At 70.9% G+C, this 48,481-nt stretch carries 39 protein-coding genes and 2 riboswitches; of the genes, 18 read left to right on the top strand and 21 right to left on the bottom strand.

What is annotated here, in order from left to right; translation table 11 throughout:
* The first annotated feature begins 135 nt into the window (after positions 1-135).
* Both ACE3QP_RS19335 and ACE3QP_RS19330 read left to right on the top strand, forming a co-directional pair.
* Positions 136-1,845: a methyl-accepting chemotaxis protein gene (locus tag ACE3QP_RS19335; protein ID WP_374438358.1), complete on the top strand. Its 1,710-nt coding sequence runs from the start codon at positions 136-138 to the stop codon at positions 1,843-1,845.
* Between the two features lie 327 nt (positions 1,846-2,172).
* A complete protein-coding gene (locus ACE3QP_RS19330; protein ID WP_374438356.1) occupies positions 2,173-3,021 on the top strand; it encodes a hypothetical protein in 849 nt (282 codons plus the stop codon).
* Here the strand turns inward: ACE3QP_RS19330 and cobA are convergent.
* The 4 genes from cobA to nirB are packed head-to-tail and all read right to left on the bottom strand — an operon-like array spanning position 2,944 to position 9,288.
* Positions 2,944-3,735 (bottom strand): uroporphyrinogen-III C-methyltransferase, encoded by a 792-nt coding sequence (gene cobA, locus ACE3QP_RS19325; protein WP_374438354.1) that lies wholly within the window; start codon positions 3,733-3,735, stop codon positions 2,944-2,946. The genes ACE3QP_RS19330 and cobA overlap by 78 nt on opposite strands.
* Positions 3,732-6,467: a molybdopterin-dependent oxidoreductase gene (locus ACE3QP_RS19320; protein ID WP_374438352.1), complete on the bottom strand. Its 2,736-nt coding sequence runs from the start codon at positions 6,465-6,467 to the stop codon at positions 3,732-3,734. The genes cobA and ACE3QP_RS19320 overlap by 4 nt, the downstream gene beginning before the upstream one ends.
* Before the next feature lie 2 nt (positions 6,468-6,469).
* A complete protein-coding gene (gene nirD / locus ACE3QP_RS19315; RefSeq protein ID WP_374438350.1) occupies positions 6,470-6,859 on the bottom strand; it encodes a nitrite reductase small subunit NirD in 390 nt (129 codons plus the stop codon).
* Positions 6,856-9,288 (bottom strand): nitrite reductase large subunit NirB, encoded by a 2,433-nt coding sequence (nirB, locus tag ACE3QP_RS19310; protein WP_374438348.1) that lies wholly within the window; start codon positions 9,286-9,288, stop codon positions 6,856-6,858. The genes nirD and nirB overlap by 4 nt, the downstream gene beginning before the upstream one ends.
* 170 nt (positions 9,289-9,458) lie before the next feature.
* Here nirB and ACE3QP_RS19305 point away from each other — a divergent pair, with 170 nt between their 5' ends.
* The 3 genes from ACE3QP_RS19305 to ACE3QP_RS19295 all read left to right on the top strand — a co-directional run bounded on the left by ACE3QP_RS19305 (position 9,459) and on the right by ACE3QP_RS19295 (position 13,077).
* Positions 9,459-11,189, top strand: coding sequence for a protein phosphatase 2C domain-containing protein (locus ACE3QP_RS19305; protein WP_374438346.1), 1,731 nt, complete (start codon positions 9,459-9,461; stop codon positions 11,187-11,189).
* Positions 11,190-11,282: 93 nt separating this feature from the next.
* Positions 11,283-11,432, top strand: coding sequence for a hypothetical protein (locus ACE3QP_RS19300; RefSeq protein ID WP_374438344.1), 150 nt, complete (start codon positions 11,283-11,285; stop codon positions 11,430-11,432).
* Positions 11,433-11,544: 112 nt separating this feature from the next.
* Positions 11,545-13,077, top strand: coding sequence for a methyl-accepting chemotaxis protein (locus ACE3QP_RS19295; RefSeq protein WP_374438342.1), 1,533 nt, complete (start codon positions 11,545-11,547; stop codon positions 13,075-13,077).
* Positions 13,078-13,218: 141 nt separating this feature from the next.
* Here the strand turns inward: ACE3QP_RS19295 and ACE3QP_RS19290 are convergent, their stop codons facing one another.
* Positions 13,219-14,472, bottom strand: coding sequence for a nitrate/nitrite transporter (locus ACE3QP_RS19290; RefSeq protein ID WP_374438340.1), 1,254 nt, complete (start codon positions 14,470-14,472; stop codon positions 13,219-13,221).
* A 77-nt stretch (positions 14,473-14,549) separates the two neighbouring features.
* Between ACE3QP_RS19290 and ACE3QP_RS19285 the strand changes: the two genes are divergently transcribed.
* A complete protein-coding gene (locus ACE3QP_RS19285; protein WP_374438337.1) occupies positions 14,550-15,593 on the top strand; it encodes an ANTAR domain-containing protein in 1,044 nt (347 codons plus the stop codon).
* 52 nt (positions 15,594-15,645) lie between these two features.
* Positions 15,646-16,623 carry an alpha/beta hydrolase gene (locus tag ACE3QP_RS19280; protein ID WP_374438335.1) on the top strand — a complete coding sequence of 326 codons (978 nt, stop codon included), beginning with the start codon at positions 15,646-15,648 and terminating at the stop codon, positions 16,621-16,623.
* Positions 16,624-16,717: 94 nt separating this feature from the next.
* Here the strand turns inward: ACE3QP_RS19280 and ACE3QP_RS19275 are convergent, their stop codons facing one another.
* Positions 16,718-18,577 (bottom strand): S8 family peptidase, encoded by a 1,860-nt coding sequence (locus ACE3QP_RS19275; protein WP_374438333.1) that lies wholly within the window; start codon positions 18,575-18,577, stop codon positions 16,718-16,720.
* A gap of 37 nt (positions 18,578-18,614) precedes the next feature.
* A riboswitch (cyclic di-GMP riboswitch) is annotated at positions 18,615-18,707 on the bottom strand.
* 208 nt (positions 18,708-18,915) lie between these two features.
* Here ACE3QP_RS19275 and ACE3QP_RS19270 point away from each other — a divergent pair.
* The 8 genes from ACE3QP_RS19270 to ACE3QP_RS19235 all read left to right on the top strand — a co-directional run bounded on the left by ACE3QP_RS19270 (position 18,916) and on the right by ACE3QP_RS19235 (position 28,186).
* Positions 18,916-20,193: an efflux RND transporter periplasmic adaptor subunit gene (locus ACE3QP_RS19270; RefSeq protein ID WP_374438331.1), complete on the top strand. Its 1,278-nt coding sequence runs from the start codon at positions 18,916-18,918 to the stop codon at positions 20,191-20,193.
* Positions 20,194-20,213: 20 nt separating this feature from the next.
* A complete protein-coding gene (locus ACE3QP_RS19265) occupies positions 20,214-20,906 on the top strand; it encodes an ABC transporter ATP-binding protein (protein ID WP_374438329.1) in 693 nt (230 codons plus the stop codon).
* Positions 20,903-22,150, top strand: coding sequence for a TolC family protein (locus ACE3QP_RS19260; protein WP_374438327.1), 1,248 nt, complete (start codon positions 20,903-20,905; stop codon positions 22,148-22,150). The genes ACE3QP_RS19265 and ACE3QP_RS19260 overlap by 4 nt, the downstream gene beginning before the upstream one ends.
* 1 nt (position 22,151) lies before the next feature.
* On the top strand, positions 22,152-23,456 hold the full coding sequence (locus tag ACE3QP_RS19255) for an ABC transporter permease (RefSeq protein WP_374438325.1): 1,305 nt from the start codon (positions 22,152-22,154) through the stop codon (positions 23,454-23,456).
* A gap of 11 nt (positions 23,457-23,467) precedes the next feature.
* Positions 23,468-24,694, top strand: a complete 1,227-nt coding sequence (locus ACE3QP_RS19250; protein WP_374438323.1) for an ABC transporter permease — start codon at positions 23,468-23,470, stop codon at positions 24,692-24,694.
* A gap of 451 nt (positions 24,695-25,145) precedes the next feature.
* On the top strand, positions 25,146-26,465 hold the full coding sequence (locus ACE3QP_RS19245; protein ID WP_374438321.1) for a sigma-54-dependent transcriptional regulator: 1,320 nt from the start codon (positions 25,146-25,148) through the stop codon (positions 26,463-26,465).
* A gap of 118 nt (positions 26,466-26,583) precedes the next feature.
* On the top strand, positions 26,584-27,891 hold the full coding sequence (locus ACE3QP_RS19240) for a PAS domain-containing sensor histidine kinase (RefSeq protein ID WP_374438319.1): 1,308 nt from the start codon (positions 26,584-26,586) through the stop codon (positions 27,889-27,891).
* Positions 27,892-27,988: 97 nt separating this feature from the next.
* Positions 27,989-28,186, top strand: a complete 198-nt coding sequence (locus tag ACE3QP_RS19235; protein WP_374438317.1) for a hypothetical protein — start codon at positions 27,989-27,991, stop codon at positions 28,184-28,186.
* Here ACE3QP_RS19235 and ACE3QP_RS19230 read toward each other — a convergent pair.
* Both ACE3QP_RS19230 and ACE3QP_RS19225 read right to left on the bottom strand, forming a co-directional pair.
* Complete coding sequence (locus tag ACE3QP_RS19230; protein WP_374438315.1) at positions 28,176-28,853, bottom strand: phosphatase PAP2 family protein; 678 nt, start codon at positions 28,851-28,853, stop codon at positions 28,176-28,178. The genes ACE3QP_RS19235 and ACE3QP_RS19230 overlap by 11 nt on opposite strands.
* Positions 28,850-30,496 (bottom strand): phosphoethanolamine transferase, encoded by a 1,647-nt coding sequence (locus tag ACE3QP_RS19225; protein ID WP_374438313.1) that lies wholly within the window; start codon positions 30,494-30,496, stop codon positions 28,850-28,852. The genes ACE3QP_RS19230 and ACE3QP_RS19225 overlap by 4 nt, the downstream gene beginning before the upstream one ends.
* A gap of 77 nt (positions 30,497-30,573) precedes the next feature.
* Here ACE3QP_RS19225 and ACE3QP_RS19220 point away from each other — a divergent pair, with 77 nt between their 5' ends.
* From ACE3QP_RS19220 to ACE3QP_RS19210, 3 genes are read left to right on the top strand one after another with little or no spacing between them, the layout of a single operon-like run.
* Positions 30,574-31,245 (top strand): response regulator transcription factor, encoded by a 672-nt coding sequence (locus ACE3QP_RS19220; RefSeq protein WP_374438311.1) that lies wholly within the window; start codon positions 30,574-30,576, stop codon positions 31,243-31,245.
* Positions 31,242-32,522 carry a sensor histidine kinase gene (locus tag ACE3QP_RS19215; RefSeq protein WP_374438310.1) on the top strand — a complete coding sequence of 427 codons (1,281 nt, stop codon included), beginning with the start codon at positions 31,242-31,244 and terminating at the stop codon, positions 32,520-32,522. The genes ACE3QP_RS19220 and ACE3QP_RS19215 overlap by 4 nt, the downstream gene beginning before the upstream one ends.
* On the top strand, positions 32,515-32,907 hold the full coding sequence (locus ACE3QP_RS19210) for a diacylglycerol kinase (RefSeq protein ID WP_374438309.1): 393 nt from the start codon (positions 32,515-32,517) through the stop codon (positions 32,905-32,907). Before ACE3QP_RS19215 ends, ACE3QP_RS19210 begins: the two co-directional genes overlap by 8 nt.
* 349 nt (positions 32,908-33,256) lie before the next feature.
* Here ACE3QP_RS19210 and ACE3QP_RS19205 read toward each other — a convergent pair whose 3' ends face one another.
* From ACE3QP_RS19205 to ACE3QP_RS19145, 13 genes are all read right to left on the bottom strand, one after another.
* On the bottom strand, positions 33,257-33,838 hold the full coding sequence (locus tag ACE3QP_RS19205) for a C39 family peptidase (RefSeq protein WP_374438307.1): 582 nt from the start codon (positions 33,836-33,838) through the stop codon (positions 33,257-33,259).
* Positions 33,839-33,848: 10 nt separating this feature from the next.
* Positions 33,849-34,610 (bottom strand): hypothetical protein, encoded by a 762-nt coding sequence (locus ACE3QP_RS19200; protein WP_374438305.1) that lies wholly within the window; start codon positions 34,608-34,610, stop codon positions 33,849-33,851.
* Positions 34,611-34,910: 300 nt separating this feature from the next.
* Complete coding sequence (locus ACE3QP_RS19195) at positions 34,911-37,079, bottom strand: EAL domain-containing protein (protein WP_374438304.1); 2,169 nt, start codon at positions 37,077-37,079, stop codon at positions 34,911-34,913.
* Between the two features lie 94 nt (positions 37,080-37,173).
* Complete coding sequence (locus tag ACE3QP_RS19190; RefSeq protein WP_374438302.1) at positions 37,174-37,815, bottom strand: response regulator; 642 nt, start codon at positions 37,813-37,815, stop codon at positions 37,174-37,176.
* Positions 37,796-39,199: a CHASE3 domain-containing protein gene (locus ACE3QP_RS19185; RefSeq protein WP_374438301.1), complete on the bottom strand. Its 1,404-nt coding sequence runs from the start codon at positions 39,197-39,199 to the stop codon at positions 37,796-37,798. Before ACE3QP_RS19185 ends, ACE3QP_RS19190 begins: the two co-directional genes overlap by 20 nt.
* 51 nt (positions 39,200-39,250) lie before the next feature.
* On the bottom strand, positions 39,251-40,696 hold the full coding sequence (locus ACE3QP_RS19180; RefSeq protein WP_374438300.1) for a cobyric acid synthase: 1,446 nt from the start codon (positions 40,694-40,696) through the stop codon (positions 39,251-39,253).
* Entirely contained in the window at positions 40,693-41,358 is a 666-nt protein-coding gene (locus ACE3QP_RS19175) for an adenosine nucleotide hydrolase (RefSeq protein WP_374438299.1), read from the bottom strand. Before ACE3QP_RS19175 ends, ACE3QP_RS19180 begins: the two co-directional genes overlap by 4 nt.
* Positions 41,355-41,924 (bottom strand): cob(I)yrinic acid a,c-diamide adenosyltransferase, encoded by a 570-nt coding sequence (gene cobO, locus ACE3QP_RS19170; RefSeq protein ID WP_374438298.1) that lies wholly within the window; start codon positions 41,922-41,924, stop codon positions 41,355-41,357. Before cobO ends, ACE3QP_RS19175 begins: the two co-directional genes overlap by 4 nt.
* A complete protein-coding gene (locus ACE3QP_RS19165) occupies positions 41,914-42,705 on the bottom strand; it encodes an ABC transporter ATP-binding protein (RefSeq protein ID WP_374438296.1) in 792 nt (263 codons plus the stop codon). Before ACE3QP_RS19165 ends, cobO begins: the two co-directional genes overlap by 11 nt.
* Entirely contained in the window at positions 42,702-43,751 is a 1,050-nt protein-coding gene (locus ACE3QP_RS19160) for a FecCD family ABC transporter permease (RefSeq protein ID WP_374438294.1), read from the bottom strand. Before ACE3QP_RS19160 ends, ACE3QP_RS19165 begins: the two co-directional genes overlap by 4 nt.
* A gap of 565 nt (positions 43,752-44,316) precedes the next feature.
* Positions 44,317-45,177: an ABC transporter substrate-binding protein gene (locus ACE3QP_RS19155; RefSeq protein WP_374438292.1), complete on the bottom strand. Its 861-nt coding sequence runs from the start codon at positions 45,175-45,177 to the stop codon at positions 44,317-44,319.
* A gap of 24 nt (positions 45,178-45,201) precedes the next feature.
* Entirely contained in the window at positions 45,202-47,052 is a 1,851-nt protein-coding gene (locus tag ACE3QP_RS19150; RefSeq protein WP_374438290.1) for a TonB-dependent receptor domain-containing protein, read from the bottom strand.
* A gap of 66 nt (positions 47,053-47,118) precedes the next feature.
* Positions 47,119-47,358, bottom strand: a riboswitch (cobalamin riboswitch).
* Positions 47,359-47,439: 81 nt separating this feature from the next.
* Complete coding sequence (locus ACE3QP_RS19145; RefSeq protein ID WP_374438289.1) at positions 47,440-47,832, bottom strand: Imm10 family immunity protein; 393 nt, start codon at positions 47,830-47,832, stop codon at positions 47,440-47,442.
* Positions 47,833-48,481: the final 649 nt, after the last annotated feature.

Genomic DNA, 48,481 nt, shown 5'->3' with positions numbered 1-48,481 from the left:
GTGGGAGCCCGGCTTCAGATCGAAACGCAGCTTTTTGAACTTCGCGACGCTTCATTGACCGGGAACTGCGGCACTCAGCCGCGTGCGCTGTGCCCTCGAAAGCCGTCTGCCGCCCAGACTCCTAGGGAGCCCGCAATGGATTGGTTGAAGCAGATTCGCATCGGTCCGCGCCTGGCCCTGGCCTTCGGGCTCATCCTGGCCCTGCTGGTGCTGGTGGCGGTACTGGGCCGAATCGGTCTCGGCCGCGTCAGCGACGGGCTGGAGACCGTCTACGAGGACCGCACCATCCCCTTGCAGCAGCTGGGCGACATCAGCCGGCTGACCGTGCGCAACCGCTTCCTGCTGGCCGAGATGCTGCAGCGGCCGGACAAGGCACTGATCGAGCGCCACGCCCAGGAGATGTCCGAGAACATCAAGGCCATCGACGAGGTGCAGAAGGCCTACATGGCCACGCAGATGACACCGGAAGAGAAGGTGCTGGCCGACCGCTATGTGGCGGCACGCACGGCCTACGCCCAGCAAGGCCTGGTGCCCACGCGCAAGGCTCTGCTGGCCGGCGACATGGAGGCCGCACGCGCTGTGTACGACGGGAAGGTCAGCGAGATGGCCCCTGAGGTGGCGGCCACGCTCGCCGCCCTGACCAAGCTGCAGGTGGACGAAGCCAAGCGCGAGTACGACCAGGCGCGCAAGACGCAGGCCCAGGTGGAGTGGACCTCGCTGATTGCCGCTCTGGTGGCCCTGGCCCTGGGCGCCTGGCTGGGCTGGTGGATCACGCGCTCGATCACGCAGCCGGTGTCGACCGCGGTGGAGTTGGCCGAGAAGGTGGCGGCCGGCGACCTGCGCAGCGAGATCGAGGTGCGCGGCCGGGACGAGATCGCCCAGCTGCTGCGCGCCCTGGGTCAGATGAATGAGTCGCTGGTGAAGATCGTCGGCCAGGTGCGTCACAGCTCCGATTCAATCGCCACCGGTTCGGCCGAGATCGCCACCGGCAATGCCGACCTGTCGCAGCGCACCGAGGAGCAGGCCTCGAACTTGCAGCAGACGGCAGCCTCGATGGAGGAGATGAGCGCCACGGTGAAGCAAAACGCCGACATCGCCCGCACGGCCACCCAACTGGCCACCTCGGCCAGCGGCGTGGCCGTCAAAGGCGGCGAGGTGGTGGGCCGCGTAGTGAACACCATGGACGAGATCACTAGCAGCTCGCGAAAGATCGTCGACATCATCGGCACCATCGATGGCATCGCCTTCCAGACCAACATCCTGGCGCTGAACGCTGCGGTGGAAGCGGCGCGTGCCGGCGAACAGGGCCGCGGCTTTGCGGTGGTGGCCGGCGAGGTGCGCGTGCTGGCGCAGCGCAGCGCCGAGGCCGCCAAGGAGATCAAGAGCCTGATCAGCCAGAGCGTGGAGAAGGTGGACACCGGCTCGGCCCTGGTGGCCGAGGCCGGCAGCACGATGGGCGAGATCGTCGCCCAGGTGCGGCGCGTGGCGGATCTGATCGGCGAGATCGATGCCGCCAGCGGCGAGCAGGCCAAGGGCATCGGCCAGGTCAGCGAGGCCGTCAACCAGCTTGACCAGGTGACGCAGCAGAACGCCGCACTGGTGGAGGAATCGGCCGCCGCAGCCGAAAGCCTGAAGCACCAAGCCGCCAAGCTGGCCGAGGTGGTGGACGTGTTCAAGCTGCGCGAGGCCCAGGCCCAGGCCCAGCGCGCCACCGCCCCAGCCCCCCGCGCCCGCCCGCCCGCCACGGCACGCCCGGCAGCGGCCAAGCCCGCACCGGCGGCCCGGGTGGCCGCGCAGCCCGCTGCGGCGGCCGCTGGGGCGGGTGGCGATTGGGAATCGTTCTGAAGCTTCACACCGCAAGTGCCGGGTCCTGAGCCCGGCACTTGCTTCCCCTTCCCTCGCACTTCGTCGCAATTCAGCAGCGCGGAAGACAGTTCATCGCCACCATCGCGGCTCCTTGAATGTCTCGGAGCGCCTGCGATGCGCAAAGCACCCGCGCCAAGGCTGGCCGCCCAGGCCCCGCCCGGCTGAACACGCAAAGCGCTGCACCGCGGCGCATCAGCTTCGGCTGAGCGAAGCCCCTCGCGGCATTCAAGACCCGTCACGCACTGGCCCCTTCCCCGGGGCTAGGCCGCGCCATGGCCTTTGAATCAAACCAAACAGGGAGTTCCCATGTCTGTTGTTTCCCGCTTGCAGCGGCGCCCCCGCGCTGCACTCTCCTCGCTGGCCTTGGCCGGCTTGCTGGCCGCCTCGGGCCAGGCCCGCGCCGAGCTCTTTCCCAGCACCGCCACCGAGGTGCAGGCAGCCGGCGCCTGCCGCAGCGAGCTCTGGATCAGCCAGTTCGAGGCCCGCTGGCAGGGCCAGAAGCTGCAGGGCTATACCGGCACCACCGAGCTGGGCTGCGGGCTCACGGATCGGCTCGACCTGCGCCTGGCCGTGAACCATTCGGACAGCGAGTCCTGGCACTCCAACAACGCGCGCTTCGGTGCCCGGCTGCGCCTGCTGGGCAGCGCCAGGGATGCCACGCTCGTCACCCTGGGCGCGAACATCACTGCGGCCGGGTTCGGGGGCTCAGCCGATGCAGACGGCTTCCGCTACCGCAGCCTAGGCATCGACCTGGCCGCGCGCCACGAGAGCGGTGCCCATCGCTTCGAGGGCCGCCTGAGCCACACCCGCCCCCGCCAAGGCCGCAGCTCGGAAGACTGGGCGCTTTCCTACGCCTATGCAATCCACCCCGCGTGGGAGCTGCTGGCGGACACCCGCGGCGGCGCGGGCCTGAAGTCCACGAACGGCCTGGGGTTGCGCTGGAACGCCAGCAATCACTGGCAGTTCGCCGCGCAGCTCGAAATGACCCGAGCCGGCGAAGGCTTCAGCAGCCCGCCGCTCAGCCGCACGCTGGCGGCACGCTGGACGCCGAGCCGGGCCTGGCAGCTCACGGGCACGCTATCGCACCGCCCCGCCAGCAGCCCGACTGACGGCGAGTTCTTCGGTGTGGGGCTGAACCTGCGCCACGACTTCTGAGGCGCGCGCCGCCACCGCCCCGATCACCAGCAGCGCCGGGCTCGCCAGGCCTTCGCGCTGCTGCGTGGCGCTCAAGGTATCCAGAGTGCAGGCCGCCTGGCGCTGCGCCGGGGTGTGGGCGGCGCTGACGATGGCGGCCGGCGTGCGGCGGTCCAGGCCGGCGTCCAGCAGGCGCTGCTGCAGCTCGGCGCAGCGCGCCACGCCCATGTAAATCACCAGGGTCAGGCCACTGCGCGCCAGGGCCGCCCAATCGGGCTCGCGGCAGCCCTCGCCGGCATGGCCGGTGACCAGGATCACGCCCGGGCTGTGGCGCCGGTCGGTGACCGGAATGCCCACCGCCGCCGGGCCGGCGATGCCGCTGGTCAGGCCGCTGACGACCTCGACTTCCAGGCCGGCGGCGCGCAGGGCATCGACCTCCTCGCCGCCACGGCCGAACACGAAGGGGTCGCCGCCCTTCAGGCGCACCACGCGCTGGCCGGCCGAGGCCTCGCGCAGCATCAGCGCGTGGATGAAGTGCTGGTCGGTGGAGATGCAGCCGCCGCGCTTGCCCACGCGCAGCAGCCGGCCCTTGACCAAGGCCAGCACGCGCGGGTCGATCAGGTCGTCGGCCAGCACCACGTCGGCGGCCTCGATGCGCTTGAGTGCGCGCAGGGTCAGCAGCTCGGGGTCGCCGGGGCCGGCGCCGACGAGGGCGACAGGATGGAGGGGGTTCATGCGGGCACTCCTTCACTCATCAGACGGCGCAAGGCGGGCAGGCAGGAGCCGCATTGCGTGCCGCACTTCAGCTCGGCCTGCAGCGCGTCCAGGCTGTCGGCGCCGCCGGCCAGGCAGGCACGGATCTGGTCCTCGCGCACGTCAAAGCAGTTGCAGACCTGCGGGCTGCGCGGCGCGCTCAAGAGCTCGGCCGGAGGCGCGCCGGGGCTGAGCAGCCAGCGGCCCAGCGGGGCGGCGCGCCGGCCCTCCCGCCACAGCGGCTGCAGCCAGGCGGCCTCGTCCTGTTCACCCACGCGTGCAAAGGCCTGCAGCGCCGCCGCTTCGCCCTCGCCCTGCAGGCGCAGCAGGCGCAGACGGCCGCGGCCGGCATCGGCATAGCGCAGCACGCCGGGGCCATCCAGGCCGATGGCAGCCGTCAGGTGGTCGATCAGCTGGGGCTCGGGACGCTCAGCCAGCGCGGCCTCGAAGGCCCAGCCCTGGCGGGTGGCGTCGTCCGTCGGCACCGGCAGGCAGTGGGCAAAGGGAAAGCGCGGCAGCAGGGCGCGCAGGCGTTCGCGCAGCGCGGCGCCTTCCGTCGCGGGCACCCAGGCGCAGGCCGTAAGCCGCCAGGGCAGGCCGGCGCTCTGCACGGCCAACGCGCTGAACTTCAGCTCGGGCTGCTGCGAATCGGGGCAGCGGGCGCCGCTGGTCAGCGCATTGATGCCGGCGCCGGCCAGGAACTCGGAGCCCCAGTGCATGGGCAGATCGGCTTGGCCCGGGGCCACGCCGGCGTCCAGGGCCAGCGGCAGGACGAGCTCGCCGCGCGCGCTCTGCAGGCGCAGCAGCTCGCCCGCCTTCAGGCGGCGGCGCGCGGCGTCCTGCGGGTGCAGCTTCAGCACCGGCGCGCCTTCGTGCGCGAACAGGCCCGGCACGGTGCCGCTGCGGCTCATGGCATGCCATTGGTCGCGCAGGCGGCTGGTGGTGAGCTGCAGCGGGAACTTGGCACTGGCGCTCTCTGCCGGGGCGCGGTAGGGCGTGGCGATGAAGCGGGCGCGGCCGCTGGGGGTGGCAAAGCGGTGGTCGGTGTAGAGCCGGGCCTTGCCGCTCTCTTGATAAGGCCATTGCTGCGGGCCGGTGCGCTCCAGCAGCTCGTAGCTCAGGCCGCCGATGTCGAGGTCGCGGCCGGCTGTGCTTTCACGGTGCTCCAGCCACAAAGCCTCGGGGCTGTCGGTGACAGCGAACAGCGGCGTGCGCTGCGGGTTCAAGGCGGCGTCCAGGCGCAGCGCCACCTCGCGCACGATGGCCCAGTCCGCGCGCGCCTGGCCCGGCGGCGGCACGGCGGCACGCACACGGCTGATGCGGCGCTCACTGTTCGTCACCGTGCCCTCCTTCTCGCCCCACGTCGCGGCGGGCAGAGCCAAGTCGGCGAAGCCCGCCGTCGCGGTGCCGGCAAAGGCCTCCTGCAGCACGACGAACTCACAGCGCTGCAGCGCGGCGCGCACCAGGGCCTGGTCGGGCAGGCTCTGCGCGGGGTTGGTGCAGGCGATCCACAGCGCCTTGATCTCGCCGCGCGCGGCGGCTTCGAACATTGCCATGGCCGTGTGGCCGGGGCCCGGCAGCTCTTCATCCGCACCCAGGCTCCAGAGGGCGGCCACCTCGGCGCGGTGCACCGGGTTCGCCGGGTCGCGATGGCCGGGCAGCAGCGTGGCCATGCCGCCGGCTTCGCGCCCGCCCATCGCATTGGGCTGGCCGGTCAGCGAGAAGGGCCCGGCGCCCGGCTTGCCGATCTGGCCGGTGGCCAGGTGCAGATTGATCAGCGCCGTGTTCTTGGCCGTGCCGCTGCTGCTCTGGTTCAAGCCCTGGCAGTACAGGCTCAAGGCGGCTGGCGCGGTGGCGAACCACTCGGCCGCCTGCCAGATCTCGGCCTCCTTCAGACCGCAGAGCGTGGCGGCGCGTGCCGGGCTCCATTCGCGCACCAGGTCCTTCAAGGACTCGAAGCCCTCGGTGTGCTCGCGGATGAAGCGCGCATCCGTCCAGCCCTGCCAGATGCAGGCATGCAGCAGCGCATGGCAAAGCGCCACATCGGTGCCGGGCTGGATCTGCAGATGCAGATCGGCCAGCTCGGCGCTTTCGGTGCGGCGCGGGTCGATGACGATGAGCTTCTGCCCCGGCTTGTTCGCGCGCCCGGCTTCGAGGCGGCGGAACAGCACCGGGTGCGCCCAGGCCGGGTTGGCGCCGCTGATGAGGATGCAGTCGGCCTGTTCGACGTCCTCGTAGTTGCAGGGCGGCGCATCAGCGCCGAGGCTCTGCTTGTAGCCCACCACGGCCGAGCTCATGCACAGGCGCGAGTTGGAGTCGATGTGCGGCGTCTTCAGCACGCCGCGCGCCAGCTTGTTGAAGGCGCAGTAATCCTCGGTCAGCAGCTGGCCGGAAATGTAGAAGCCGATGGCCTGCGGGCCATGCGCGCGATGGATGCGCAGCAGCTCGGCCACCAGGTGCTCGTTGGCCTGCTCCCAGCCGATGGGCTGCAGCGCGCCGCCGCGTTGGCGGCGGATCTGCGGCTGGCGCAGGCGCTGACCCTGGATCACAACGGGGCTGGCAGTGCGGTGCAGGTTCGCGCCCTTGGTGCAGAGCCGGCCGAAGTTGGCCGGGTGGTCCGGATCCCCACGCACGCCGGTGATCTGCTGGCCGTCGTGTTCGATCACGACCCCGCAGCCAACACCGCAGTACGGACAGGTGCTGCGGGTCTCCATGCTCAGCCCACCGCAATCGGGATGTGTTTGGCGCAGGGTCCGGCCACGGGCGGCGCCAGGTCCAGCGCGTGGGTGTCCAGCTCCTCCTGCAGCAGTTGCACGCTGCCATCCACCACGCGCACCTGGAACACCGGCGTGCAGCCTTCATCGGGCGCCTGGGCCTGGCCGCTGTCCAGGCCAATCGTCCAGTTGTGCAAGGGGCAGGCCACGCCACGGCCGAACACGATGCCCTGGCTCAGCGGCCCGCCCTTGTGCGGGCAGCGGTCCAGCAGAGCAAAGACCTCATCGCTGGCGTTGCGGAACAGGGCCACATCCATGCCCGTGGCGCGGGCCACGCGACGCGAGCCGAGCACGGGGATGTCCTTGATAGAGCAAACAGTCGTCCAAGTCATGCCGGCACCTTTTCAAACTGACGCAGATCGACCTTGGCCTGGTCGAAGTCGAACCAGGGATCGGGTTCACCATCGAGCGCGAACTGAAGCTGCTGCCAGAGCGCCTTGCGCCCTTCAGCGTCGTCCAGGATCCGCTTCTTGACGTAGTCGAGACCGACGCGACCGACGTAATGCACGGTGCGCTCCAAGTACCAGCCCTCCAGCCGGTAGAGCTGCAGGAAGGCGCCGCTGACCTCCAGCACCTCCTCGACCGTCTTGACCTTGCAGAGGAACTCGGCCACCTCGGTCTTGATCCCGCCGTTGCCGGCGACGTAGATCTCCCAGCCCGAATCGACGCCGATCACGCCGACGTCCTTGATGCCGGCCTCGGCGCAGTTGCGCGGGCAGCCGCTCACCGCGATCTTGACCTTGTGCGGCGCATACATGCGCCACAGCGCGCGCTCCAGGTCCTTGCCCATCTGCGTGCTGTCCTGCGTGCCGAAGCGGCACCACTCCGAGCCCACGCAGGTCTTCACCGTGCGCAGGGCCTTGGCGTAGGCATGGCCGCTGGGCATGCCGATGTCCTTCCAGACGGCGGGCAGGTCTTCCTTCTTCACACCCAGCAGGTCGATGCGCTGGCCGCCGGTCACCTTGACGGTGGGGATCTGGTACTTGTCCACCACATCGGCGATGCGGCGCAGCTCGGAGCTTGTCGTCTCGCCGCCCCACATGCGCGGGATCACGCTGTAGGTGCCGTCCTTCTGGATGTTGGCGTGGCTGCGCTCGTTGATGTAGCGGCTTTGCGGATCGTCCTGAGCCTCCTTGGGCCAGGTGCTGATGAGGTAGTAGTTGATGGCCGGGCGGCAGGTGGCACAGCCGTTCGGGGTCTTCCAGTCCAGCGCGTGAAAGACCTCTTCCTTGCTCGTCAAGTGGCCCTTGAGGATGGCGTCGCGCGCGTCCTGGTGGCTGGCGTCGGTGCAGGCGCAGATGGCCTTCTTCTTCGGCGTGGCGGAGTAGTCGCCGCCGGCGGTGAACATGATCAGCTGCTCCACCAGCCCGGTGCAGGAACCGCAACTGGCGGACGCCTTGGTGTGCTTGCGCACCTCATCCAGCGTGAACAGGCCTTTGTCCTTGATGGCCTTGCAGATCGCACCCTTGCTGACGCCATTGCAGCCGCAGACCTCGTCGGCGTCGGCCATCGCCGCGGCCTTGTTCTGGCCTTGGTGGCCCACATCGCCGATGTTCGATTCGCCGAACATCAGCTTGTCGCGGATGTCGGAAATCTTGCGACCCTCGCGCAGCAGCTTGAAGTACCAGGAGCCGTCGACGGTGTCGCCGTACAGGCACGCACCCACCAACTGGTCGCCCTTGATGACCAGCTTCTTGTAGACGCCGGCGAAGGGGTCGCTCATCACGATCTCCTCCGTGCCCTCCCCGCCCATGAAATCGCCGGCCGAGTACAGATCGATGCCGGTGACCTTGAGCTTGGTGCTGGTCTGCGAGCCGCTGTAGCGGCCGATGCCGAACTGCGCCAGATGCGTGGCGCAGACCTTGCCCTGCTCGAACAGCGGCGCCACCAGGCCGTAGGCGATGCCGCGGTGCGCCGCGCATTCGCCCAGCGCGTAGATGCGCGGGTCGGTGATGGTCTGCAGGGTGTCGCTGACGACGATGCCGCGCTGGCAGTGGATGCCGGCGGCCTCGGCCAGGGCCACATTGGGGCGGATGCCGGCGGCCATCACCACCAGATCGGCGGGAATCTCTTCGCCGCCCTTGAACTGCACGGCCATCACACGCCCATCTTTGCCACCGATCAAGGCCTGCGTGCTGGTGCCAGTACGGAACTTCAGCCCGCGCGCCTCCAGCGAGCGCTGGAGCAAGTCGGCAGCGGTCTTGTCGAGCTGGCGCTCCATCAACCAGTCCGAGAGGTGCACCACCGTCACCTGCATGCCGCGCAGCATCAGGCCGTTGGCGGCCTCCAGGCCCAAGAGCCCGCCGCCGATCACCACTGCATGCTGGTACTTCGTGGCCGCGTCGATCATGGCCTCGGTGTCGGCGATGTCGCGGTAGGCGATCACGCCCTCCAGGTCTTTGCCAGGAACGGGCGGGATGAAAGGCACCGAGCCGGTGGCCAGCAGCAGGCGGTCGTACTCCGCGCTGGTGCCGTCCTCGGCAATCACGCGGCGGCGCACGCGGTCGATCTGCGTCACCTTTTTGCCCAGGTGCAGGGTGATGCCGTGCTCGGCGTACCAAGACAGCGGGTTGAGCACGATCTCGTCCAGCGTCTGTTCACCCGCCAGCACGGGGCTGAGCAGGATGCGGTTGTAGTTCGGGTGCGGCTCGGCGCCGAACACGGTGATCTCGTACAGATCGGGGGCGAGCTTCAGCAGTTCCTCCAGGGTCCGCACCCCGGCCATGCCATTGCCCACCAACACCAACTTCATCTTGCGCATCGCGTTCTCCGCTGAGCCTGGTCTGCCTCTTGCAGTGCAAGGGGTGTGCCAGCAAAGAGGCTGGTGCTTTCGATGAAATCTGCCCTAGGCTGAAGCGCAGCGCGCCCCGGCCGGGGTGAGTTCGCACCAAAACAAGGCGTCCAAGCCCCAAACCCGCCCCAAACCCGCGCATGCGTTTCGAGATCGACCCCGGTGTGGCCAGCCTGCGCGGCCCGCGCGAACGCAATGAAGACTTCGCCGGCCTGCAGCTCGAGCCCGCTGGCCATGGATTGGTGGCCGCGTTGGCCGATGGCGTCAGCACGGGTGGCGAGGGCTTGCTGGCCGCGCAGACCAGCGTGCGCGCCCTGCTGGCCGACTTCCACGCCACGCCCGCGCATTGGGACCTGGGCGTGCGCCTGGAGCGCCTGCTCGCCGCCCAGAACAGCTGGCTGGCCGCGCACAACCGCCGCCCCGGCCCCGATGGCCAGCCACGCGAGGCCCTGTGCACCTGCACCGCCCTGGCCCTGCAGGGTCGGCGCTTTGCCCTGGCCCATGTGGGCGACAGCCGCGCCTGGCTGCTGCGCGAGGGCCAACTGCTGCAGCTGACGCAAGACCACCGCCTGCCGCGCCATGACTTCGCCGGCCTGACCCGCGCGCTCGGCCTCGACCCCGCGCTGCACCTGGACCACAGCCAGGGCGAGCTGCGTGTGGGCGACCGCCTGCTGCTCAGCAGCGACGGCCTGCACGGCCCGCTGCGTGCCCGCGCCATCGCCAAGCTGCTGCGCGACACCCCGGGCGCCCAGGCTGCGGCCGCGGCGCTCTGCCAGGCGGCGCTGCAGGCCGGTGGCAGCGACAACGCCAGCGCGCTAGTGCTGGACGTGCAGGGCCTGGCCGGGCCGGAACTGGACGATTTGCGGCTCGGCGCCGAGCAGCTGCCCTGCCCGCCCCTGCTGCAGGTGGGCGCGCAGCTGGATGGCTACCAGATCACCGCCGTAGTGGCCGAGAACGGCGTGCACCGCCTGCTGCAGGCGCGCGAACTCGCCAGCGGCGAGCTGGTCGCCCTCAAGACCCTGCACCCCAGCCGCGCCCATGACGCCGAAGAGCGCGCCTTGCTCGCCCACGAGATCTGGCTGGGCCTGCGCCTGACCGAAGACGCACGCGGACGCCGCGGTGGGCCGGCCTCGGGCCTGGTGGCCGTGCGCCGCCCGGCCCAGCCCAGCCACTTCTATGCGGTGTTCGACTGGCACGCCGGCCAGACGCTGGAGCAGTTGCTGGCCACACCCAACCGCCCCGAGCTGAACGAGCTGCTGCAAATGGCCGGCGAGATCGGCCGTGCCTTGAGCCTGCTACACGCCGCCGGCTGTGTGCACCGCGACGTCAAGCCCGCCAATCTGCACCGCGCCGAGGACGGCCACTGGCGATTGCTCGATCTGGGCGTGGCCCTCTCGCCGCGCGCGCCGCAGGCCCTGCGCGGCTTGCACGCTGGCACGCCCAGCTACATCAACCCCGAGCAATGGGACGAGCCGCCGCGCGCGCCGGATGCCGGCTCGGACCTGTTCGCGCTCGGCGTCACGCTCTACCAAGCCCTGGCCGGCCGCCTGCCCTGGGGCGAGATCGAGCCCTTCCAGCGCGCCCGCTACGCGCGCGCGCCGCAGCCGCTGCGCCGGCTGCGGCCGGACCTGCCGATCTGGCTGGACCATCTGGTGCTGAAAGCCATTGCCCAGGACCCGAAGGAACGCTTCGAGACGGCCGACGAGTTTCTGCTCGCGCTGGAGCGCGGCGCGGCACGCAGCCTGCCCCCGCCCCGAACCACGCCACTGGCGACGCGCAACCCGCTGCTGCTGTGGCAGATCGGGCTCGGGGTGTCGCTGCTCTTCAACCTGCTGCTGGTGGTGTGGCTGTTGGGGCTGCCTAAGGGTTGAGAGGTTGAAAGGCTGGGAGGCTGAGCAGCGGAGACTTCACCCCCGCTTCACGCTGCTCATCCAGGCCCCGCCGGGCGCTACGAAGCTGGCGCCATGCACACCCAGCCACCTGCCCCCCTGCCCCCAACCCAGCCGGCCCCAGCTCCCAACTGGGGCCAGGCGCAGTTCAGCGCCGCCCTGCTGAGCATGCTGCTGCGCCGCTGGCGCCGCGCCGCCGCGCACTCGCACCGCTTCACGGGCTGAGCCCCCTGACAAGGGCATGGCGGCAGCCCCCGCGACAAGTCTTTGTCCAGCACAATCGATGGACTTACAAGACCAAGAGCGCCAGGGTGGTCGGCATGACAAGGAGTCCGTCATGCAGTTCCTGAGCAATTTGACGGTGGCCACGCGGCAGATGCTGGTGGCGGTGGCGGCCAGCCTGGCGGTGCTGGCCTGTGCGGTGGTCGGCCTGCTGGGCACCCGCGCCCTGGCCGGGTACAGCGAAAAAGCCTTCGTGGCCAAGGACGTGGTGGCCGACATCCTGCCCCCGCCGATGTACCTGATCGAGACCCGGCTGGTGCTCTCGCAGGCGGTGGAAGGCAGCCTGCCGGCGGCCGAGGCACAGAAGGAGTTGCAGCGCCTGCAGGGTGAGTACGAGGCCCGTGTCCAGCACTGGACGGCCAACCCACCCTTTGGGTTGGAGCGCCAGCTGCTGGGCGCCCAGCACGAGCGCGCGCAGGCCTTTCTGAAGGGTGCCCAGCAGCTGCTGGGGGCGCTGGGCGAGCCCGACAAGGCCAAGGCCCAGCTCGCCGAGGTGCACACGCTCTACCTGGCGCACCGCGCGGCGGTGGACGAGACCGTGCGGGCCGCCAACGCACTGGCCGGCGCGGCCATGAGCGCCTACGACGCCGGCACGCGCAGCGCCCAGCGCAGCCTGGTGCTGATCCTCGTCATCGGCGTGCTGGTGATGGCGGCGCTGGCCTGGCAAGTCTCGCGCTCGATCCTGCGCCCGCTGAACCTGGCGGTGAAGGTAACCGAACGCGTGGCCGCCGGCGACCTGAGCGAGGACGTGCCCGGCCAGGGCCCGGGCGAACTGGGCCAGCTGATGCGCGCGCTCAGCCAGATGGACGAGAGCCTGCAGCGCATCGTCGGTGCGGTGCGCCTGAGTGCCGACTCGATCGCCACCGGCGCGGCCGAGATCGCACAGGGCAATGCCGATCTCTCCCAGCGCACCGAGCAGCAGGCCGCCAACCTGGAGCAGACCGCCAACTCGATGAGCGGCCTGGCCGAATCGACCCGCCACAACGCCGAGATCGCCCGCACCGCCAGCCAGTTGGCCGGCGCCGCCAGCCAGGTGGCGCGCAACGGCGGTGAGGTGGTGGCACGCGTCGTCAACACCATGGACGAGATCAGCGCCAGCTCGCGGCGCATCAACGACATCATTGGTGTCATCGACGGCATCGCCTTCCAGACCAACATCCTGGCTCTGAACGCCGCCGTGGAAGCGGCGCGCGCCGGCGAGCAGGGGCGCGGCTTTGCGGTGGTGGCCAGCGAGGTGCGCGCGCTGGCCGGCCGCTCGGCCGAGGCGGCCAAGGAGATCAAGAACCTGATCGGCCAGAGCGTGGCGCGCGTGGACCAAGGCAACCGCCTGGTGGCCGAGGCCGGCAGCACCATGCAGGAGATCGTGGCCCAGGTGCGCCGCGTGGCCGACCTGATCGGCGAGATCGACAGCGCCAGCCAGGAACAGGCCCAGGGCATCGGCAAGGTGGGTGACGCGGTGACGCAGATCGACCAGAGCACCCAGCAGAACGCCAGCCTGGTGGAACAAGCCGCCGCCGCCGCCGACAGCCTGCGCCAGCAGGCCGTGCAGCTGACCGAGCTGGTGGCAGTGTTCCGGCTGAAGGGTTGATCAGGCCGGCTGATCAGGCCGGCTGGTAGCTCGTCGGTTCCTGCTCCGCCGCAGGCGCGGCTTGGCCCGCCCGGCCGCCCTTTTGGCTTCGCCGAAAGTGGGCCCCGAAACGCTGCGCGTTCCGGGCGCCGGCGCACCGCTTCACTTCGCTTCCGCGTAGTGAACCGGCACTTCGTCGCTGGTCACGCTCGCGCGCGCCCGGCCGCCCTTTTCGGCCCAGGTGCGGGTCCAGCGGATCTGCACCACGCGCAGCATGAACAGCATGGCCAGGGCCAGCAGGGCGATGGCCACAAAACCCCACAAGTAGCTGCCGCTGCGCTGCAGGCTCTGGCCCATGGCGTTGGGGATGAAGCCGCCGCCCAGCGCGCCGACCTCGCCAATCATCGAACCCGCCACCGCGGTGCTCAGCGGCCAGCGCAGGGGCACCAGTTGGAAGAGTGCGCCGTTGCCGGCGCCGAAGGCCGCAAAGCACAGCATGAAGAGCAAGGTGGTGAGCACCAGCGAGCCCCCGGCCAGGCCACACAGCAGCAGGCTGATGGCGGCGATGGCGAGCACGCCGGTGAGCGTGTTCACGCCACCGATGCGGTCGCTCAGCGCGCCACCCACCACGCGCACGGCCGAGCCCATCAGCGTGGCCAGCATGGTCAGCTGGCCGGCCTCGATCTTGCTGACCTTGAACTGGTCGTAGAAGTAGGTGGGCAGGAAACTGGCCAGGCCGATGAAGCCGCCGAAGGTGACGACGTAGATCAGGCTGAAGGCCCAGCCGTCCTTCTCGAACAGGCAGGCGGTGTGCTCGCGCAGGGTCTGCTTCTCGATGTCCGGCGGCTCCTTGGCGGCCAGGGCCATCACGGCCATGGGCAGCAGCATGGTGAAGGCCGCTAGGCCGTACACCGCCTGCCAACCGAACTGGGTGGCCAAGGGTGGCGCGAACAGCACGGCCAGCACGGTGCCCGAATTGCCGGCACCGGCAATGCCCATGGCCAGGCCCTTGTAGCGCGCCGGATACCAGCCCGAGCCGAGCGAGAGCGCCACGCCGAAGCTCGCGCCCGCAATGCCCAGCAGCACGCCCATGGCCAGCACGTCGTCGTAGCTGCCCACGAACACATAGCCGAAACACAGTGCCGCCACGATCAGGCCCATCTCCACCAGGGCCGCGTTCTTGCGCCCGATGTACTGCGCCAACACGCCAAGCGGGAAGCGCATCAGCGCGCCGGCCAGGATGGGCACCGAGATCATGAAGCCCTTCTGCGCCGGCGTCAGCGCGAAGGTCTCGCTGATGAAGGGCGCCATCGCGCCATTCAGCACCCAGATGGCGAAGCAGAAGTCGAAATAGAGGAAGGAGGCCAGCAGCGTGGGCCAGTGGCCGGCACGCAGGAAGTCTTTGGTCAGGCTCATTTTTGGGGCACGGGGGGTTGGACAGTGCCCCAGGGCGCAAGCTCCATGCCAGGCGCGCTTCTTGCACCGCTGCGGGCATGAGCCCCGTCATCGCCCTGCATCCCCTGCGCGTGGCCCTGCCGCCCGACGCCCCCGCCGCCCTGCAACAGGGCCTGCTGGCCGCCGGCTGCACCGTCCTGGCGCAAGCCGAGGCCCCAACCGGCACCGAATGGGTGCTCTGCAGCGCCCAGGAATGGGCGGCGCTGCAGGCCGCCCGCCAGCAACTGGACGAGCGCCGCTGGACCGAGCGCGCCAAGGGCGTGCTGATGCAATGCCAGCAGCTCGACGAGGCCCAGGCCTACAAGCTGCTGCGCGACGCGGCGATGCAGGCGCAGACCCGCTTGAGCGAACTGGCCCGCCACCTGGTGCAGCAGCACGAACGCGCCGAGGCGCTGGAGCGCGCCGGCGCCCAGCGCATGCTCAGCCAGCGCCTGCTGCGCCTGCAGGCGCAGGCCCTGCTCGGCCTGGAGCCCGCCGCCGCGGCGGCGCTGCAGGCCGAATCGGCCGCGCGCATCGAGGCCAATCTGGCACGCCTGCACGAGCTGCTGCATGGCCCGCTGCGCGAGGTGCTGGGCCCCGTGCAACAGGCCTGGGGCCGACTGCAGCAGGCCCTGCAGGGCGAACCCAGGCGGGCCGATCTGCCGCGCCAGGACGCCGCCGCCCAGCAGCTGCTGGATTGCAGCGAGGCCCTGGTGGCTGCCCTCACCGAGGCCGGCCAGGAGCGCCCGCCACGCCTGCTGGTGCTCTGCACCCGCCAGCGCCTGCTCAGCCAGCGTCTGGTGAAGGAGGCGCTGGTGGCCCAGTTGGACCCCGCCCACGATCCCCAGCGCCTGGCGCTCGGCTTGGACGAGTTCCTGCGCGCGCTGCAGACCCTGCGCAACGCCCCGCTGCACAGCCCCGGCCTGCAATCCGCCTTCGACGCCGTGGACCGCGAATGGGACCGCCTGCTGCGCGGCCTGCGCCAGGGCAGCGGCGGCGGCCCGGCGCTGCGCGACCTGTGCGAACGCAGCGAACGCCTGCTCCAGGCCCTGGACGCCCTGACCCAGGTGGTGCAGCGCAGCTTGCAGACCTTGCTGAGCTGAGTGCGCCTGCGTTAGCCTGCCCGCCACCAAACAAGAAGGTGGGGGAGTGGCGATGCGCAGACGCGAACTGGGCGTTCTTTGGGGCGGCAGCCTGCTGGGCGCGGGCGCGCAAGCGCAAGCTGTGCAGCGCCGCGACGTGCGCTTCCAGAGCCAGGGTCTGCACTGCGCCGGCTGGTACTACCTGCCGGGCGACCACCACCCGGGCGAACGGCGTCCCGCCATCGCCATGGCACCGGACTACGGCGCGCTCAAGGAAATGCAGCTCGACCGCGTGGCCACGGCCTTTGCCGCCGCCGGTCTGGCGGTGCTGCTGTTTGACTACCGCTGCACCGGCGCCAGCGAGGGCGAGCCGCGCCAGTCCCTGCTGTGGTGGGACCAGATCACCGACTACCGCAACGCGCTCACCTGGCTGGGCCTGCAGCCTGAGGTGGACGCACGCCGCCTGGGCGCCTGGGGCACGGGCTACAGCGGCGGCCATGTGCTGCAGTTGGCCGCTTTCGACCGCCGCGTGCAGTGCGTGGTGGCGCAGACGCCGATGACCCACGCCTGGGAGGCCTTCTACGCCGACCTGGCGCCCAAGGCGCTGGAGCAGCTCAGCGCCGTGCAGGCCCAGGCCCGTGCCATGCGCATGACGACCGGCGAGATCGAGGTTCTGCCCATCGTCAGCGGCGGCGAAGGCACGGGCGTGTTCCGCCAGCCAGAGGCGCGCAACTGGTACGAGCAGGCCGCTCTGCGCGCGCCGCGCTGGGTCAACCGTGTGACGCTGGAAACCACCGAAGCCTTTGCCCAGTACGAACCGGCCGCCGCCATCGCCCGCATTGCGCCCACCCCTTTGCTGATGGTGGTGGCGAAGGACGACGACATCACCCCGGTGGGCCTGCAGCTGCAGGCCTTTGCCAAGGCCGGTGAACCCAAGCAACTGGTCGAGCTGGCCGGGGGACATTACGCCCCCTTTGACGCGGCGCGGCAGCAGGAGTTCCTCGGCCCGCAGGTCGCCTGGTTCGCCAAGCACCTGCCGAGAAGAGGCTGAGTCAGGAGCGAGCAGGGCCCCTACCAAAGGACAGCCCACCCGCAAGCGAACCGACTGGCTGCACTGGCAGCCCGACGCTGCCAGCAGCGCAGCTCTACTGGCTGAGCACCAAGCTATAGGTGCCTGCCGTCCCACTGCTGCGCACCACACGCAACACCAGGTCGGCGCTGCTGCTGCCCGGGTTGCTGAGGGTCAACTGCAGCTTCTGGCCTGGAGCGGCCGAAAGACCGACGAGCACCTGACCGCTGGTGGCCAGCGCGGCAAGACCAAAGCCGGCGCTGCTGGCGCCGCTCAAGGTGGCCGTCAGACTGCGTCGGGCGCCGACTGTGACACGGTAATGGTCCTGGTCGCTCGTGCTGGCCGTGCTGCCGCTCACCACCACCGCAGCGCTGCCCAACACCTGGGCCTGGGCCAGGGTGTTGTTGGGCTCGCGTTCTGCCACGGCGGCGCCAGGGCTGGGGGCAGGAGCCGGGGCGGGGGTGGGGGCAGGCGCGGGGGGCGGGCTGGGCGCTGGTGCCGGCGCGGGGCTCGGCGCGGGTGCGCCCAGCGCGGCGGTCACGGCGGCCTCGGCATTCACCAGGCCCGCCCCGCAACCGCTGCAGCTACCCGGAAAGCTGCGCGCGCTGCTGCGCAGCAGCTGGGCCAGCTGGTCGGGCGTGAGCTTGCTGTTGGCCGACAGCATCAGCGCCGCCACGCCGCTGACGACGGGCGTGGCCATCGAGGTGCCCATCAGCCCGGCGTAGCTGTCGGCAGTCGCGGTGGTCTTGCCGCTGTTGTAGGTGGAGAGGATGGCGGCGCCCGCATCGCCACCGGGGGCCGCCAGGCTGACCACGCTGCCGCTGTTGGAGTACGAGGCCTTGGCGCCGGCCTGGTTGGTGGCCGCCACCACCACCACGCCGCTGCAGTTGGCGGGGCTGAACTGGGCAGCATTGGCCTTGTCGTTGCCGGCCGCCACCACCACCAGGGCGCCCTTGGCGCGGGCAGCGTTGATGGCGTTCTGGGTGGTGATGCCGCAGCTGCCCGGCCCGCCCAGCGAGAGGTTCAGCACCTTGGCCGGGTTGGGGTTGGCGGGTACGCCCGGCACGCTGCCGCCGGCAGACCAGACGATGGCATCGGCGATGTCGGAGCTGTAGCCGCCGCAGCGCCCGAGCACACGCACCGGCAGGATCTTGGCCGCCATCGCCACGCCGCTCACGCCCAGTGCGTTGTTCCCGCTGGCCGCTGCGATGCCCGCCACATGGGTGCCATGCCAGCTGCTGGATTCGGCCGCCTCGCCGGTGCCGCATTGGTTGGCGCTGGTGAAGTCGCCCACGTCCAGCGCGTCGGCATCCCGCCCATCGCCGTCGCCGGCGATCCTGCTGTCGGTGATGAAGTCATAGCCCGGCAGCAGCTGGGCCTTGAGGTCGGCATGCGGGCGCACGCCGGTGTCGATGACGGCGATGGTGACACCCGCCCCGCGCGCTTTGTCCCAGGCGGTCGGGGCGCGGATGCCGCCGGTGGCGTGCTGCAGGTGCCATTGCTGGGCCCACTGCGGGTCGTTGGGCACGAAGGCGGCACGCATGCGCAGGTCCGGCTCGACATACTCGATGTCGGGGTCGCCATCGCGCAGCGACTGCGCCATCGCCATCAGCTCACGCCGCGCCAGGCTGCGCGGCAGGCGGTAGACCTGGGCGCCCGCCGCCGTCTGGCGCAGCGCCTCCAGGCTCACGCCCTGGCGATTGGCGGCCACCTGACGTGCCAGGCGCGCACGCACGCCCTCCTGGGCCTGGCTGCTGCGGTACTTGACGATGAGGCGGTCGCTGGCGCTGTCCCAGCGTTCGGCGGCTTCGACGGGTTCGGCACCGATCTCAGGCTCCAGCCGGGGTTGCGCGGCCAGCGCGGCCAGCGCGGCCAGGGGCTGTACCAGCAGGGCCAACAGGGTGCCGGTCGCCAAACAAATCGGGGTCTTGCGCATGGGTGCCTCGGATCGAGGCCAGCCCGCGGGGGTTCGGACTGGCGGCCCCGCTGCCTTGGCCTGCCAGAAGGCAGGCGGTAGGCCGGTAGCTTTGCGTCGCCGGCTTTCGCCGGGTTTGCGGGTGGGTGTGTTGTCAGCTTATGCGGGTTGCCCCGGAGCCAGGAAGTGCCGCGCCGTTCGCGTGCGTGCGGCTCTTCACACCTTGTGTTCTTTCGAATAGGGCGAGGTCGGCCGTCCGGACACTGTCCGCGGACACCGTCCGCAGCTCCCGCCGGCCCCGCCCTCTCCTATGAAAACACGGAGCAGCCCGGCTGGCATGGCGATTGCGCTGTCAAGGCATGGACACCTCAATCCGCTCCACCGCCTCGCAGGACCGCCCCCTGCCCCCCTCCCCCTGGCGCCGCTGGCGCAAGCCGCTGATCGCCGTCGCCGCCCTGGCCCTGCTCGGTGGCCTGGGCAGCCTGGGGGCGCGCCAGCTGCAGAGCCAGCGCGTGCCGCAGTTCCAGCTCAGCCGCCTGAGCATTGCCCCGGTGCAGCGCGCCGATGTGCAGCGCGATGTCGCCGCCGAGGGCAAAGTGGTGGCGGCCAACAGCCCCACGCTCTTCGCCCCACAGGCCGGCACGCTGCAATGGCAGGTGCAGGCGGGTGACACGGTGCAGGCCGGCCAGCTGCTGGCGCGCATCGCCTCGCCCGATCTGCAGGCGCGTGTGCAGCAGGAACGCGCCGCCGCAGCCGCGGCCACCGCCGAGGCCCGTCGTTCGCAGGCCGAGGCCGAGAGCGAGCGCGGCCGCGCCCAGGCCGCGGTGGACACCGCGCGCATCGAGCTGCAGGCCGCGCAATCGGCCGAAAAGCGCCAGCGCGCCGCCTTTGAGGCCGGCGCCAGCGCCCGGCTGCAATGGGAACAGGCACAGGACGCGCTGGAAAAGGCGCGCATCAGCCTGAACCAGGCCGAGAGCGCACGCACGCTCAAGACCCAGGCCCTGCAGTACGAGCTGGAGGCCAAGCAGGCCGCCGCGGCGCGTGCGCAGTCGCAGGCCACCGATCTGGAACGCCAGCTGGCCGCGCTGGAACTGCGCGCCCCGCATGGCGGTGCGGTGGGCTCGCTGCTGGTGGACAACGGCAGCAATGTGGCGCGCGACGCCAAGCTCCTGACCCTGGTGGACCTGAGCCAGCTGGACGTGCAGGTGCAGGTGCCCGAAGGCCTGGCGCGCGAGCTGAGCCTGGGCCTGCCCGGCGAGGTGCGCGTGGCCGGGCAGCCCGTGGCGGTGAAGCTGATCTCGATCTCGCCCGAGGTGGTGAACGGCGAGGTGGCGGCACGCCTGCGCTTCGTCGGCCAGCAGCCGCCCGAGCTGCGCCAGAACCAGCGCCTCTCTTCCCGCTTGCTGCTGGAGCGCAAGAGCCAGGTGCTGAGCCTGCCGCGCGGCAGCTTCGTCGAGCAGAGCGGCGGCCGCTATGTGTATGTGCTCAAGGATGGTCGCGCCGAGCGCCGCGAGGTGCGGCTGGGCGCGCAGTCCCTGGAGCGGGTGGAAGTGATCGCCGGCCTGCAGGCCGGTGAGCAGGTGGTGATCTCGGGGCTGGACGGCGTCGCCGACGCCCCGGTTGTGCAAGTCAACTGAAATCAATCAAGGAGCACGCAATGCTGAAGATGAAGGGCCTGCACAAGGTCTATCGCACCGAACTGGTCGAGACCCAGGCGCTGAACGACTTCCACCTGGAAGTGAAGACCGGCGAGTTCGTCGCCGTCACCGGCCCCTCGGGCTCGGGCAAGACCACCTTCCTGACCATCGCCGGTCTGCTGGAGTCCCCCACCGGCGGCCTGTTCGAGCTGGACGGCCAGGACGTCAGCCGCCTCAGTGACGCCGAGCGCTCGCGCCTGCGCAACGAGAAGATCGGCTTCATCTTCCAGGCCTTCAACCTGATCCCGGACCTCTCGGTGCTGGAGAACATCGAGGTGCCGCTGCACTACCGCGGCTTCAAGGCCGCCGAGCGCCGCCGTCGTTCGATGGAAGCGCTGGAGCGCGTGGGCCTGGCCGGCCGCGCCGGCCACCTGCCCAGCCAGCTCAGCGGCGGCCAGCAGCAGCGCGTGGCGATTGCCCGCGCGCTGGCTGGCAGCCCCAAGATCCTGCTGGCCGACGAGCCCACCGGCAACCTGGACAGCCAGATGGCCCGCGCCGTGATGGAGCTGCTGGAAGAGCTGCACCGCGACGGCGCCACCCTGGTGATGGTGACCCACGACCCGCAGCTGGCCGCACGCGCACCGCGCCATGTGCAGGTGATCGACGGCCGCGTCATCGACGGCCATCACCTCAGCCTCGCAGCCGTCGCATGAAACAGACCCTGATCGCCCTCGCCCTGGCCGCGCTGGCCGGCCCGGCTCTGGCGCTGGACCTGCTGGAGCTGCACGAGCGCGCCCGCGCCCAGGCGCCCAGCCTGCGCCAGAGCCAGGCCCGGGTGGGCGAGCAGCAAGCCGCCTGGCGCCAAGCCCGCGCCCAGCTGCTGCCGCAGGCCGATGCCGCCTGGGGCCCGCAGCGCGCACGCGGTGAGGCCACGCAGCGCAGCAGCCGCGTCACGCTCAGCCAGAGCCTGCTGGACCTGCCGGCCTGGCGCAGCACTGCCGCCCAGGCCAGCCAGCTGGCCGCCGAGGAACAAGGCCTGGTGGCCAGCGAGCAGGAGCTGCGCCTGCAATCCGCCAGCCTGTACCTGCAGGCCCTCGCGGCGGAAAGCCTGGCGCAGATCCAGGCCGAGCTGGAGCAGGCCTACGGCCAAGAGGCCGAGCGCATGGGCGTGCGCCTGCGTGAGGGCCTGAGCGCGGCCGTCGACGCCGAGCAAAGCCGCGCCTTCCACCGCCTGGCGCAGATCAACGCCCAGGGCGCCCAGGCCCGTTTGGGTCAGGCGCGCGCCAGCCTGCTGGCCCATGCCGGCCTGCGCGAATGGAATGCCCTGCAAGCCCTGCCCGCGCGCCAGCTGCCGCCCGCGCTGGAGCAGGAACCCGAAGCCAGCGACGCGCCCAGCCTGCGCGCACTGGAACTGCAGCGCCAGGCGCGCGAGCAGGCCCTGAGCGCCGAGCGCGCCGCGCCGCTGCCCACGCTGAGCCTGCGCGCCGAAACCAGCCGCCTGGACGGCGCCGGCAGCACCGGCCGCTGGGACCAGAGCGCCCGCGTGGAACTGAGCCTGCCCCTGCTGGACGGCGGCGCCCGCAGCGCCCGCCGCGACGCCGCCGCCGAGCGCCTGAAGGCGGCCGAGGCGGCGCTGGAAGCCGAGCAGCGCGAGCAACGCCGCGTGCTGGAAAGCCAGCGCCTGCGCCTGCAGGCCGCGCGCGCCCAAGCCGAGGCCGCCACGGCCGGCAAGCAATCCGCCGCTGCCGCCCTCAAGGCCATGCGCCATGGCCAGGAGCTGGGCAGCCGCAGCACCACCGACGTGCTGCTGGCCATCCAGAACCTCGGCCAACTGCGCGCCCAGGGCCTGCAGGCGCAGCTGGAAGCCTGGCTGGCCTGGCTCGAAGCCCTGCACGCGGCCGGCCGTCTGGACGACGCCGCCCTGACTCAACTGAACCATGCCCTGAAGGGAGCCTGAGATGTGGCTTGAACATTTGAAGAACGCCTGGCGCTCATTGCGCCGCTCGCCGGTCCTCAGCGCCCTGATGGTGGGCGCCCTGGGCCTGGGCGTTGGCATCTGCATGACCACGCTGACCGTCTACCACGTGCTGACTGCCGACCCCATCCCAGGCAAGGGCGACAAGCTCTACGAGGTGCAGATCGACGCCGGCAACCTGATCGGCTACAAGCCCGGCGAGGAACCCACCTTCCAGCTCACGCGCGATGACGGCGAGGCCCTGCTGGCCGCCGCCAAGGCCAAGCGTCAGGCGCTGATGACGGGCGCCTTCATGGCCGTGCGCGGCCCGGACGAGCGCCTGCCGCCCGAGATCCTGCCGCTGCGCCAGACCTCGGCCGACTTCTTCGCCATGTTCAATGCGCCCATCGCCCAGGGCGCGGCCTGGAGCCGGCAGGACGACCAGAACGAGGCCCGCGTGGCGGTGATCTCGCACGAGCTCAACCAGCGCCTGTTCGGCGGTGCGAACTCGGTCGGCAAGTCCGTGCAGGTGGCCGGCAACGAGCTGCGCGTGGTGGGCGTGCTCAAGCCCTGGAAGGTCGACCCCTATGTGTTCGACCTGACCCTGGGCGCCTACGGCCGCAAGGAAATGCTCTTCATGCCCTTCAGCACCGCCCGCGGCCTGAAGCTGGGCCGCGCCGGCAATATGAACTGCTGGGGTGACACCGGCGGCAAATCCCCGCTGGAGCGCGGCACGCCCTGCGCCTGGCTGCAGTACTGGGTGGAGCTGGACAGCCCCGCCCAGGCGCAGGAGTACCGCAACTACCTGCTGCAGTACAGCGCCGAGCAGCAGAAGGCCGGCCGCTTCCAGCGCGCCCCCAATGTGCGCCTGCGCAACGTGCCCGAGGTGATGGCCTTCCGCGAGGTGCTGCCGGCCGATGTGCGCCTGCAGACCGGCCTGGCCTTCGCCTTCCTGCTCGTCTGCCTGGTGAACATGGTGGGCCTGCAGCTGGCCAAGACCCTGCGCCGCAGCGGCGAGATCGGCGTGGGCCGCCCCCCGGGGGCGGGCCGCGCCACGGTGTTCGCGCAGTTCCTGGTGGAGTCCGCCCTGATCGGCCTGCTGGGCGCGGGCCTGGGCGTGCTGCTGGCCCAGGCCGGCCTGTGGCTGGTGCGCCAGGGGCCGACGGACTACGCCGCCCTGGCCCAGCTGGATGGCGCCATGCTCGGCATCACCCTCGGGCTTTCGCTGCTGGCCAGCCTGCTGGCCGGTGTGCTGCCGGCGTGGCGTGCCACCCAGCTCAACCCCGCCATCCAACTCAAGGTGCAGTGAGGAGACCCACCATGAACCATCTGCTTCCCATCCTCTCCACGCTGCGCCGCCACCGCATCGCCGCCGGCCTGATCGTGCTGGAGGTGGCGCTCAGCTTCGCCATCGTCAGCAACGCCGTGCACGTGATCGGCCAGCGCCTGGGTCAGCTCAATGCCGACAGCGGCCTGCCCGAGGCCGAGCTGCTGAACCTGGAGGTGCGCAACACCCGCCGCCTGGACAACCCCGACGCCCTGAGCGACGAGGACCTGCGCCGCCTGCGCGCCCTGCCCGGCGTGAAGAGCGCCAGCATCCCCAACCAGGTGATCTACGGCGACAACGTCAACGTCACCGGCGTCAGCACCGAGCCCGACAACCGCGGCCAGCGCGTGCAGGCCTTCTCCTACAGCGGCGACGAGCAGCTGCTCCCCACCATGGGCCTGCGCCTGATCGGCGGCCGCGCCTTCAACAAGGAGGAGGTGCAGCTGGACACCAAGGTCTCGGCCGAAGCCGAACCCAAGCTGCCGGTCGTCATCGTCAACCAGGCGCTGGCCGAAGCGCTGGCACCGGGCCAGTCGCCGCTCACGGTGCTGGGCCGCTCGGTCTATGTGTTCGGCAACCAACCCTCGCAGATCATCGGCATCGTCGAGAACCTCGGCCCGCCCAACCCGCGCCACACCAAGGACCGTGCGGCGGTGATGCTGCCGATCACCGAGAACTTCCGCGGCGGCACCTACCTGGTGCGCGTGCAGCCCGGCCAGGCCGAGGCCGTCATCAAGGCCGCACGCCAGATCTTCAAGGAGGTCGAGCCCAGCCGCCTGCTGACCAACGCCCGCCTGCTGACCGAGATGCGCGAGCGCCACTACGCGCAAGACCGTTCGATGGTCGGCCTGCTGGTGGGCGTGTGCGTGGCGCTGCTGCTGATCACCGCACTGGGCATCGTGGGCCTGGCCAGCTTCTGGGTGGAGCAGCGCGGCCGCATGATCGGCATCCGCCGCGCCCTGGGTGCCACGCGAGCCGACATCCGCCGCTACTTCCAGCAAGAGAACCTGCTGCTCTGCGGCGTGGGCGTGGTGCTGGGTTCGGCCGCGGCGCTTGGCATCAACCAGTGGCTGGTGCGCACGCAGGATCTGCCGGTGCTGCCCCTGTGGATGCTTCTGCCGGCCGCCGCCGCCCTGCTGGGCCTGGGGCAACTGGCGGTGCTGGCGCCGGCGCAGCGGGCTTCGGGGGTGGCGCCGGCTTTGGCGATGCGGGCTGGGTGAGTCTGCGCTGCTGGCTTGCTTGATCGTCAGAGCCCGTGGGGGCTTCACCCCCACGCCCCGACCCGCATTTCTTTGCTGCGCCAAAGAAACGCGGGGCAAAGAAAGGCGCTGAATGCACGCAGCCGACCTCGGGTCGGCTGCGATTGCACGGCTGGTTCACATGGCTCCCACACCCCTCCTGGGACTGCGAAAACCTGCCCGCTAAGCTGGCCGGAGTACCGGCCGACTAGACCACCGCAAACCATCACGGGCTTTCTGCGATGAACGGAGCCCCAACGAGCAGAGTGCCGTCGAAGTGCTGCCCGCCGCAGCCAGAGAAGCCGTGAAGGCGCCATGTTCTCGGTCTGAGCTGAGCCGCAATGAAACAGGGTCGGGTTCGGGGGTGAAGCCCCTGCGGGCTCCCACCAAGAAGCTCATCGAAACTAAGCCCACAGATTTCACAAGAACCCCGATGCCCACCGTCCTCGTCATCGACGACAACCCCGACGTCTGCGAAGCCCTGCAGCTGATGCTCTCGCTGCACGACATTGCCGCCCTGACCGCCACCACGCCGCAGCAGGGCCTGCAGCTGCTGCCGCGGGCGGATCTGGTGATCCAGGACATGAATTTCAGCGCGGACACCACCAGCGGCGACGAGGGCGCGCAGCTGTTTGCGCAGATCCGCGCCCGTGCGCCCGATCTGCCGGTCATCCTGCTGACGGCCTGGACGCGGCTAGAGCGGGCCGTCGAGCTCGTCAAGGCCGGCGCGGCCGACTACCTGGCCAAGCCCTGGGACGACGCCAAGCTGCTGGCCACCGTGCAGAACCTGCTGGAGCTGGGCGAGGCCCAGGGCCGGCTGCGCGAGCAGGCGCGCCAGCAGCGCCAGCGCCGCGAGCGCCTGCAGCAGCAGCTGCAGCTGGACGGCCTGGTGGCCGAATCCCCCGCCATGCTGGCCCTGCTGGAGCTGGCCGCGCCGGTGGCGCGCTCGGCCCTGCCGGTGCTGGTGACCGGCCCGAACGGCAGCGGCAAGGAGCGCATCGCCCAGCTGCTGCACGCCAACTCCAACCGCGCCGGCAAGCCCCTGGTGGCGCTGAACTGCGGCGCGCTGCCGGGCGAATTGATCGAGGCCGAGCTGTTCGGCGCCGAGGCCGGCGCCTACACCGGCGCGCAGCGCGCGCGCATCGGCCATGTCGAATCCGCCCACGGCGGCACGCTGTTCCTGGACGAGATCGGCAACCTGCCGCTCAGCGGCCAGGCCAAGCTGCTGCGCGTGCTGGAAACCGGCGAGTTCCAGCGCCTCGGCTCGGCCAAGCTGCAGCGCGCCGATGTGCGCCTGGTCAGCGCCACCAATGCCGACCTGCCGGCGCTGATCCGCACCGGCCAGTTCCGTGAGGACTTGTTCTACCGGCTCAATGGCATCGAGCTGCGCCTGGCGCCGCTGGCCGAGCGCCTGGACGACATCGAGCCCTTGGCCGAGCAGTTCCTGGCCGGCCGCGGAACCTTGAGCAGCGGCGCGCGCGAGCGCCTGCGCCAGCACGCCTGGCCGGGCAATGTGCGCGAGCTACGCCATGCCATCGAGCGCGCGCTGCTGCTGGCGCAGGGCCAGCCCATCCAGCCCGAGCACCTGGCCCTGGGGCCGGCGCCCATCGAGCCGCGCAATCTGGACGAACCCAGCCGCGCCACGCTGCAGGCGGCGCTGCAGGCGGCGGGTGGCAATGTCAGCCGCGTGGCCGCCCAGTTTGGTTTGTCGCGCCAAGCCGTCTACCGCCGCATGCAGCACCACGGGCTATGAGTCCCCCTCGCAGCGGCTTCGCCGCCTCCCCCCAGGGGGGCGCCACCAGCGGCCCGGCAAAGCCGGTTCCGCGGTGGCCCCATGAAGGTTCAACCTACTCCTACCTGGGAGGTCGCTTTTGCGCCTAGGAGCCCTGCTCGGCCTGCTGGCCCTGGCCGCCACCCTGGCCCTGCTGGGCCTGCAGCAGCTGCTGCTGAGCTGGTGGCCGCCGCTCGCGGCCGGGCTGGCGGCGGCGGCCCTGCTGGCCTTGCCGATGGCCTGGGCGCTGAGCCATTTGCTCGAGCCCCTGCGCCAGCTGCTGGCGGCGCTGGACAGCCTGGTGCTGAGCTGGCGCGAGGGCGACTTCAATGCCCGCGTGGCCGAACCCGCCTACCCGGCCGAGCTGCGCCAGCTGGCCCATTCGCACCAGCTGCTGGCCGCCGCCATCCAGGGCCAGCGCCAGCAGCTGGCGCAGCGCGAGCTGCTGCTCGACACCCTGGTTCAGCACACCCCGCTGGCGCTGCTCTTGATCGACCCCCAAGGCCGCGTGGCGCTGGACAACCTGGCCGCACGGGCGCTGCTGGCACAGGGCCGACGCGTGCAGGGCTTGGGCTGGGAGGCCCTACTGGCCCAGGCGCCACCCGCGCTGGCCGAGCTGCTGCGCGGCGGCCGTGAAGGCCTGGTGCAGGGGGCCGACGAAACGCAGTGGCTGGTGTCGCAGCGCGCGCTGGACCTGCGCGGCCTGCCGCACCGACTGCTGCTGCTGCGCCCGCTGCACCAGGAACTGGCGCGCCAGGAGGTGCAGAGCTGGAAGCGTGTGCTGCGCGTGCTCAGCCACGAGCTGAACAACTCGCTGGCGCCGATCTCCTCGCTGGCGCACAGCGGCGCCACGCTGAGCGAGCGCGCCGAAAAGCCCGAGCTGGCCGCCGTGTTCCAGCGCATCGGCGAACGCGCCCGCCATCTGCACAGCTTCCTGAGTGGCTATGCCCAGTTCGCCAAGCTGCCCGCGCCGCGACCGGCGGCGCTGGACTGGGCCGCCCTGTTCGACGGCCTGGCCGCCGTGCAGCCCTTCCAGCGCGCGGGCGAACTGCCAACCGAACCCGGCTGGGCCGACGCCGCGCAGCTGGAGCAAGCCCTGCTGAACCTGCTGAAGAACGCCCATGAGGCCGGTGGGCCGGCCGCCGAGGTCAGCCTCTCGGTGCGGCGCCTGGGCGAAGAGTGGCAGCTCAGCGTGGCCGACCGCGGCCCCGGCGCCAGCGACGCCGTACTGGCCCAGGCCCTGCTGCCCTTCTATTCCACCAAGCGCGGCGGCACCGGCCTGGGCCTGGCGCTGGCGCGCGAGATTGCCGAGGCCCACGGCGGCCGCCTGAGCCTGCAGCGCCGCGCCCACGGCGGCCTGCGCGCCACGCTTAGCCTGCCCGCGCCGGCCGCGCCCCCGCCCGTTTGAGGAAAGTCACGCCAGGCCCTTCGGCACGCTGGCTTTTCGGCGCCGGCAGGCGCAATATGGAGGCGTCATCCTGTGTGACGAACCGCAAGGAGGCCCTATGAACCTGCCGCGCATCTCCGACGCCCTGACCCTGGGCACCATGGCGGCCCTCACCGCCATCAGCGTCTTTGTGGTGCTGACCTACGAACCCGCCGTTCCCCCCGCGCCCGTGCAGACGGTGCAGCTGCAGCCCGTGGTGGTGGAAGGCCAGAACACCCCGGTGGCCCAGTTGCCGCCGGTTGAAGTCAAGCGCTGAGTTCAGCCGCTGCCAACTGGGGGGCCGCCTGCGGGCGGCCCCTTTTCTTTTCCAGCCAGCGCGCCAGCAGCCAGGCGCACAGGGCGCACAGCCAGGCCGCCCACAGGCAGTGGCTCAGGTAATGCGCACCGCGCGCCATCTGCGCCACCGAGGCCGCCGCGCCGATCAGCAGCACGCTCGCCAGCAGTCCGCGCGCGACGGTCGGGCGATGTGCCCACCAGGGCACCACGGCGGCCAGCAGGCCAAAGGCGCCGGCCGCGTGGCCGGAGGGGAAGCAGCGCCCCGGCCCGCCGTCCCACACGGCCAGCAGCCAGTGCGGCACATAGCGCGCCACGCCGCCGAATTCCGACAGCTCATAGGGGCAGCTGGTGTGGCTGAAGGACTTGAGCAGGCTCACCAGACCCATGGCCAGCACCGAGCCCAGCAGGCCATAGCCCAGCTCACGCCGCGGCGGGGCCCAGCGCGGTGCCCACAGCCACAGCAGCAGCTGCGCCGCCAGCAGCGCACCGATGAGCCCGCGCAGGCCGTCGTGCAGGAGGCGCTCGGCCCACCAGGCATGGCGCGCCGGGAAACCGCCGGCGTCCGCCAGCAGGCGCGCCAGCGGCAGGTCGCCACCGCTGACCTCCCAGCCCAGCAGCGGCCCGAGCAAGAGCAGCAGCAGCCTCATGATGCGCAGGGCTTGAGCAGGTCCCAGGCCGGGTCATACAGCCCGGTGCGCACGTCCAGCAGGTTCAGCACGGTGTGGAACAGGTGGTCGTGCTGCGGCTGGGCCTGCTGGGGCAGGCGGCGCAGGCAGTCGGCGCCCCAGCCGCGCTGGGCGCGCCAGCCTTCGCTCAGCCACATCAGGGCCGGCACCTCGGTCTGTTCGCGCGGCGCAATGGCGTAGGGCATGCCATGCAGGTAGAGGCCCTTCTCGCCCAGGCTCTCGCCATGGTCGGGCGTGAACAGGAAGGCCACGTCCAGCCGGTTCGCCTCGGCCCGCAGGGTCTGCAGGGCCTGGGCCAGCAAGGCGTCGCTGGCGTGCAGGGCGTTGTCGTAGCTGTTGCGGATCTGTTCGCGCGTGCAGGGCCCGAAGTCGTCGCGCTCGCAGCCGGGCTGGAACACCGCGTGTTCGGGCCCATGGCGGCGGAAGTAAGACGGGCCGTGATTGCCGAGCATGTGCAGCACCAGCAAGTGCGTGCCGCCCTTGACGTCCCGCAGATAGGCTTCCAGGCCGGCGAAGAGCTGCTGGTCGCAGAGCTCGCCGCAGTCCAGCTTCTGGAAGGGCAGATCCTGGCAGACGCCCTTGCAGCCCGACTGGGCGTCGCGCCAATCGAGCTGCACGCCGGCGCGCTGCAGCACATGCAGCAGCGACTGCTGGCGGCGGATGCGCCCCTCGTCGTAATCGCGCCGGCCCACCGGCGCGAACATGCAGGGCAGCGAGCTTTCGGTGTCGGTGCCGCAGGTCTGCATCACTGGGAACTGCAGCAGCTCGGCATCCGCCAGGGTCTTGGGCGTGCTGATGCGCTCGCTGCCATCCGGCAGGGTCTGGCGGCCCCAGTTGGCGGCGCGCACGGTCTCGCCCACCACCCACACCAGCACGCGCGGCTTGGGGGCGTCCACCCAGCTCGGGCCGGGCTTGGCGTCCAGGCCGATGGGTTCACGCACCTGCGTCTTCTCGCGCAGGTCCTGGTAGATGCTGCGCGGCAAGGACCACAGCGGCGCCGCCGGCAGGATCTGGTAGCGCAGCGCCTTGTTGTTGCGCGTCAGCGAAGACACCGGCTGGAACAGCGGCAGCAGCAGGGCCAGCGCCGCCAGCAGCGCCAGCACCCAGGCGCCCAACGGCAGCAGCAGCGCGCGCCAGCCCCAGGGGCGGCTGCGCACGCGCACCAGGGCCAGCAGCAGCAGCGGCGGCACCAGGCCGATCAGGCCATGCCAGAGCAGGCCGGGCGTGAGCAGTTCGCGCGCCTCGCCCCAATGGGTGTGCAGCAGATTGCGCAACATCGCCGGGTCCAGCACCGTGCCCAGGCTCTGCGTGAAGTAGCTGCCCAGCACCGCCACCACGCTCAGCACCGCCAGCAGCAGGCGCGTCCAGGCCGCCATCAAAAAAGGCGCGACGAGCAGGTAATGGATCAGCGTCAGCAGCAGCGCCCCAGCCAGCACCGTGAGCGCGCCAGACTGCTGGTACAGCATGCCCAGCACCGGCCGGTTGGCCCACAGCGACCAATAGGCGGCCAGCAGCAGCAGCAGGATCTGCGGCGAGAGCTCGGGGCGCGCGGAGTCCGCACGCTCCTCGCGGGCACGGCGAAAGGCAAGAGTGGCCAGGTTCATGCTCGCATTGCACTCAGCGCCGCTGAAGCGAAGCTGAAGCCGGCGGGGCGGCCGGTGCGCTGCTTATGCTGACGGACATGCGATTGCTGCTCCTCGAAGACGACTGGGTGCTGGGTGAAGGCCTACGCGACTTCCTGCGCGCCGAGGGCCATGTCGTGGACTGGTTCACGCTACAGGCCGCGGCTGCCGCGGCCGTGCAGGGCGAACCCTATGACGCCTGGCTGCTCGACTGGCAGCTGCCCGATGGTTCCGGCCTGGCCTGGCTGCGCGAGCGCCGCGCGCAGGGCCTGCGCACGCCGGCCCTGATGCTGACCGCCCGTGAGGCCCTGGCCGACCGCATCGAAGGCCTGGACGGCGGCGCCGACGACTACCTCGTCAAGCCCTTCGCCCCCGAGGAGCTGGCCGCCCGCCTGCGCGCCTGCCTGCGCCGCCAGCTGCCCAGCCACGGCAGCACCCTGGCCGGCGGCGCGCGGATTGACCTGGACGCCCGCCATGCGCGCACCGACAACGGCAGCGTGGAGCTGACGGCGCGGGAGTGGAACCTGCTCGAAGCCCTGCTGCGCCGCCGCGGCCGCTGGGTCAGCAAGAGCGATCTGGAACGCCTGGCCCTGGGTTTCGACACCCTGCCCGCCAGCAGCAACGCCCTGGAAGTGCATGTGGCCAATCTGCGCCGCAAGCTCGGCCGCGGCGCCATCGAAACGCAGCGCGGCCTGGGCTACCGCATCGCGCTGCAGGAGCCCAGCCCATGAAAGTGAACAAGCTCCCCGGCATCGCCCAACGCCTGCGCCGCACCCTGGGCCTGGGCGTGCTGGCCTGGGCCCTGGGCATGGCCGCCGCCGCGGCGCTGGCCGTTCACGAAGAAGTGGACGAGCTGATGGACGACACCTTGCGCGCCAGCGCCGAGGGCCTGGCGCCCTTGCTGCGCGAATTGCCCGACGCCGGCCCAGCCCTGCCGGCCTCTGCGGGCGGGGGCGAGCGCTTTGCCTGGCTGCTGGAAGACGAGCAGGGCCGCGTGCTGCGCTGCTCCAGCGGGGTGGACAAGAGCCTGGCCGAGGCCGCACCCCATGCCGGCTTCAGCAAGCTGCCGCGCTGGCGCGTCTATGGCCGGGCGCTGGACGACCACCACTGGCTGGTGGTGGCACAGACACGCGCCGAGCGCCGCGAGGCGCGCACCGAGGTGGTGTGGATGGTGGTGCTGGCCAGCCTGGCCGTGGGCCTGATGGGCCTGCCCCTGCTGGCCTGGCGCCTGCGCCAGGAGTTGCTGCCGCTGGCGCGCCTGTCCGAGCGCCTGCAGGGCTGGGCCGACCAGGCGCGCAACGCCAGCCCGCGCGCGCTCTCACAGGCCCTGGGTGAACCCGAGCGCCGCGAGCTCGCCTCCATCCACGCTGCGTTACAGGCCTATGGCGAGCGCCTGGCCGAGCGCCTGGAGTTCGAGGCCGCCTTCGCCCCCCAGGCTGCGCACCTGCTGCGCACCCCATTGGCGGGCATGGATGCCCAGCTGGCCGTGGCGCTGAAGGAAGCCCCGCCCGAGGCCCTGCCGCGCCTGCAGCGCCTGCGCGCCGCCACCACCCGGTTGCAGCACCTGGTGCTGGCCCTGCTGCGCCTGTTCCGCAGCGAGGCCCCGCTGCAACGCCAAGCCCTGGATGCCCAGGCCCTGGCCGAGCAGTTGCCCGCACCCGGCGTGGAGCTGCGCCCCGGCCCCGCCCTGCCCCTGCACGCCGACCCCGAGCTGCTGGCCGCTGCGCTGCTCAACCTCTTTGACAACGCCCAGCGCCACGGCGCGCACAGCGTCTGGCTGGAACCCGCCGGCGCGCAGCGCCTGCGCATCTGCGACGACGGCGCCGGCATGCCGGCCAGCGAGCGCGCCGCCCTGGCCGCCACCCTGGCCAGCGCCAGCGCCGAAACCGGCGCGCGCGGCCTGGGCCTGCGCCTGGCCGCCCTGATCGCCCGCGCCCACGGCGGCACCCTGCAACTGCCCGAGACGGACTCGGGCTTCATCGTCGAACTGGATCTCGGACATGGCTGACGACACCCCCCTCGCCCCGCAAAAGAGCAAGAACGGCCTGCAGCGCATCAGCAAGGCGCTGGGCTACTCGCTGCAGGGCCTGCGCGCGGCCGTGCGCCACGAAGCCGCCTTCCGCCAAGAGCTGCTGCTCGTCACCCCGCTGGCCATCGCCGCGCCTTTCGTGGCGCGTGGCGCCTGGGAGCTGGTGGCGCTCTGGGGCGTGCTGGTGGCGCTGCTGGTGGTGGAGCTGTTGAACTCTGCGCTGGAGGCGCTGGCGGATGCCATCTCGATCGAACACCACCCGCTGCTGGGCCGCGCCAAGGACCTGGGCAGCGCGGCGGTGTTGCTCACGCTGCTGTTCGGGGCGTTGGTGTGGGGGGTGGCGTTGGGGCGGTTGTTGGGTTGAATTCTCTTGCGCAGCTTCCACCAGCTGCAGCCGTCGTGAGAGCCCGCCGGGTCTCGGCCCGGCAGCCGACCTACTTCTCTTTGCTTCGCCAAAGAGAAGTAGGCAAGAGAAAGGCGACCCCGATGCCTGCGCCGCCCGCCTGCGGCGGTCGGTGCCCTGCGGTGCTCGAAGAGCGGGCCCAGGCCCAGGCAAGCGAGCAGCGCAGGGGACCCCGGCCACAGGCCGGGGCTGCGCTTCGGGGCCGTGTTCTTTGCCTACTTTCTTGCACGAGCAAGAAAGTAGGTCGGCTGCCGGGACGAAATCCCGGCGGGCTCTCACTCAGACCAGCAACGGCTCAGCAAGCGCGCCCTCAGCGCGTCACCCTCAAGGTATGCGTCCAGTTGTGCTCGCTGCTCGACACCGCATAGCTGTAGGTCTGGTAGACCTGCCCCTCACCCGGCCAGGGGTCCATGATGTAGACGTAGTTGGTGCCGTTGTAGGTCTCGTAGCCACGGCCCACCTTGATGTGCCCGCCGCCGCTGCGCCAGCCTATACGCATGACGAAGGGGCGGTTGTTGTTGATGTCGGTGACCACCGTGTTCCAGGACGAGGCGTAGCCGTAGGCGTAGTTGGGCACGCCCCAGGCGCTGAGGATGTTCTGCACGCTGCCGTTCGAGCCGTACAGCGCGTTGGGCTGGTTGGCGTAGCTGTTCCAGTTGAAGCTGCTGTTGCCACAGGCGTAGTTGATGCCGTAGGCCCAGTTGACGATTTGGCACTGGCTGGGCGGTGTGCGGTAGTAATTGATGACCGCCTTGCTGGAGGCCGACCAGCACCACTGGCTGTGCTCCTGCGTGGTGAGCGGAACGTTCAGCGTGCGCCATTGCGCCTGGGCCAGGGGGGCGGCCAGCAGCAGGGCGGCGGTGAGCAGGGCCTTGTTCAGCGTGATTTGCATGTCGTCTCCTTCAGCGGAAACCGTCCAGGTTCTTGCGTACCGCGGCGCGCAGCGGCTCGATCAGATCGGCCTGCTCGGCCAGTCCCGCCGGATCGGCCGCCACACCGGCGCGCTGCGGCTGCAGCAGCAGGGATTGGCGGGCCGAGAACAGCGGGGCGAAGCGGGCGCGGCCGTCGCGTGCGTCCTGCACCTCCAGGAAGTCGGACTGCGCCTGGAACACGCGGATGAAGCGCACATTGCTGCGCGCGCCATTGGCATGGCGGCCCATCACGGCGTCCACGTCCTTGGCCAGTACGGTGGCGCCGAAGGAAACGGTCTCCCAGCGGCCGTTGTGCTGCTGCACCGTGGCCAGGCCGATGGGGCGCCCCTCCAGCTGCACCACAAAGCGCCAGGTTCCGGTGGGCTTGGCGCGCCGGCTCAGCTCGGCACGGGGGTCAAACAGGTCCTGCGGATCGACGGTGTGGACCTCGAAGCCATAGGCCAGGCGGGCGTTCTGCAGGTCCTGCAGATCGTTGACCTCGAAAGGAAAGCCGTCCGGCAGCGTGCCTTCATGGTTGGCCAGGCTGCGGCGCACGAAGGCTTGGAAGTCGCGCTGGGCGGCGGCCAGGGCCTCGGCCGGCTCGGCACGCCGGTTGGCCGCCGGGGCGGCCTCGGCTGCCGCTGCAGCGGGCGCGCTCGGGCCCAGGCCGGCGGCCAAGGTCAGCGCGGCCATGCCAAGGCGGCCGGCCATCCATTCAGCCACGCGGCGGCGTGGCACAGGGGGGTTGTGCATGTCCAAGCTCCAAAGGGGTGGGAGGACCGCGCGCGGTCGGGCCCGCGCGGCGGGGGGCGCACGGCCTGCCGGCCAGGTCAGGCCGGCGGCTTGCCACCGAAGGGTTCAGACCGGGGTGTGGTCTGGCTGAAGCAGCGCCAGGCGCCAGGGTGGGGCGCAGGCGGCAGGCGCAGTCTTCCCAGACGGCCCCGCTGGCGGGCTAGGGACCTCAACCCATCGGGTCGAAACCGCTTGACCCACTCCAGGAACTGAACTAACTCCTTGTCTTGATTGACAAATTGTGAGTTCGGTGAGTTTTCTTCAGCGGTGCTGCAGCCAGGCCCGCAAGGCCTCGTCGGCCAGCGGGCGGCAGCAGCCATAGCCTTGCAGGGCCTCGCAGCCCAGCTCCAGCAGCAGCTGCTGCTGGGCCAGCTGTTCCACCCCCTCGGCCAGGGTGCCCAGGTGCAGGGCGCGTGCCATGCCCAGCACGGCGGCCACCATGGCGGTGGCGCGCGGCTCGCCGATGTCGCGCACGAAGCTGCGGTCGATCTTCAGCACGTCGATGGGCAGGCGGTGCAGCTGGCCCAGTGACGAATAGCCCTCGCCGAAATCGTCCACCGCGATCGACACCTGGCGCTCGCGCAGCGCGTGCAGCACGCTCAGGGCCTCGGCGCCATCGGCGCTGAGCGCGGTTTCGGTGATCTCGATCTCCAGCCGCGTACCGTCCAGGCCCTGCTCGGCAAGGGCGGCATCCACACGCTCCACCAGATCGCGGCGCAGGCCGCAGCCGGAGCGGTTGACGGCCACGCGTGGCACCTGCAGGCCCTGCGCATCCCAACCGCGCAGCAGCTGAAGGGAGCGGCGCAGCACCCAGTCGTCGATGGCACCGATCAGGCCGCGCTCCTCGGCGAAGGGGATGAAGCGGTCGGGCCCCAGCAGGCCCAGGCGCGGGTGCTGCCAGCGCACCAGGGCCTCGACGGCACGCAGCCGCCCGTCGGCCCAGAGCTGGGGCTGGAAGTGCAGCAGCAGCTCGTCGCGTTCGATGGCGGCGTGCAGGTCCTGCTCCAGCATCAGCGCGGCCCCGGCGGGGTCGTCGAACTGTGGGGCGTACAGCAGGGCCTGGGCGCCACCGCGCGCCTTGGCTTCCAGCAGGGCCAGGTCGGCGTGTCGCAGCAGCAGCTCGGGGCTTTCGCCATGGGGCGGGAACAGGGCCACGCCGGCGCTGGCCGCGGCCTGCAGGCGCTGGCCTTCGATGACGATGGGCTCGGCCAGCTGCTGCAGCAGCTTGCTGGCCAGGGCCAGGGCCTGCTCGGGTTGCTCCAGGTCGTGCACCAGCACGGCAAATTCATCCGCACCCAGGCGGGCCACGGTGTCGCTGTCGCGCAGGGCCTGCACCAGGCGGCCGGCGCTGACGCTCAACACCACATCGCCCACATCGTGGCCGAGCGAGTCGTTGATGAGTTTGAAGCGGTCCAACCCCAGCACGATCAGCGCCAGGCCGCGGCGGTGGCGCTGCGCCAGGCGCAGCTGCTGGTCCAGGCGGTCACGCAGCGTGGTGCGGTTGGTCAGGCCGGTGAGCGGGTCGCGCGTGGCCAGATGGTGCAGATGGGCCTCGGCATGGGCACGCCGCTGCGCCTCGGTCTGCAGATGGTGCAGGCGGCGGCGCAGCTCCATTTCGGAGACGGCGCTTTGTGCCAGTGTTTCCAGCGCCTCGCGCTGCAGGGCGCTGAGCTGGCGCGGCTCACGGTCCAGCACGCACAGTGTGCCCAGGGCCTCCCCCGTGGGCAGGCGCAGCGGCACGCCGGCATAGGAGCGTGCATGCGGGGCGCCACGCACCAAAGGGTTGTCCAGGAATCGTGGGTCGGCGCGCGCATCGCTGACTTCGAACAACTCGTGCTGCAGGATGGCGTGGGCGCAGAAAGACACCGAGCGCGAGGTGCTGGGTGCGTCCAGGCCCTGGCGCGAAAGAAACCACTGGCGGCGCTCGTCCAGCAGGGTGATGAGGGCCATCGGCGTGTCGGTCAGAGACGCAGCCAGGCGGGTCAGACGGTCGAACAGGGGTTGGGGCTTGCTGTCCAGCAGGCCGGTGTCCTGCAGCGCGGCCAGGCGCTGCAGTTCGTTCTCCGGCACGGGAGGCAGCCAGGATTGCAGACGCTGCAGGCAGTCCTCGAACTCCAGCGTCTTGTCGAAGAAGCCCAAGGCGCCCAGGCCCAGGCAGGCCTCACGCAGATGGGCGCCGCGCTGGTTCGTCAGCACCAGCACACGGGCGCCGCAGCCGGCGGCGCGCACGCGCTCCAGCACCTTCAGGCCCTGGCCCTGGCGCAGGCCCAGGTCCAGCAGCAGCACATCGGGCTGCTGTTCCTGCACCAGGCCCACCGCGCTGTCTTCGGTATCGGCCCAGCCCACCAGATCAATGGCAGGTTGGTGCTCGAAGCGCCATTCCAGCTGCTCGCGAATCATCAGCGAGTCTTCCACCAAGGCCAGTTTCATGTCGTGCTCCCTCTGGCCTGAAGGATCACGCGAACGCCCGGGCGGCAACAGCAGCCGCGGCGGATTTGCGCCTCGGCGCTTGCCGATTGGTCTGTCAGCCTTCGCCTACAAGCAGCTGATGCTCCAGGCAGTAGCGCGCCAGCTCGGCATTGCTGCCCAGGCCGAGCTTTTCGAGCACGCGGCTGCGGTAGGTGCTGATGGTCTTGGGCGAGAGGTGCATGGCGCTGGCGATGTCGGCCACGCGCTCGCCGCGCGCCAGCAGCAGCAGCACGCGGTACTCCTGCTCGCTCAGGGCCTGGTGCGGCAGGCTCTGGGCCTGGCCGCCCACACGCTGCATCAGGTGCTCGGCCAGGTCCGCACTCAGGTAGCGGCCGCCCTGCAGGATGCGTTCGATGGCACGCACCAGATCGGCCGCGGCCTGGTCCTTGGGCAGGTAGCCGGCCGCGCCCAGTTGCAGCACGCGCTCGGCAAAGGCCAGCTCGGCGTTCAGGCTGAGCACCAGCACCGGCAGGCCCGGGGCGGCGCGCAGCAGCCGGGCCACGCCTTCCACGCCGCCGGCGTCGGGCAGGTTCAGGTCCAGCAGGGCCAGGGTGGCGGCCGGCGGTTCGCGCAGGGCCTGCAGGGCGTCTTGCAGGCTGCCGCATTCCACGCAGTGGGCATCGGGCCAGCGCTGCTGCAGCAGGGCCTGCACGCCCACACGAAAGATCGGGTGGTCTTCAATCAGCAGGAACTTCATCGGGGGTTTGCAGCGGCAGGGTCACGGTGATGAGGGTACCGCCCTGGGCGCCCGGGCCCAGCTGCAGCGTGCCGCCATGCCAGGCCGCGCGTTCGCGCATGCCGGTCAGGCCCAGGGCGCCAGGGCGGGCGGTGCCAGCGCCCAGGCCCACGCCGTCGTCCTGCACGCGCAGGCGGTAGTGGCGGCCGTCGGCGCTCAGGCCGCCCTCAATCTGCACCTGGCGCGCGCTGGCGTGGCGCAGCACATTGGTCAGCGCTTCCTGGGCGATGCGAAACAGGCTGAGCGCCTGCTCGGACGTGAGGCGGGCGGCGTCCTGCACCGCCAGCTGCGTGGCCAGGCCCACGGGTTCGATGACCTGCTGCAGGTGGTGGCGCAGCGCCGCGGCCAGGCCCAGCTCATCCAGCAGCGGCGGGCGCAGCTCGGCGGTGATGCGCCGGCTGGTCGTCACGCCCTGCTGCAGCGCCTGATCCAGCGCCTGCGCCTGGCGCGGCGGCAGGGCCGTGGCCGGCAGGCCGCTGACGATGAGCTTGATGGCGGTGAAGACCTGGCCGATCTGGTCGTGCACCTCGCGCGCCAGGCGGCGGCGTTCGGCCTCGATGGCGCGGTCCTGCTGGGCGGCGAAGGCGGTAATCTGGGTGCGCGCGGCGTCCAGCTCGGCGGTGCGGGCCACCACGCGCGCATCCAGCTCGACATTGGCCTGCTGCAGGGCCGCCTGGGCGCGCTGGCGGCGCTGGCGCTCGCGCCACAGCAGGGCCAGCGCCGCGCCCGCCAGCAGCAGGCTCAGGCTGGTGGCCAGGGCGCTGGCGCGCTGGGCCTCGGCGCGCAGGGCCTGCACCTGGGCATGCAGGGCCTCGATGCGGGCCAGCTGGTGCGCGTCCAGGCGCGCAAAGCGCTCGCGCAGCGCATCCATCGCCCGCCGGCCCTGCTCGAACAGCTGCTGCTCCTCCAGCACATGCAGGCCGCGGCTGCGGCGCAGCGCCACGGTGTCGGCGAGCAAGCGCTGGCGCTGCGCGCTGAGCTGCTCCAGCTCATCCCAGTCCTGCCCCGCGGGCAGCGGCAGGCTCAGGCTGGCGCGCAGCTGCAACTGCAGCGCCGGCATGTCGGCCAGCGCCTGGATGTAGGGAATCAGGAAATCCTCGCGCCCGGTGATGACGAAGCCGCGCACGCCGGTTTCCAGGTCCTTGTGCAGCGAGAGGGTCTGGGCCAGGAAGAGCCGGCCATTGCGCGCCCGCGCGCGCTGCTCGGTCATCTCCGACACCGACTCCAGCCGGCGCAGGGCCTGCCAGTCGGCCAGCGCCAGCGAACCCAGGGCCGCCAGCAGCATCAGCAGGCTGGGCCAGAGCGAGGCGCCGGAGCGCAATCGGTTCAGCAGGCGGCGGGGCATGGCGGCAGCGTACGGTGGCGCCGATTATGGAAAGCTTGCGCGGTCAGCCGCTCAGGCCAGCAGCTCGCACAGCCCCGGCTGCGCCTCGATCAGATCGGCCAGCTGCTCGAAGGCCTGGTGCAGCGTGGGCACGCGCTGGCCGAACAGGGCGCGCAGCACGGCCGGGTCCTCGAACAGGCCGTGCGCGTACAGGCCCAGCACTGCGCCCTGCTGCCAGCCGATGGCCTGGCCGTCGGCGCCGTGCAGCACGGCCGGCACCTCCGATTGCGTGTGGCCGCAGCGGATCTCGTAGCCCTGCGCCGCCACGCCGGCCAGCCCCGCCCAGGGGCCTTGCGGCGCGCCAAAGCGCACCGCGCCGGCCAACAGGCGCTTGGGTGCGCGGTAGTGCGTGCGCAGCGGCAGCAGGCCCAGGCCGGGTTCCTCGGCATAGGGCTGGCCGTCCACGCCCTCGGGGTCGTGCAGGCTCTGGCCCAGCATCTGCAAGCCACCACAGATGCCCAGCACCGGGCGGCCGGCCTGCACATGGGCACGCAGTTCGGCCTCCAGGCCCTGCGCGCGCAGCCAGCGCAGGTCGCCCCGCACCTGCTTGGAGCCGGGCAGCACCACCCAATCGGCCCCGCGCAGCGCCCCGGCACTGCGCGCCCACACCAGCTCCACGCCAGGCAGGCGGCTCAAGGGGTGGAATTCGTCCAGATTGCTGATGTGCGGCCCGGCCACGATGGCGATGCGCAGGCCGCTGCCCTGGCGCTCGCTGCCGTAGAGGCCGTCCTCCTCGGGCAGGCCGTGGTCGCGCTGCATGGGCAGCACGGCGCGCAGGGGCACGCCGGTGAGCGCCTGCAGCTGTTCGGGCCCGGGAGCGAGCAGGCTGGCGTCGCCGCGGAACTTGTTGAACACAAAGCCCTGCAGCAGCGGGCGCAGGTCTTCGGGCAGCAAGGCCCAGGTGCCGTGCAAATGCGCAAAGGCGCCGCCGCGGTCGATGTCGGCCACCAGCAGGGCCTGGGTGGGGCCGAGTTCGCGCGCCCAGCGCGCGGTGTGCAGGTTCACGTAGTCCTGCGGGGCCAGATTGATCTCGGCCGGCGAGCCCGCGCCCTCCACCACGATCAGGTCGTGCTGCGCCGCCAGGCGCTCGAAGCTGGCGCGCGCGGCCGCGGCCAGCGCAGGGCTGCGCTCGCGCCAGGGCATGCGGCTCAGTTCCTGCGCCACGCGCCCTTGCAGCACCACCTGGCTGGCGGTGTCGGCCTCGGGCTTCAAGAGCACCGGGTTCATGTCCACCGTGGGCGCCACGCCGGCGGCCAGGGCCTGGAAGTACTGCGCCGCGCCGATTTCGCCGCAGCCGCCATCGGCCAGCGGCACCACGCGCGCGTTGTTGCTCATGTTCTGCGCCTTGAAGGGCGCCACGCGCAAGCCCCGCCGCGCCGCCCAGCGGCACAGGGCCGTGGCCACGAAGCTCTTGCCTGCGCCGCTGCTGCAGCCCCAGACGATCAGGGTGCGCGTCATGCCGCCTCCGGGGTGCAAAAGGCGAACTCGGTGGGCCGCAGCGGCGGGCGGCTGGGTTGGATGCGCACAGGGCCGGGCCGCAGCGGCAGCGGCGCGGCAAAGCCGGGGCCATCCCACACAAAGCTGTGGAACTCGCCCTCCTCGCCGGCCGGGCACACGCCCTCGGGCAGTTCGGCCAGGAAGGCGGCGTCGTAGGCGCGGCCGCAAAACGTCGCGGGCAGTCGCGCCAGGTCCACGCACACCACCCAGGCGCGGATGCCGCGCGCCAGCACGTCCTGCGCCAGCTGCCGGCGCCCCAGGCCCCAGAGCGGAAAGGCGGCGCGCAGGCCGGCGGCGGCGCAGCGGGGTTCGATCCAGTCACGATGGGCCTGCAAGTCGATGTCGCCAAACACCACGGCCTGGTGGCCGCTGGCGCGCAGCAGGGCCAGCTGGGTGCTGAAGGCCTCGCCATAGCCGCCTGGCGGCACGCGCACGCCCAGCCACTGCCCGCCCAGGGCGCGCACCTGGGCCTGCAGCCAGCTGCCGGGCAAGTCATGGCTCTTGCTGCGGCCATCGGGCTCCAGAAAGCTCAGAAAGCTCTGAACCTGCAGGCCTTGCTCGCGCGCATGCAGCAGGGCCAGCATCGAGTCCTTGCCGCCGCTCCAGGAAATGGCTGCTTTCAATCCTCGATCCCCCTTTGCGCTGGCACCCCCTGCTGGTGGTGGTGCTTGACCAGGCCGAACTCGGTCACCGTGTCCGCCAGCTCGATCAGCTCGGCCGGCGCGCCGCGGCCGGTCAACAGCACGCTCACCCCAGGCGGGCGCTCACGCAGGCAGGCCAGCACGGGCTCCAGCGCCAGCCAGCCGTAACGCAGCGGGTAGGTGATCTCGTCCAGCACCACCAGGAAATGTTCGCCCGCGCGGATGGTGGCCTCGGCCTTGGCCCAGCCCTGGCGCGCCAGCTCGGCCGAGCGCTCCAGGTCGCGGCTCTTCCAGGAAAAGCCGTCGCCCAGGCCCTCGATGGGCACGCCCAGCTGCGCAAAGGCGCGGTGCTCGCCAAAGCGCGCGCTGGGCACCTTCATGAACTGGTAGATGTGCACGGGCTTGCCACGGCCATGGGCGCGCAACGCCAGGCCGAAGGCGGCCGTGCTCTTGCCCTTGCCGGGGCCGGTGTGCACCAGCACCAGGCCACGGCGCTCGCCCTGCGCCTTGGGGGCGCCGGCGTGGTTGGGCGGGGCTTCAATCTGCATGGCTGGGCTCGTCCAGGTTCAGGGCCACTTGCGGGCGGCCGCAGGGGCCGGGGTGGATGCGGATGGCCTGGCCGAACACGGCTTCAAGCGCGCGCTGCACGCGTTCGTCCGCGCAGGGGCCCTCAGCCACCACGCGGCCGGCGGCCATCACCACCAGGTGGTCGGCCTGCAGGGCGATGGAGAGTTCGTGCAGCACCGTCACCACCGCGTGGCCGGGCCGCGCGGCCAGCTGGCGGAACAGGCGCGCCAGTGCGACCTGGTGCGGGGCGTCCAGGTGGGTGGTGGGTTCGTCCAGCAGCAGCAGCGGCGCCTCAGTGGCCAGGGCACGCGCCAGCAGCACGCGCTGGCGCTCGCCGCCGCTGAGCTCCTGCAGGCGGCGCTGTGCCCAGTCCTGGCACTCGGTCAGCGCCATGGCCTGAGCCACGGCCTGGGCATCGCGCGGGCCCGGCGTGCCGCCCAGGCCCAGGTGGGCGATGCGCCCCAGCTCCACGGTCTCGCGCACGCTCAGTTCGCCCGTGGTGTCGCTCAGCTGGGCCAGCCAAGCCAGACGGCGGGCGCGCTCGCCGGCCGTCCAGCTGGGCAGCGGACGGCCATCCAGCATCACCTGGCCGGCCTGCGCCGGCAGCAGCCCGGCCAGCGCGCGCAGCAGGGTGGATTTGCCCGCGCCATTGGGGCCGACGATGGCCGTCCAGCCACTGCCCAGCTGCAGCTCCACCCCGCGCAGCACCGGGCGGCCGCCCAAGGCCAGCTGCAGGCCTTGCACTTGCAGGCGCGGCGTCATGTCAGGCTCCGTTTGCGGATCAGCACGAACAGATAGGCCCCGCCCACCACCGCGGTCACCACACCCACCGGCAGCTCCTGCGGCGCAATCACCGCCCGTGCCAGCACATCCGCGCCCAAGAGCAGCAAGGCCCCCATCAGGCTGCTGGCCCACAGCAGCCAGGCATGCGGGCCCGGCGCATGGCGGCGCACCAGATGCGGCGCCACCAGGCCCACAAAGCCCACCAGCCCCGCCTGCGACACCGCCAGCGCCGTGGCCAGCGCCAGCGCCAGCACCAGGCCCAGGCGCACGCGCGGCAGGTTCAGGCCCAGGCTGGCCGCACTTTCCTCGCCCAGCGTGAGCGCATCCAGCGCCCGCGCCAGGCGCAGCGCCAGGAGCAGCGCCACGCCCCAGCCCAGGGCCATCAGGCCCAGCGAGGGCCAGCCCAGGAAGCTGGTGCTGCCGAGCAGAAAGGCCTGCTTGCCGCGCAGTGCGTCGGGCGAGACGAGCGTGATCAGGTCCGACACCGCGCCCAGCAGCACCGCCACCACCACGCCGGCGAGCAGCAGGCGCAGGGTGTGCAGCGCACCGGCCGCCAGGCTGAGCGTGAGCGCCACGCCGGCCAGCGCGCCACCGAAAGCCGCGCCCACCAGGCCGACGCGCTCGATCCAGGCGAGCGTCGCCAAGCTGAGACTGAAGCCCCCGAGCGTGGCGCCGGCCATCACCAGCACCACACCGAGGCCGGCGCCCGAGGCCGAGCCCAGCAGGTACGGGTCCGCCAGCGGGTTGCGGAACAAGCCTTGCGCGATGGCGCCACCCAAGCCGAGCAGCGCGCCCACGGCGGCCGCGCCCAGGCTGCGCGGGGCGCGAATCTCGCCCAGGATCAGGGCGGCCTGCTCGCCTTGGAGTTCCTGCCAGAACTGCAGCGGGGCGAAGCCGTTGGAGCCGGTCATGAGGCCGGCGATGAGGGCGAGTGCGATCAGCGCGAGCAAGGCAATGCTCAGACGCTGGCGCCTTTGCCTGGCAGGGTCTTGGGGTGGGCTGAGGGCCATGGCGAGAGTGTTCATGGCCTTTGTGTGTTTGAGTGAGAGCCCTTGGGGGCTTCACCCCCAAGCCCCGACCCGCATTTCTTTGCTGCGCCAAAGAAACGCGGGGCAAAGAAAGGCGCCAATGCACGCACGCCGCCTAGGGCGGCGCGCGATTGCACGTCCGGTTCACATGGCTCCCACACCCCTTCTGGGACTGCGAAAACCTGCCCGCTAAGCTGGCCGGAGTACCGGCCGACTAGACCACCGCAAACCATCACGGGCTCTCTGCGATGACTGGAGCCCCAACGAGCAATCAGGCGGCCCAATACGCTAGTTGGGGGTCTGTTCTTCGGAGCGCGGAGGCCATGGTCCTCGCTGCCCGGGACGACCGGTACTCCGGGCGCCTTCGTTGTCCTGACCCTCGAATTCAGATGAGGGCTCGTGTCAGTGTGAGCCCAAGCACCGCCATCACAGTTCGCCCCTAGGGCGACTGTGTGGGTTGGCGCCTTTCTTTGCCCCGCGTTTCTTTGGCAAGACAAAGAAATGCGGGTCGGGGTGCAGGGGTTGAAGACCCCTGCGGGCTGCAACGAAAAAGCGAACCCAATCACCGCAACCGCTCCAAACAAGCCGCCACCACCTCGGCCCCCTCCCCCAACCGCGGCCCCGGCCGAATCAACATCTCGTAGACCTCGCTAGGGAACGCGCACACCCGCTGCAACTGCAAGGCCGGCATGGACGACCACCCGGGTCGAGCCCCATACCCGGCAGCCTCCTTCGCCACCCCCATCACCACCCCCGGCCGTGCCCGCACCACAAACTCCGGGTTCAGCTTGGGGAACGGACCGAGCTCGGGGGTCACCACGTTCTGCAGCCCCAGCAGGGTCAGGGTCTCGCCGATGAAGGAGCTGCGACCGGCGGCGTAGGGCCCGCCGCCGATCTCGAAGTACACGCTCTGCCCGCGCAGCCCCGCCGGCACCCGCGCCTGCGCGGCCTGGATGCGCTGCTGCACCTCGCCCCACAGCCGCTCACCCGCTTCGGGCTGGCCCAACAGTTGGGCCACCAGCCCGAGCGTGCGCCGCACATCCGCGTGCGATTCCGAGCGCAGCCGGATCACCGTGAAGCCCAGGGCTTCGAGCCGATCCAGCGAGCGCGAAGCCACCGAGGCCAGCACCACATCGGGCTTGAGCCGGGCGATGGTCTCGATCTGCACATCGTCCAGCCCGCCCAGGCGCGGCAGGCTGGCCAGCGCCGGCGCGGGCCAGTTGGACCAGCGGTCCACCCCCACCAGCTTGGGCGCGCCGCCCAGCGCCGCCACCGCCTCGGTGAGCGAAGGCAGCAAGGAGACGATGCGCTGCGGCGGCGCCTTCAGCGCGTGGGAGTTGCCGCGGTCGTCCTTCAGCACCAGGGGTTGGGCCGAGGCCAGCAAGCACCAGAACCCCAGCAGGCAAGCAAACCAGAACCTCATGCGGCAACCCCTTCTTCTTGCGCGTCAGCGGCCGTAGCGCAGCGTCAGCAGCCACTCGCGGCGCGGCTGGTTGAAACCGTAGGTGGTTTCATAAGCCACATCGGCGGCATTGTTGAGCTTCAGGCCCAGCGCCCACTCCGGGGCCAGGCGCCACTGGGCGTGCAGGTCCAGCACGGTGTAGCCGTCCAGCTTCATCGTGTTGGTGGCGTTCTCGTAGCTGTCGCCCACGCTGCGCAGCTGGGCAGCGAGCATCCAGGCGCCCATGTCGCGCTGCAGCGCCAGGCGCAGGTGCTCCTTGGCACGGCGCACCAGCAGCTTGTCATTGCTGAGGTTGCGCGGGTTCAAGGCTTCGAGCGAGGCGTTCAGGCTCCAGCCGCCCTGCCAGCTCGCCTCCCAGCCCAGGCTCAGGCCTTCGATTTCCGCGCGCGGCACATTGGTCGGGTTCTGACCCGAGGTGATGTAGCCGCGGATGCGGTGCTGGAACCAGGTGGCGCGCACCTGGTGGGCGCCCTGCACCCAGCGCAGCGCCAGTTCGCGGTGCGTGCCCTCTTCGGGCAGCAGCTTGGGGTTGCCGAAGTTGGGGAAGTAGAGCTGGTTGAAGTTGGGCGCCGCAAAGCTGCTGCCCCAGGAGGCGGTGGCGCGCAGCTGCTCGTTCAGGTCCAGGCCGTAGGCGGCCGAGCCGGTGGTCTGGCCGCCGAACTGCGAATTGCGGTCGCGCCCCGCCGCCAGCTGCCAGTGGTGGCGCTCGGCCCGGCCGTTCAGGCCAAGGCCCAGGCCGGTGATGCTGCGTTGCGTCACCGCATAGGGTGCGCCGGGCCGCTGCACCGATTGCTCGTTGCGCTCCAGCACCCCGAGCAGTTCGCCGGCCGGCGTGACGAGGTTGTGCTCCCAGCTCAGCTGCTTCTGCGTGCTGGCCGTCAGGCCGGTGCCGAAGGCGCCCACCAGGGTGTTGTTCTCATCCAGCGCGCGCGCGGCACGCAGGCGCTGGCGCCAACTGCCCGCCACGCTGCCTGAAGCCTGCAGGCTCAGCACCTGGCTGCGCAGCTTGGCGCGGGCGTCGCGGCCGGGGCCGTCGTCGAACTGGGTCTCGCCGCGGCTGTCCAGGGCCAGGGCCTCGACGCGCCAGTCGCCGGCCAGCTGCAGGCCCAGGCGCAGGTTCACCGCGTCCTGGTCAAAGCCATCGCGGTCGGCGTTGTAGTTGCCAAACTGCGCGCGTGCATTGGTGGCCGAGAAGCCGTCATCGCGCGAAGCCTGCAGGCCCAGCGCGGCATCCCAGGGGCCGGAGGCCCAGCGCAAGCCGGCAGCGGCCTGGCGCTGGCCATGCGAACCGGCGGACACACGGCCATGCACGGCCAGGCCCGGCGCACCCTTGCGCGTGAAGATCTGCACCACGCCGCCCACGGCATCGCTGCCATACAGGGCCGAGAGCGGACCGCGCACGATCTCAATGCGCTCCACCGCATCCAGCGGCAGGTTGTCCCAAATCGGAATGCCGGCCGTGGCCGAGCCATAGCGCACGCCATCGATCAGCAGCAGGGTGTGGCGGCCTTCAAGGCCGCGCATCGACACCGTGGCCAGCTTGCCGGCGCCGCCGTTGGACCAGAACTGGATGCCGGGCTGCGCGGCCAGCAGCTCCACCAGCGTGCGGCCCGCCTGGGCCTCGATCTCGGAGCGGTCGATCACCGTCACCTGGGCCAGCGCCTGGTCCACCCGCTGCGGTGCGCGCTGGGTGGTGAGCACCACGGTGTCGAGTTGGGCCGAGGCCAGGGCCAAAGCCTGGGCCTGTGCCAGCGGGGCGCAGCTCAGGGAAGCGGCCAAGGCCACGGAAGCCAAAGCGGCATGGCGGGCACGGCGGCCCGAAGGGAGAGAGAACATGGAAAGCACACAGAGAACCACGTGCGCCGCCGCTTCCCCGCAGCCGCGCACCCAAGGCGCACCCTGCGGGCACGCCACCCTGTTGGCCGGTATCCGGGCTGACGGAACAACCCCTGTGACCTTCCCAGACCGCGAGGTCCAGTGGCTTCGACAGGAGCGGAAGGCTGTTGCAGGCCTTCGTCCGCTTACCGTTGCGGGGGCAGCTCAGGTTGGGGCTTGGTACCGGTACGGCCCGGCCCTTCCTGATTCCCGTTGAACTGCTGCCGCTTGAGGGCGGGAGCGAGCACCAACGGCGCCGAGTTTATTCGCTGCGGTGCAGCATGGGGATGAAGCAGATCAAGCGGCTCCGCGTTCGAAGCCGCTGATCAAGCGCCGGCTTCGCCATGCTCAATCCAACTCAACGTACCAAGACTGATCTTGAAAGGTCCGGCGGAGGGCTCGGCGAAGGCTTTCGAAAAGCCCGTCGTCTATCGCGAAGCCCACTTCGATTCTCCCGTCATTGCCCATACGCGCTGCCGCAGCTTGACTCATCTGAAGACGCAACTGGTTTCGCGTGAGTTCAGCGCGATCGATGTGACCATACCAAGACCAGCCTTGCCCACAGTACTCGATGTGGACCCGGTCCATGCCCAACTCGACGTCTTGCTCCGAGTACTCGTCGCAGTGTTGGAGCATCAGGTATTGCTCTTGTCCGGCAATTGGATCTGCCCCAAGAGCAGTGATCAGCACGCCTTCTTCCTCGGTAACGGCGCACTGCGTCGCAAAGAAGCCAGATGTCATGGGTCAGATTTGCGCTGGGGAGAGCAAGGAGTGTGCATCGCTCTCATAGCGGCCTGGCTCTGACCGTCAACCAGCCTTGACTTGGCCTCAAGAAGTGGCCCTACCCAGAGCCCTCGGGGGCTTCACCCCCGAACCCCGACCCGCATTTCTTTGCTGCGCCAAAGAAACGCGGGGCAAAGAAAGGCGCCAATGCACGCAGCCGACCTAGGGTCGGCCGCGACTGCACGTCCGGTTCACATGGCTCCCACACCCCTTCTCTGCCTGCGAGAACCCGGGCACTAGTCTGGCCGGAGTACCGGCCGACTAGACCACCGCAAACCATCACGGGCTTTCTGCGATGAACAGACCCCCAATCATCCGCAGACGAGGTTTATTGCTCATTGGGGGTCTGTTCTTCGGAGCGCCAAGGGTGATGGTTTGCGGTGCCAGGGACGACCGGTACTCCGGGCGCCTTCGTTGTCCTGCCCGTCGGAGTCAGATGGGGGCTCGTGTCAGTGTGAGCCCAAGCACCGCCATCACAGATCGCCCCTAGGAGTCTGGGCGGCAGAAGGGAAGTCCCTGACTGCAGGTGAGGCCTGAGGTGCGTTGGGAGGCTATGGCCGCGCCCTACCTCCCCTACGAGCCGCAGCAGATGCTGCTGCTGCCTCAA

The organism is Inhella sp., from assembly GCF_041912635.1.
Classification (GTDB): Bacteria; Pseudomonadota; Gammaproteobacteria; order Burkholderiales; family Burkholderiaceae_C; genus Inhella.
Note: the sequence above shows the minus strand (reverse complement) of the source record. Positions and strands in the feature narration are given on the sequence as shown.

What these genes read in the sequence shown, in the direction of transcription:
- ACE3QP_RS19335 (WP_374438358.1), top strand. Translation starts at nt 136, where the DNA reads ATGGATTGGTTGAAGCAGATTCGCATCGGTCCGCGCCTGGCCCTGGCC.
- ACE3QP_RS19330 (WP_374438356.1), top strand. Translation starts at nt 2,173, where the DNA reads ATGTCTGTTGTTTCCCGCTTGCAGCGGCGCCCCCGCGCTGCACTCTCC.
- cobA (WP_374438354.1), bottom strand. Translation starts at nt 3,735, where the DNA reads ATGAACCCCCTCCATCCTGTCGCCCTCGTCGGCGCCGGCCCCGGCGAC.
- ACE3QP_RS19320 (WP_374438352.1), bottom strand. Translation starts at nt 6,467, where the DNA reads ATGGAGACCCGCAGCACCTGTCCGTACTGCGGTGTTGGCTGCGGGGTC.
- nirD (WP_374438350.1), bottom strand. Translation starts at nt 6,859, where the DNA reads ATGACTTGGACGACTGTTTGCTCTATCAAGGACATCCCCGTGCTCGGC.
- nirB (WP_374438348.1), bottom strand. Translation starts at nt 9,288, where the DNA reads ATGCGCAAGATGAAGTTGGTGTTGGTGGGCAATGGCATGGCCGGGGTG.
- ACE3QP_RS19305 (WP_374438346.1), top strand. Translation starts at nt 9,459, where the DNA reads ATGCGTTTCGAGATCGACCCCGGTGTGGCCAGCCTGCGCGGCCCGCGC.
- ACE3QP_RS19300 (WP_374438344.1), top strand. Translation starts at nt 11,283, where the DNA reads ATGCACACCCAGCCACCTGCCCCCCTGCCCCCAACCCAGCCGGCCCCA.
- ACE3QP_RS19295 (WP_374438342.1), top strand. Translation starts at nt 11,545, where the DNA reads ATGCAGTTCCTGAGCAATTTGACGGTGGCCACGCGGCAGATGCTGGTG.
- ACE3QP_RS19290 (WP_374438340.1), bottom strand. Translation starts at nt 14,472, where the DNA reads ATGAGCCTGACCAAAGACTTCCTGCGTGCCGGCCACTGGCCCACGCTG.
- ACE3QP_RS19285 (WP_374438337.1), top strand. Translation starts at nt 14,550, where the DNA reads ATGAGCCCCGTCATCGCCCTGCATCCCCTGCGCGTGGCCCTGCCGCCC.
- ACE3QP_RS19280 (WP_374438335.1), top strand. Translation starts at nt 15,646, where the DNA reads ATGCGCAGACGCGAACTGGGCGTTCTTTGGGGCGGCAGCCTGCTGGGC.
- ACE3QP_RS19275 (WP_374438333.1), bottom strand. Translation starts at nt 18,577, where the DNA reads ATGCGCAAGACCCCGATTTGTTTGGCGACCGGCACCCTGTTGGCCCTG.
- ACE3QP_RS19270 (WP_374438331.1), top strand. Translation starts at nt 18,916, where the DNA reads ATGGACACCTCAATCCGCTCCACCGCCTCGCAGGACCGCCCCCTGCCC.
- ACE3QP_RS19265 (WP_374438329.1), top strand. Translation starts at nt 20,214, where the DNA reads ATGCTGAAGATGAAGGGCCTGCACAAGGTCTATCGCACCGAACTGGTC.
- ACE3QP_RS19260 (WP_374438327.1), top strand. Translation starts at nt 20,903, where the DNA reads ATGAAACAGACCCTGATCGCCCTCGCCCTGGCCGCGCTGGCCGGCCCG.
- ACE3QP_RS19255 (WP_374438325.1), top strand. Translation starts at nt 22,152, where the DNA reads ATGTGGCTTGAACATTTGAAGAACGCCTGGCGCTCATTGCGCCGCTCG.
- ACE3QP_RS19250 (WP_374438323.1), top strand. Translation starts at nt 23,468, where the DNA reads ATGAACCATCTGCTTCCCATCCTCTCCACGCTGCGCCGCCACCGCATC.
- ACE3QP_RS19245 (WP_374438321.1), top strand. Translation starts at nt 25,146, where the DNA reads ATGCCCACCGTCCTCGTCATCGACGACAACCCCGACGTCTGCGAAGCC.
- ACE3QP_RS19235 (WP_374438317.1), top strand. Translation starts at nt 27,989, where the DNA reads ATGAACCTGCCGCGCATCTCCGACGCCCTGACCCTGGGCACCATGGCG.
- ACE3QP_RS19230 (WP_374438315.1), bottom strand. Translation starts at nt 28,853, where the DNA reads ATGAGGCTGCTGCTGCTCTTGCTCGGGCCGCTGCTGGGCTGGGAGGTC.
- ACE3QP_RS19225 (WP_374438313.1), bottom strand. Translation starts at nt 30,496, where the DNA reads ATGAACCTGGCCACTCTTGCCTTTCGCCGTGCCCGCGAGGAGCGTGCG.
- ACE3QP_RS19220 (WP_374438311.1), top strand. Translation starts at nt 30,574, where the DNA reads ATGCGATTGCTGCTCCTCGAAGACGACTGGGTGCTGGGTGAAGGCCTA.
- ACE3QP_RS19215 (WP_374438310.1), top strand. Translation starts at nt 31,242, where the DNA reads ATGAAAGTGAACAAGCTCCCCGGCATCGCCCAACGCCTGCGCCGCACC.
- ACE3QP_RS19210 (WP_374438309.1), top strand. Translation starts at nt 32,515, where the DNA reads ATGGCTGACGACACCCCCCTCGCCCCGCAAAAGAGCAAGAACGGCCTG.
- ACE3QP_RS19205 (WP_374438307.1), bottom strand. Translation starts at nt 33,838, where the DNA reads ATGCAAATCACGCTGAACAAGGCCCTGCTCACCGCCGCCCTGCTGCTG.
- ACE3QP_RS19200 (WP_374438305.1), bottom strand. Translation starts at nt 34,610, where the DNA reads ATGCACAACCCCCCTGTGCCACGCCGCCGCGTGGCTGAATGGATGGCC.
- ACE3QP_RS19195 (WP_374438304.1), bottom strand. Translation starts at nt 37,079, where the DNA reads ATGAAACTGGCCTTGGTGGAAGACTCGCTGATGATTCGCGAGCAGCTG.
- ACE3QP_RS19190 (WP_374438302.1), bottom strand. Translation starts at nt 37,815, where the DNA reads ATGAAGTTCCTGCTGATTGAAGACCACCCGATCTTTCGTGTGGGCGTG.
- ACE3QP_RS19185 (WP_374438301.1), bottom strand. Translation starts at nt 39,199, where the DNA reads ATGCCCCGCCGCCTGCTGAACCGATTGCGCTCCGGCGCCTCGCTCTGG.
- ACE3QP_RS19180 (WP_374438300.1), bottom strand. Translation starts at nt 40,696, where the DNA reads ATGACGCGCACCCTGATCGTCTGGGGCTGCAGCAGCGGCGCAGGCAAG.
- cobO (WP_374438298.1), bottom strand. Translation starts at nt 41,924, where the DNA reads ATGCAGATTGAAGCCCCGCCCAACCACGCCGGCGCCCCCAAGGCGCAG.
- ACE3QP_RS19165 (WP_374438296.1), bottom strand. Translation starts at nt 42,705, where the DNA reads ATGACGCCGCGCCTGCAAGTGCAAGGCCTGCAGCTGGCCTTGGGCGGC.
- ACE3QP_RS19160 (WP_374438294.1), bottom strand. Translation starts at nt 43,751, where the DNA reads ATGAACACTCTCGCCATGGCCCTCAGCCCACCCCAAGACCCTGCCAGG.
- ACE3QP_RS19155 (WP_374438292.1), bottom strand. Translation starts at nt 45,177, where the DNA reads ATGAGGTTCTGGTTTGCTTGCCTGCTGGGGTTCTGGTGCTTGCTGGCC.
- ACE3QP_RS19150 (WP_374438290.1), bottom strand. Translation starts at nt 47,052, where the DNA reads ATGTTCTCTCTCCCTTCGGGCCGCCGTGCCCGCCATGCCGCTTTGGCT.
- ACE3QP_RS19145 (WP_374438289.1), bottom strand. Translation starts at nt 47,832, where the DNA reads ATGACATCTGGCTTCTTTGCGACGCAGTGCGCCGTTACCGAGGAAGAA.